The sequence below is a fragment of the Microbulbifer bruguierae genome, assembly GCF_029869925.1.
Lineage (GTDB): Bacteria > Pseudomonadota > Gammaproteobacteria > Pseudomonadales > Cellvibrionaceae > Microbulbifer > Microbulbifer bruguierae.
Genome location: NZ_CP118605.1, coordinates 3,836,722 through 3,894,392, shown reverse-complemented (window position 1 = coordinate 3,894,392; position 57,671 = coordinate 3,836,722). Strand labels below are relative to the sequence as shown.

The following is a 57,671-nucleotide window of genomic DNA, read 5'->3' as shown; positions in this document are numbered from 1 at the left end:
TTTTGTGTACTGACCAGAACAAGGTGATCTCTCGCACGTGTCAGGGAAACGTAGAGCAGGCGCTTGTCTTCCTCGGTTGCATCGGCCAAGGCCTGTTTGCCGTCCGCGCCACTTTCGACAGTTGCCTTGAGCGAAACGTCTTTGGACTGGCCACCAAAGAAGCTTGGCCAGTAGCAGAGGCTACGCCCCGCCAGCGGCGCATTAAAGTCAAAACCCGCTGCATTCGGCTGTACCCGCAGGCCCCAGATACGCGGGCGTACCGGCGCACTGAGGTCGCTGGCGATGACCACGGGCCACTCCAGGCCTTTGGCGCGGTGATGGGTGAGCAGGGTTACCGCGCCTTTATCCGGCGTTGCCTGGTTGTCTTGCTCGTTTTTTTGCAGTTGCTGAAACCAGAGGATCAATCCGGGCACGGTGGCGGCCCGGTTCTGGGTCTGACAGTGGTCAAGATAGTTTTCCGACAGTGCCAGCAATGCTTCCAGGTTTTTCAGGCGCAGCTCTGCGTGCAGCAGCGTTTTGCTCCAGCGGGTAGCGAGCGCTCTGGCGTCGGTCACCAGCAGCACCTGTTCCAATGCTTCCACCGGCGAGAGGTAGAGCAGGCGCTGGCGCTGTTCGGCAATGGCCGCCAGGGCGGGTACGGTATCCTCACCCCACTCGTGCAAGCCCTCGTCGCTTTGTACCCTGTTGATCCTATCCGCCAGCCACTCCTCTACTGCCTCGCCTTGGCTCATGGCCCGAATCTCAGCGCTTGCCAGGGTATCGGCCGGGTTGGCGAGCCGGCGCAGGCAGGCCACCGCAAATACCGCTTCCGGTGTTGCCATGAGACCAGCGCGACTGAGGCTGACGGGAATGCCAAATGCGCTCAGCTCCTGCGCCATACTGGCGAGGTTGCTATTGCTGCGCGCGAGAATGGCGATATCGCCATAAGTCACCGCGCGAGGATCACCGGTACGACTATCGAGAACTTGCTGACCGGATTCCACCAATTTTTGTACCGCGGCGGCCAGTGCACTGTATTGATTCTTTTTATTGCTGCCTTCCAGTTGCCAGTGTTCGACCGCAGGTGTTTTCAGCTGCGGCTGGTGCGCGGGCTCCAGCGCGACCTGCTGCTCAGGAATGGTATTGGCGAAGGCCGGTACAAACAGTCCATTGATGTATTCGACCAGCTCCGGGCGCGAGCGCCAGCTTTTACCCAGCACATCGATGGTAGCGCCCTGATTTTTCAGGTGATCGATAACCGTGAGCATCAGGGAAGGATCTGAGCCGCGGAAGCCATAGATCGACTGCTTGATATCCCCTACCCAGATCGCCCTGTCCGCCAGTTCGGAGAGCTTGATAAAGATGGCTAGCTGGATGGGTGAAGTGTCCTGAAATTCATCCACCATCAGTAACTGCAGCTCCTGACGCAGAGCGTCGGTCACCTCGGGGAGCTCGAGAATTTGCAGCAGGCACTGCTCCTGATCAACGAAGTCCACCACCCCCAGGCGGGTTTTAAGCCGGCGATAGGTGTCCAGGCTGTCGGCGGCGATGGTGTATATCTGATGGATAAACTCGCCGATGTCTTCCCGCAATCGTGGGTGCTTGTCGTAATCGCTGGCGATCATCTGCACAGATTCTGCCAACGGGCGGCTTTTCGCCGTCGGTAGGTCTTTGGACAAGCGTAACCAGCCAGGCCAACTCAAACGGCCTTCGGCCAGCGACCTGTGGATAATTTCGAGGTCGGCAAAGTATTTCTTGGAGCCTTTGGTTTTATCTACCGTGGGATTAAATTGACTGGTCGCGCTATCAATCGCATCAAGCAGTTCATTATCCAGATTCCGCTTTGTGGGAGGGGGAAAATATGAGAATAGCGAGTCCCGACTGTTGTCGATGGCCGCACGTAAGTCCTCCGGTCCCAGGTTATTGCTGCGCGCCGCATCGACAATTTTCTGAATTTCCCCGCGCCATAGCGGCTGGTTGGTTTTGCTGTCGACCAGTCCCAGCCGATCAGACAACGCGTGCATCTTTCCGATGATGCGAATATCAGTTTCCAGTGTTTCATCCAGTGCCTGGTTGAACAGCTGTGCCGCGCCCTCTTCTTCAATCACAGTCTGCTTAGGAGATAAGCCGGCTTCAAACGCGAAGCGCTCCACCAGCGCGCCGCACACGCTATTGACGGTGCCGATCATCGCCTGCCCCATGGCGTTGGCGGTGGCGTTGTTGCCGCTCTCCAGCAGACTCTGGCGCACTCGCTCCTTCAGCTCACTGGCCGCCATTTTGGTGAAGGTGGTCGCCATTACCCCGCGTGGTTGCACGACGTTACCTGACAACAATTCGCCCATGCGCTTGGTCAGGGTGTAGGTTTTACCACTACCGGCACCGGCACTGATAAATTCGATGTTGGGGGCGATGGTGCTGCTCATGCGTTTTCCTCCCAGCCGGTGAGTGCCGCGTAGTCGTTGAAGGTATCGCTGGTTTCCGGAATATCCACGCCGGTATCCGGTTGAGACTCCTCGGTAGGCTCGGTTCCGGACACGGTCACTTCCACGCGCCCCATACCCAATTGTTCACGGCGCCATTTCCAGGTGTCTTCCAGTTGTTTCCAATACTCGGCGATGGCCAAGTTATCCACATCCGCTACCAACTGCGCTTTAGGGAAATATTCCACGCTATTACTCAGTAACTGGCGCTCCGATACGGTGAAGTACGCCAATGCGGGGATCCGGCCGGTAATCTGACGACGCAGATGCGCGTAGGTCACCAGCTGCAAGTAGTTACCCTCTTCCCAGCTTTGCTTGCGGTATTTATAGCCGCTCCATTTGATATCAATCACCGCCTCGTGGCCGTCCACATTGGTCGCCAGCAGGTCGATACTGCCGCGCAACTGACCACCGATAAAATCACCAGACTGGGGCGACTCCATCGCCACCTTAACAACACTTGCCGCCTGTAATTGCTCACACAATTGCGCAAGCGCACCCGCACACTGCATCAGAAAACGTTCCCGCTCCGCGCGATGGCCGGGCAACAGCATGGTTGAACCGGAGAGCGGCAGCAGCGCGTAGAGGGATTTCTGGCACCAGTCCTCTACCGCACTGCAGTCAATCGCAGGAATATCCGTATGCTCGGTAAAAAACTGTTCGAACAGCATGTGCGCCAGATTTCCCTTAAGGCGACGCTCATCCTGGAGTTCCGCCAGGGCACCGGGTTTCAACTGTGCCCCGTAGCGGAACACCCACTGATATGGACTGTTGATAAACTGATCCAGGCTGGTAAAAGATTCCGCCTCCCGCTTGGGCAATTCGACGTCCTGCAACTGCCACCAGCGCTGCTTTTTCGGTAGCGGCAGTGCGGGTATCAGGCAAGCATCGGCAGAGATCGGTACGTCGAGAAGCTGTACAGCTTTCGCCCCCAGTAGCACTTCCGTCGCAGCCAGCGGGGCCAGGCTTCCCAGCCCCCCTTTCAAGTTTGCGGCGATAAGGTCGAGTACCGGGTGATGGCCTTCGCAATCCGCATACGGCAGTAACAACAGTTGCTTGCTCGCTCGCATCAATGGCCGCAGCCAGTGATTGCCCTGTAGCGCCAGCTCGCATTCCTGCGACCAGAGCACGACGCCGGCATCGGCCAGCGCTTTTACCTCCGCAGGCAACCAGGGCGCACGTTTGAGGTCCGCTACCGGAGCAAGCCCCATCCACACAACGAGTTCGGGCGCACCGGAGATTGCTGATGGGGTTTCCAGTGCCTGCAGCGGGTTGGATGGCGCGATGGTTTCAGCAGCTCGATCAATCAGGTCAATGCCGGCACCGCGAGACTGGCCGATCAACAAACGCAGTTCTTCGCGACCGATGTTCGTTTTTCCTGACCGACCCAGGCGGCCCAAGGCGTTGATGAGATCGCTGACCTGGCGCAGGGCCAGAGCAAAATGCGTATGCTCCTGCCCCGTTTCCTTCACTTCAGCGCTATGGCGATGTTGCAGCCAGGCAAACACCAGCTCTGCGCGCGCTTGGGCGATATCCAGTGGCATGCCAGTTTCAGGGTTATAGCGAATCGGCTCCAGCCACTGCTGAATATTTTCCTGCAGCCGAACGGCCTTTTCGGGGCTCTCCTCTGCCAGCGCCTCCACAGCGGAGGCAATAATCTGCTGCCAGCGCTCGCTACCAATACCGGGATGTTCAGCAACCTCTTGCGCCAACCGCGCTTTCAATTTGCGAGGCAGAGGCCCTACGGGGTGGGTAAGAAACTCTAACTGTGCCTGGGGGTCCAGCGGATCCCACATCAATTCAAATGCCAGCTGCTGTACCTGCGCGGCGGGCCGCCAGGGCGACAGATTGGAGAAACCGGGGCGCGGAAGGGCCTGGCTTTCACAGGCGGCATCGATCGCTCTGCCGCTATGCTCAGCCAGAATGGCAGTTTCCGGCAGGGTATCCGTAATTTCCTGATAGGCACTGATGAGTTGAGCAAGGCTGTAGCTCGCCACCTGCACCGACGGTGCCTGAATCATTACCAGACTGCCGTCTCCCGTTAACGTCATTTGTCCAGTCGCTTCCGGCTCAATCAGGCGGCGCTGCAGCCTGCCGAGATCACTGCCTGCATCGGCTGCGGGCGTCAGTTCCACCTCCTCTTTCAGGATCACACCATGATGATCGCGAAGGATACACAGCAGTTGCTGCAACAGGGGGGGAAGCAGTTCCAGCGTATCCCGCAGGTGGATCTCGCTCACCCGCACGTTCTGACTTGTCAGCACCGAGATTACCCGCTGAAGGCGCTGGCCAACGTTATCCGCTATCAGCGAGGCCGCTGCCTTTTCGATATCAATCAGGGTTTTCAAGCGCGGTGACGCCCCCGGCACACTGTGCCCGTTCCAGCCCCCCATATAGAGTTGGTCACGCCACTCCAATAGCGTCGCTGCGGTATGCAGTGGAGCCACTTCAAACGACTTTGCGTAGAACGGCTTGCCTGCAAGACCGCGCTCGAGACATTCAAGGTATTGCACCAAACGATCGGTGTATGAGGCCTGATCTGCCGGTAGCCCTAGTTGGGCCTCCAGCAACGACAGCATCTGCTGCACTCCGACCCAGGGACTATCGAGGCTCGCGGACGTTTCGCGCGCACTATCACAATTCAGGCCAAAGGTTATTACCACCGGCAACTCCTTCCTTGTTCAAATTCAGTTCGTAATCAGTCCAGTTCGGTGACGAGAGGGACGACCTCCGATCTTCGGATTGCCCAGATTTCATCGCCAAAGCTCAGTAGCCAGCGATCCAACAGAAGAGTCTGGGGTACCGTGGCTTCGATACGGTACCCACCCTCCACTTCTTCCGCGGTCTGATCATGAGATAACCGGGACTCTAGCAAATGGTGGCCGGCGTCTCTGGAAATGCAAAATGACAGCTGAATGACTCTTCCCTTCTCAATACCGAAAAAGCCCTGAGCTTCCAGCTGCTGTAAATCGAAATCGGCCGGCGGGACGAAAGTCTCCGTACCGCACAGCACCTTCGTCAGCCGGGACATAGCCAGCGAGCGGAAGTCTTCATGACCCTGAAACTGACACACCAGATAAAGCCGTTGCTCCTGCTGAACCAGACCAAGCGGCTTGATCCGCTTACCGGTAGAGCGCTTCCCGCTGTGGTTGCAGTAGTCGATGGTCAGCCAAGTATTTCGGTACAATCCTTTACTGACCGCATCGAACACACCCTCTTCCAGTTCAGGAGGAAGTAGCGGCTGTAACCCCTGAACGATGCTCACCTTATTGCGCCACTGACTATGAGGAGAGTCCGGGCGCTCATAACTCAAGATTTGATCTGCTCGATAAAATTGTTTATCCAAAACTTTCTGCAGGTCCGACGGCAGCAGGTTTCCCAAATGGCGCTGCGCCATTGTCAGTAGTAAGGATTCCTTCTCCCCCAGGCCGGGCTGGGTCCAGTGCTGGATTCCTCGCGGCAGGCTATAGTTCAATGCTTTTCCGCTCTCAGTGACTTCCAGATTGAACTCTTCCGTCAACAAATGAAGGTCGCGCTGCAAAGTACGTACACTGGGCACAGCAATGTCGCCTTCCAGCTCAAGCTTTTCACGCAACACTGTTACGGATACTTTTTGTCCAACGGGAATTAGCTGTAGCAACCGAAGCAGGCGGCGTACCGTGTCGATTGCAGATGAACGTTTGTTTTCAATCATGTCTTCCCCGTTTTTTATCCTATCGGGAGAGTGCGACAAAATGTGTCGCATATGGCCATCGTAAGGCGCAACTGTCGGAAAGTTAGTTATAACGGGACATGTTGAACAAGGCGCCAACAACAAAAATCTATCACAGTAATCTGGTGATAGAAATCACACACTATTACAGCCGCATTTATTGGAATATTTGGTGAGACTCGGATTGCATGACCAAAGGTCACGGCTCCCAAGGGGAAGGAAATGCGAGGATTAAAGAAAAGATGAAGTATCTGACCCACAGAAACACGAAAGCCCCGCATTGCGGGGCTTTTCGAGTTGCTTCAGAAAAGATCTGAAGACTTTGATGTGGTGCCCAGGGCGGGACTTGAACCCGCACGAGCTATGCTCACTACCCCCTCAAGATAGCGTGTCTACCAATTCCACCACCTGGGCAAAAACTTTTCAGTTTTTGATTTAAGCCTTTCGGCTTACTGAGGCTGTTCCTCAGTTTCTGCTTCTTCGCCTGCTTCCGGCAGTTCAGCCTGCGGGGCTTCTTCTGCTGCGGGCAGGTCGTCTGCGGCCGGGGCTTGTTCCTGAACTTCAGGGATGTCGCTTCCAGTCGCCGGTACTACGCCCGGTTGTTCAACGACTGCCGGAATCTGCGGCAGGTCAGCGTCAACATTGGCTTCGTTTTTCTGACTGGCGAGGATGGCCAGGCCGAAGCTGGTGACGAAGAATACAGTCGCCATGATTGCAGTCAAGCGGGAAAAGAAATTTCCGCTGCCCTGGCTACCAAATACGGTCTGAGATGCACCCGCACCGAAGGACGCACCAGCTTCCGCACCTTTACCCTGCTGCAGCAGAATCAGGCCGATGATACTCAGCGCGGCGAGAATGTGAACCACTAAAACCAGTTTTTCCATTTTCCCGGAAACCTGCTGTTGGGCCTTGGCCCTTATCAAAATTTGACTTGCTGTGACGCTCAATCGGCGGCGCGGCAAATACTAATAAATTCTTCGGCGTTTAGCGATGCACCACCTACCAGTGCGCCATCGATATCGGCCATTGCAAACAACTCCGCGGCATTACCGGCTTTTACGCTACCGCCGTAGAGAATTTGCACCTGAGCACCGGTCTCGCCAAGCTGTTGGCGAATAAACTGGTGTACTTCCTGAGCCTGTTCCGGACTGGCTGTTTTACCAGTACCAATGGCCCAGACCGGCTCGTAGGCAACCACCGCATTTTGCCAGGTATCAGCCTGACCCAATGCAACAACGGCCCGAATCTGCTCGGCGACCACGTCCAGGGTCTTGCCCGCTTCACGCTCTTCGAGGGACTCGCCCACGCAGAGGATCGGAATCAGGCCTGCCGATTTGGCGGCAGCAAACTTTGCTGCTACCAGAGCGCTGCTCTCGCCATACAGGCTGCGACGCTCGGAGTGCCCTACGATCACATAGCGGGCACCGCAATCCAGCAGCATTTCAGCGGAAACTTCACCGGTGTACGCACCGGAGACTTGCTCGCTGAGGTTTTGTGCTCCCAGAGCCAGTTGATCTTGCGCCGATTCCGCTACCAGATGGAGGTAGGGGAAAGGCGGGCAGATCACAACTTGGGCAGAGCAGTCGCCGGACTTTAGTCCGCTGTTCAGCTCGGCCAACAGTTGCCCGGCAAATGCTTTGGTGCCGTGCATTTTCCAGTTGGCAGCTACCAGGGTTTTACGCATCGGTGCTCCTCCAAGGGGCGCAAATCTTAGCGGTATTGCCGGCAACATACAACCAGCGATTTCGAATATTTATTGATTTTTCAATGGCTTCCGACGCATGCCCCGGAAACCGACGGCGTCCTCAGGCGTTGCCGATCCGCTCCACTACGGCGGCGATATCCGCGGCCAGTTTTTCGACCAAGACCGAATCCCGTCCCTCGACCATGACCCGAATCAGGGGCTCGGTACCAGATGGGCGCAATAATACACGACCAGTATCTGCCAGGGTCGATTCTGCCTCGGTCACGGCCGCCTGCACGTCGCTGTGCTCCAGCACGCCGTCGCGACTGGCCAGGCGCACATTGATCATATGTTGCGGCAGCATTTCCATTTTCTGGCTGAGCTGATCCAGAGACTCACCAAAATCACTGACTGCCCGCAGTACCTGCAGCGCGGAAATAATACCGTCACCTGTGGTGGTCACATCGGTGCAAACAATGTGCCCGGAAGACTCACCGCCCAGGGTCCAGCCCTTGCTGTACATCATTTCCAGCACATAGCGGTCGCCGACCTTGGCGCGCGCAAACGGGATCTTGCGCTCACGCAGCGCCAGCTCGAAGCCGTAGTTGCTCATCTGGGTGCCCACCACACCGCTGCAGCCACCGAGGAACTGCTGACGGTGGATGGCGATCAGGAACAGCAGCTGGTCGCCATCGATCAGGTTGCCGTGACGGTCCACAAACATTACCCGGTCGCCGTCGCCATCAAAGGCAATCCCGAGGTCGGCGCCGCGCTCGACCACTGCCTTCTGCAGTTGCTGTGGCTTGGTGGAACCGCAATCCAGGTTGATATTGAGACCATCCGGCTGGGTACCGATGGCATGCACCTCCGCACCCAGCTCGCGGAACACTTTGGGGGCAATGTGATAGGTGGCGCCGTTGGCGCAGTCGAGCACAATGTTGAGCCCTTGCAGAGAGTAGCGCCAGGGGGTGCTCGCCTTACAGAATTCGATATAGCGGCCGACAGCGTCATCGATTCGCCAGGCCTTGCCCAGGTCTTGCGCGGTTTCCATCGGCAGGTCCAGTGCCGCTTCGATTTCCAGTTCCACCTGGTCCGGGAGCTTGCTACCGTCGGCGCTGAAGAACTTGATGCCGTTATCCTGATAGGGATTGTGCGAGGCACTGATCACGATTCCCGCCTGGGCGTGGAAAGTACGGGTCAGGTAGGCAATGGCCGGGGTGGGCATGGGGCCAAGCAGACCCACATCGACACCGGCATTGATCAGGCCCGCTTCCAGCGCCGCCTCGAACATGTAGCCGGAAACCCGTGTGTCTTTACCGATCAGAATACGGCTGCGTCCCGGACCGGCTTTTGCGGCCCCCAGCACCTTGCCCGCGGCGTAGCCGAGGCGCAGCATAAAGTCCGGGGTGATTGCTCCCTGACCTACCTGACCACGGATGCCGTCGGTACCGAAATGTTTTCTTGTCATCGATTGACTCTCATCTGTTGTTGGGCGCGATGCGCGCTGCCCAACCTGCGGTTCTTTGGTCGCCCGCTGTTCTCAGGGGCGATCCACTAACTGTTGTAATTTCAGTACATCCACCGTCGCGGCCACGTCGTGCACGCGAATAATTCCTGCACCCCGCTGGGCTGCCAACATGGCCAGGGCCAGGCTGCCGGGCAGCCGCTCGTCCACGGTTCGATCCAGCAGGCGCCCAATCATCGATTTGCGCGAAAGCCCCACCAGTAACGGCAGGTCCGCCGGTGCCAAGTCGGGAAGGTGGCGCAGTAGCGCGAGGTTGTGCGCGTCGTTCTTTCCGAAACCGAAACCTGGGTCGTAGATCACACTCGCTCTAGGGATACCCGCAGCCTCGCAGGCGGCGAGACGCCCATCGAGGTAGGCGCGCACTTCGGCCACGACATCGGTGTATTCCGGGCTGGACTGCATGGAACCAGGCTCGCCCTGCATGTGCATTACACACACCGGCAGACCTGTGGCCGCCGCTGCTTCTAAGGCACCGGGGCGAGTGAGTGCTCGCACATCGTTAATCAGACCGGCGCCCGCAGCCGCCGATGCCTGCATTACCGCAGGCGTACTGGTATCCACCGAGATCACCACGTCCATGCGCAGACTGATGGCTTCCACCGCGGGTACCACACGATCCAGTTCCTGTTGCTCGCTGACCGCCGCTGCGCCCGGCCGAGTGGACTCGCCGCCGATATCGATCAGGGTCGCGCCCTCTTCACAGATCTGTTCCGCGCGGCGCAGCACCAGATCGAGATCCAAACCGCCCTCTGCGTAATAGCTGCCGCCGTCGGAGAACGAATCCGGAGTGGTGTTTAGAATGCCCATGACCTGGGGGCGGGACAGGTCGAGAGTGCGCTTGCCGCAGGTTAACTTCATATCAGTTTTGCTCTAATGCGCCGTGAAGGCTGTTGAGGAGCGCATTATGCAAAACGGGCCCGGAGGCCCGCTTTACAACGATGTGTCAGCCAATTCGCACAAATCAGTGGCCGTTGACTGGACCACCCACCGGGCTGTCACCATCCTGGGGTTTTTCGTTATCTACACGGTCTTCCGGAGCGGAGCCGCCACCGGTGTAGTCGTTGTCGTGCCAGTCCCGCGGCGGACGCACCTTGCGGCGCGCCATCAAGTCGTCGACCTGCTCAGCATCCAGGGTTTCGTATTCCATCAGCGCATCTTTCATCGCTTCCAGGATATCCCGGTTGTCTTCCAGCAGTTTTTTGGCGCGGGCATAGCAGCTGTCGATGATGCGGCGCACTTCCTCGTCAATCTCGTTCGAAGTCTTGCCGGAAACCGGATTACCGTGGCCGGGCTGACCACTTTCATCCTCACCGTAGTGCAGCGGACCGAGCTTCTCGGAAAGGCCCCACTTGGTGACCATGTTGCGGGCTATATCGGTAGCGCGTTCGATATCGTTGGAAGCACCGGTGGTTACACCGTCGATGCCCAGGGTCATTTCTTCCGCAATACGACCGCCGAACAGGGAGCACAGCTGGGACTCCAGCGCACGCTTGGACAGGCTGTACTTGTCTTCTTCCGGCAGGAACTGGGTTACACCCAGTGCGCGACCGCGGGGAATGATGGTGACCTTGTGCACCGGGTCGTGCTCTGGCACCAGACGACCGATAATCGCGTGGCCCGCTTCGTGGTACGCGGTGTTGGTCTTTTCCTTCTCATTCATCACCATGGATTTGCGCTCGGCACCCATCATGATCTTGTCGCGGGCGCGCTCGAATTCTTCCATGGTCACCATGCGGCGATTGGCACGGGCGGCAAACAGGGCGGCCTCGTTCACCAGATTGGCGAGGTCGGCACCGGAGAAGCCAGGGGTTCCACGGGCGATGGTCTGCGGATCCACTTTTTCGTCCAGCGGCACCTTGCGCATGTGGACCTTGAGAATCTGTTCGCGGCCGCGGATATCCGGCAGGCCGACGAATACCTGGCGGTCGAATCGGCCCGGGCGCAGCAGCGCGGAGTCGAGCACATCGGGACGGTTGGTGGCGGCGATGACGATCACGCCTTCGTTGCCTTCAAAACCGTCCATTTCCACCAGCAGCTGGTTCAGGGTCTGCTCACGCTCATCGTGACCGCCGCCTACACCGGCGCCGCGGTGGCGGCCGACCGCATCGATCTCATCGATGAAGATGATGCAGGGGGCCTGTTTCTTGGCCTGCTCGAACATGTCGCGTACACGGGAGGCACCGACACCCACGAACATTTCCACGAAGTCGGAACCGGAAATGGAGAAAAATGGCACCTTGGCCTCGCCCGCAATGGCCTTGGCCAACAGGGTTTTACCAGTACCGGGAGGGCCCGCCATCAGGACACCGCGGGGGATATTACCGCCGAGGCGCTGGAACTTGGACGGGTCGCGCAGAAACTCTACCAGCTCCTGTACGTCTTCTTTCGCTTCGTCCACGCCAGCCACATCGGCAAACGTGGTTTTGATCTGGTCTTCACCCAGAAGGCGCGCCTTGCTTTTGCCAAAGGCCATCGGGCCTGAGCGACCACCGGCACCGCCCTGCATCTGGCGCATGAAGAACATGAACACGGCAATGATGATCAGAATCGGGAAGCTGGCCACCAGCAGCTGCTGCCAGATACTGGGAGACTCCGGCTCACGGCCATTGAACTGCACGCCGCCGCGCACCATTTCATTGGTGAGTTCGTCATCGATGATCTGCGGCTGAATAGTCTTGAAACGGCTGCCATCGGCTTTTTCACCGGTAATCACCAGGCCATCGACCAGCACACTCTTTATCTGGCCGGACTGTACGTCCTGCACAAAAGCGGAATAGCTGAGGGACTCATCCCGGGATTGCGGCTTGAAGTTCTGGAACACCATCAGCAGCACCGCCGCGATGATCAGCCACAACACCAGATTCTTTGCCATATCGTTCAAAGGGTATGCCCTCTTGCCAATGCCTTAGCAGCTAAATCCATTCCACCCAGTATAGGCGGCGAAAAACATAGTTCTGTCGCCCCGGTCACCCGGGCGACTACGTGGGCTGCGACTCAGTAGCCCCGGCGCTTTGCGCCCTGCCCTTTTACCACATCGGGGCCCCTGCCCCAACACGGCGAAAAAGCGCTATCCGCCGAATTGTCAGCCCTTGAAACCGCGCGCCACCACATAGACTTCGCGGGAGCGGGGCCTGGACGCACCCGGTTTGCGGGTGACCACGGTCTGATATTGACCGCGCAGGTCGCGGATCAGTTCGTCGAAACCTTCACCCTGGAATACTTTTGCGACGAATGCCCCACCGGGCTTCAGGACCTGACGCCCCATATCCACGGCCAGTTCGACCAGATACATAGAGGCCGGCTGATCCACCGCGCGGACTCCACTCATATTGGGGGCCATATCGGAAATCACAAGGTCGGCGCGCTCTTCGCCGAGCTTTTCCAGCAATTCTTCAAACACGGACTCCTCGGTGAAGTCCCCCTGCACAAAGTCCACGCCGGCGAGGGCATCCATTGGCAGGATGTCGGACGCGAGAACCCGGCCCTTATGACCTACAAGTTCTGCTGCCACCTGGGACCAGCCGCCGGGGGCGGCGCCGAGATCGACCACCGTCATACCGGGCTTGAACAGGCGGTCCTTCTCGTTCAGCTCATGCAGTTTATAAGACGCACGAGATCGATACCCCTCTTTCTGGGACTGTTTGACGTAGTGGTCATTGAAATGTTCACGCAGCCAGCGGTGGCTGCTCTTTGATCGGCCCATCAGTTACAATACATCGCTAATTTCTGGGGTTGTCCGCGCAGATACGCGCTTGCTTACCCGAGTATGGGTTAATTTAAGGATGGAGTATTGTATGCCTTTAACCGCTGACCGCAAAAAAGCCTTGCGCGCTCGTGGCCACAGCCTCAAGCCAATCGTCACCGTAGCCGACAAAGGGCTGACCGAAGGGGTGCTGGAAGAACTGAACCGAGCGCTGGAAGATCACGAGCTGATCAAGGTCAAACTGGCGGTCAATGACCGCGAGGTACGCCACGAACTAATCGCCGAACTGTGCCAGCAGAGCAAATCCGAGCTGGTGCAGGAAATCGGCAAAATCGCCCTGATCTTCCGCAAGGCGGCTAAACCGAACGCTCGCCTGTCCAATCTGCTGCGCCCCTGAGCAGCCTGCCCTACCCCCAGCCTCTGTACAAGCAGGGGCGGGCAACCTTCGCTACCCACCCCATTTCACAGCGTCTGCCAGTTTCAGGTCTTCCCTCAGTACTTCAACGCCAGATGTTTGGGGTCTGCACTGCGCAGGCGCTTGCTGAGCGGGTGCTCGCGCTTACGCAGTTCTGCCAGTACCAGTTGTGCCACTTCCCGTGCGCCCAGCTGGTTCAGGTGCGTGTCGTCGCGCACCCCCACCGGATAATTCGGGTGTAACCCCGGGGCAATGTGCATAAAGCGCAATGCAGAATCCCGATCACCCATGACCTGGAAGTACTCCCGCGTCACCACTTCCATATCGATGAACTCCACCTTTTCCTTTGCCGCCACTTCCCGCACCAGCGGGGCGTAAGGGTGGGTGTGTTTGATCTTGTTAGCGCCGTCAAAGTAGCGACGGGTAATCGGTGACATCAGTATCGGCTCGGCGCCGGCCTTGCGCACATCGTTGATAAAGCGCGACAGATTGATCTTGTACTGCTCCGGTGTGGTGTAGCGATCTTTTTTCTGCTCAGACTCATCGTTGTGGCCAAACTGGATAATGACGTAATCGCCGGCTTTGAGCTCGCTCATGATGCCGGCCCAGCGCTCTTCCTCGATAAAGGTGCGGGTGCTACGGCCATTCATAGCCCGGTTGTCGACCTTGATGCCGTCGTCGAAGAAAAATGCGAAGGGCACGCCCCAGCCTGTTTCCGGGTAGTCCTTAACTTCCTTGATCGCCATGGTGGAATCACCGGCCATGAAAATGGTGGTTTCTTCTGCGGCCACTGTGCCGTCGCCAATCACTGTTTCGTTACCAGCCAAAGTCCCGTGGCTTGCCAGCATTAACACGCCAGCGCTCATCAATGTTTTGATTTTTTGCATAACCTCTCTCGTCGATCCATTCCCCGGCACTCCGCCGGGGTTACTGCGTTGTAATGTTATTTTAAAAACGGGTGGGTGGAATAAAGCTCCGCGGGCGGTCTGTGGGCATGGGAGCGGCCCGGCTTGGCTCAGGTGCCGCATAGCGCAATACGCCGGATTGACCCGCGCAGGCCGGGGTCAGATTCTGGTTCCAGCCCTCACCTACGCACATGGCCACTGGCGTAATGGAATTCAGGTGCGCATGGGCCTCGGCCCAGGCTTCCGGCAACAATCCCTGCACCGCCGTGGTGGCGCGGGCACGGATATTTGTCGACCCTATGCGGCCACGCTGCCCTTGGGCAACGACGTAATCATCTCCGGACCTCGGAGAAAAAGGTGAATTGGTCACGGCGATATCCCGCTGGATGCCATAGCGCATGCTCATCATGACCTCTTCAAACAGCATCGCGGTGTCTTCCCACGGTGTGGTGTAGCTGTAGAAATCGCTGGCGCTATCCGGGAAAAAGAACCCGGCAATATCCCCTGCGTCGTACAGCCGCTGCAGCGCGCTCGCCTCTACGCCGCGGTAGCGGACATCCGCCAGGGCAAACAGCTCCGATGATTGCGGCGTGTTCACCGCTCTCACCGACTCGTTCACAACAGCGCCGCTCTGGGCCTGATTGAAGAAAATATCACTGCTGTCGAGCCCAGCATTGATTTTTGCCGGGGACATGGCGTCATTGGCGTGGGCCAGTTCGTGATACAACAGGGAGCCGAGATCCGCTTCGATTTCGCGCAGCGGGCGATTTTCACGCTGGGAAACCGGGTAGCCATAGAACACATAGTTGTTGTTCTTGACGTAGCGCCAGGGGGTAACGAAATTCAGATCAGAGCCGAAGCCACTGCGGTAATCCGGCTGTTCGTTAATCACATCCCGCTCTTTCGGCGAAAGCCACAGGCTGTCCGGATCAAGATAGATGGCACCGGTGAGCGACCAGTAAAAGGAAGGGCGTATATCGCTGGAAATCACCACTGCGGTAGTGGCGCGCAACAGCCGCGCGAAGTCCCCATGGGGATCCAGCTCGTTCAGGAATTGCTCAAACCGCGCGCCCATCCAGTCGTGGGAGACCAGTACATGGTCCATGATCTGGTCCACGGTGGGCGCACCGCTCTGCATACCGATCACCGGCAGCTTCTCAAGAGTACACAGGGAGTCATCACCCAGCTGGTTGGAATAAACGCAATCCGCCAGATAGTCGCGGTAAGGGCTGTCGGCGCGATAACTGTAAACATTGTTCAGCGCTGCGGTGGTCCCGCAGTAGTCACCATCCCCCAGGCAGAAATATTCACTGGTCACCTCCGGGCGATCCTGTACCACCACGTAGGCGATATCGGAGTATGAGCCGGCTGAAGTTTCCAGGGTGGCCTTAAAGGTCAGTACCTGGTCGCCAGTGACTTGAGGCGCGGTGACAAACAATACCGGCTGTTCGGAATCATCTTCCTCCATCGATGCGGATGGGCCGGACAGTTGCTCAAAATGCCAGGAATTCACCGATCCGTTATAGCTGGTGGCATTCAGCCGCAGGGAAAATTCGGCCCCCTCACTCACCGCCCGGTCGGCCCGCAACTGGACCTGGCCATTGTTACTGTCAGGCGACACCGAAATATCGAAAGTATCCTGCACACTGTTGCCATTGCGGTCACTGGCCGTAAGTCGGAAGCTGTAATTACCGGAGGTCCGGACATCAAAGCTGATACCCCCCGTGCCGTTGCCAGCCAGATCTCCCAGGCTCGGTCCCGCCAGCTGTTCCCATTCAAAGCGGGTGTAGCCCTGAGCAGACAGCGTCGCGACCACACCGACGGAATCACCGATTTCGGCCGTGCTATCGCCGCTCAGCGTGAGCCTGTCCCGCTGGGAAATTGGCGGATTGTTGCCGTCATCGCCACCACCGGAACCACCGCCACCACAGGCGGCCAGGATCGACAGGCTGAGGGCACAGAGGGAAGTGCGCAGAACGCGAACAGAGTGGGCTGAAAGACCAGTTACCAGTTGCATGACGTTATCTTTTTATCCTTGTTGCTCTGGCGGACAAGGGTACCACCGGTCTGGCCAGCGGGCGACACCAGAGAGAAACGGTGACAAATGGTGACGGACGAGAAATACGGTCAGATACGGAAATCCCAAAGTCCAAATACCGCCCCAAAAAAAAGCCCGCCGATTGGCGGGCTTTTTTGCCAAAAGTGGCTATTGCCGTTCCGATCAGGCCGGATTGAGCTTGCCAAGTACGCTCTGCAGACTCTCTTTCGCATCGCCAAACAGCATGCGCGAGTTGTCCTTGTAGAACAGCGGGTTGGCAACACCGGCATAGCCGGAAGCCATGGAGCGCTTCAGCACCACAACCTTGCCCGCCTTCCACACTTCCAGTACCGGCATACCGGCGATGGGAGAGCCGGGCTTCTCAACGGCATCCGGGTTAACGGTGTCGTTGGCGCCGATTACCAGAACCAGGTCGGTTTTCGGCAGATCGTCATTGATCTCTTCCATTTCCAGCACGATGTCGTAGGGCACGTTGGCTTCCGCCAGCAGTACATTCATGTGTCCGGGCAAACGGCCGGCTACCGGGTGGATCCCGAAGCGCACGGTCTTGCCGGCCTTGCGCAGCTTGTCGGTGAGGTCGCTCACCGCCTGCTGGGCGTGGGCAACGGCCATACCGAAGCCAGGTACGATGACGATGCTGTCGGCATTCTTCAGATCATCCGCCAACTCGTCGTGGGTGGTCGCTACCGCTTCACCTTCCACTTCACCGTCGCCACCAGCCACTACACCGTCGGAGCCAAAGCCGCCCAGAATCACACTGATAAAGGAACGGTTCATGCCGCGACACATGATGTAGCTGAGGATGGCACCGGAGGAGCCTACTAGCGCGCCGATCACGATCAGCAGGTCATTGCTCAACATGAAACCGGTAGCCGCGGCGGCCCAACCGGAGTAGCTGTTCAGCATGGAGATCACCACCGGCATGTCGGCACCCCCGATCGCCGCAATCAGGTGGATACCCAGCAGCAGCGCGATACCAGTCATTACCAGCAGGCTGATGATGGTGGCGTTGCTCACGTCAGCGGGAATGAACTGGGCACCCAGTACCACACAGATCACCAGTGCAATCAGGTTCAGCCAGTGACGCGCCGGCAGCATCAGCGGTTTGCCGGAGATCAGGCCCTGCAGCTTGCCGAAGGCAACGATGGAACCGGTCAGGGTGATGGCACCGATGAACACGCCGATAAAGATCTCGGAGTTGTGCACGATGTGCGCGGCACCTTCGAGATTGATACGTGGATCCAGGTAACCACCCCAGCCGATCAGAACTGCAGCCAGGCCCACAAAACTGTGCAGCAGGGCTACCAGCTGCGGCATTGCGGTCATTTCGACCTTGCGCGCCAGGTGAATACCGATCACCGCACCCACGCCCATGGCAATACCAACGGGCAGGTAGGCGCCAGAGGTAATACCAGCGACGGTGGCGATAATGGCAACGGCCATACCCACCATGCCGTAGTAGTTACCGCGGCGTGCGGTCTCGTGAGTGGACAGTCCGCCGAGGCTCAGGATGAACATCACCGCGGAGAACAGATACGCCATAGAAATTACACTATTCATGTCTGTCTCTCCTTATCGACGGAACATTTTCAGCATACGGTGGGTTACGAAGAAACCACCGAAGATGTTGATACTGGCAAACAGTACCGCCACGCACGCCATTACGGTCACCAGGAAGGAACCGGTAGCACCAACCTGCAACAGGGCACCGATGATCACGATGCCGGAAATGGCATTGGTCACACTCATCAGCGGGGTGTGCAGGGCGTGGGATACGTTCCAGATCACCTGCCAGCCGATAAAGATCGACAGCACAAACACAGTAAAGTGAGCAACGAAGTCCGCCGGCGCGGATTTGCCCAGAGCCAGCAACAGCGCACCGGCCACGGCCCAGAAGGCCACCAGTGACAGCGGAGAGGTTTTCTTCTCCGGCTTCGGCTCCACCTTGATCTGAGGCTCCGGCTGCTTCTGCTGCGGGGCGGCAGAAATTTTCGGCGCGGGCGGCGGCCAGGTGATTTCACCTTCCTTCACCACGGTGGCGCCGCGGACGGCCTCGTCTTCAAAGTTGATAACGATCTCGCCGTTTTTCTCCGGCGTCATGTCGGTCAACAGGTGACACAGGTTGGTGGCGTAGAGAGTGGAAGACTGAGTGGCCGCACGGCTCGCCAGGTTGGTGTAACCAAGAATGGTTACGCCGCTCTTGACGACTTTCTCGTCCGCTTCGGTAAAGTCACAGTTACCGCCCATTTCAGCCGCCAGATCCACAACCACGGAACCGTCGGCCATGGTTTCCACCATGTCCGCGAGCCACAGCTTCGGTGCCGGCTTACCGGGGATCAGTGCGGTGGTGATGACGATATCCACTTCCTTGGCCTGTTCACGGAACAGGGCCATTTCAGCGTCGATAAACTCTTTCGACATCTGCTTGGCGTAACCACCAGTACCGGAGCCATCTTCCTCGATTTCCACGGTGAGGAATTCAGCCCCCATGGACTCGACCTGCTCGCGCACTTCCGGGCGAGTGTCGAAGGCGCGCACGATGGCGCCCATGCTCTTGGCGGTACCGATGGCGGACAGCCCAGCGACGCCGGCGCCGATGACCAGTACCTTGGCCGGTGGGATCTTGCCCGCAGCGGTGATCTGGCCGGTAAAGAAACGGCCAAAATTGTGCGCTGCCTCGATTACCGCACGGTAACCGGCGATATTGGCCATGGAGCTCAGAGCGTCCATTTTCTGCGCACGGGAGATGCGCGGAATGGACTCCACCGCCAGCGCGTTGATGTTCTTGTCTGCCAGCGTTTGCAGCAGTTCGCCGTTCTGAGCGGGTTTCAGGAAGGCAATCAGAGTCGCGCCACTGGGAATCAGGTCCAGTTCAGCGTCGCTGGGACCTTGCACCTTCAGCACAATTCCGGCCTGACTCAGGCAATCCGCCGCGTTGGCGCACAGCTTGGCCCCGGCCTGTTCATATTCTGTATCGGGGAAGCTGGCAGCTTCACCGGCCCCCTGTTCGATGACGACATCAAAGCCCAGCGACTGCAAGCGCTTTACGCTGGCCGGCGTCGCCGCGACCCGCGCCTCGCCCTGCGCGGTCTCCTTTGGTATGGCAATAATCACCGTGTGTGCTCCCATTTATAAAATTGTCGTTGTTATATAGCCCACTCACTCCTGGGGGAGTTGAATGATGGCTGATAGATACCGCGGATATTTAATTCCAGCAACTGCGTGATCGTTGATAAGAGCGAAAGCAGGCGCCCCCGAGAAAAACATTTTCCCGGGGAAATTAAAAACTGTTCGGTAGGTGGAAGCATTAAAGGGAATATATATAGGCAACGGAAATAGAGGATTCTTATCAGAGGTCATAAAAAATTTTATTGAAAACCGTTAAAAATCCTTTAAAAACAACAACATTCGTTACACATGAAACAGAAAAGACGCCCTTTAACCTGACTTTAATGACACTCAGGCAAATCACCCAGAACACCAACAGAATATAATCCTGCAGGTAAAATACCCTCTGCGTACATATAAAGGAATATTTAATTAACTATTCCAAACGGTTTAATCCAATAATAACCCTTTGAAATAGAAATAATGCGGTATTGGAATAGGTAACAAATAAAACCAATTATTGATTCAAATGGAAACTAATTTAATTGGCCGGTTTGACGCCTAAAAAGCCCAGCCCGGATATCTGCTTCTGCACCGGTTCGGAATGCAGATACTGCAGCAGGCGAATGGCGAGGGCGCGCTGGCGACTGCTGCGCAGGATCACCAGTTGTTGCTCGATTGGCGGATAAAAGTACGTGGGAATACGCATGAACTGGCCACTGTTACCGGAAGCCAAAGCCTGCCCGTAGGGAATCAGCCCCATCTGTCCTTCACCCTGGTGCAGCAGTATCTGTGCATGACCGGCGTGACCGGCATATACCATCCGAGTCTTCAACAACGGCCACAGGCGCAATTTCTTCAGCATTTTCACCGCGGCATCGCCATCCGGAGCCAATTGCGGGTCGGCGACCACCAGCTTGTGCTGCCCCCGCCCCAGCAACAGGATCAACTGGCGCGGGGTCAGGGCAGAATCGTCCTGCGCCTGTGTTGCTGCAAGTACCGAGTATCCGGAAGATTTGTCGGTGGCAATCTGTCTGCTGACCCACAGCGCCAGCTGGCCGCGGGCGTAGATCTGGCGACTTGATGGCACGATGAGCCCGGCCTTCTCCAGCAGCACTGGGCGGGCGCTGTCGGCGGAGAGAAACAGGTCGAACCCTTCTCCGGCGCGGATCTGGCCATAAAGAATTCCGCTGGCACCAGCCGTGATCTGCAACCGGCAGCGGCAATTTGCCTCGAATCCAGGTCTGAGTGCCTCAAGCGCAGGCTGAAAACCGGCATCCACTGCCACCTTCAGTACCGCGGGCTCCCTGACCCCACATCCCACAGGAACAACAAGTGCGATCGCCAGTAGCAAACGCAACAGAAGGAGGCTGGAGGCAGCCATGTAACGCCGGGAAGCTTCTGCCATCCGAACGGGAGTACCTCTTAAATGCACTATCCCTTTGCGAATAGTGCGCAAACGGCACCGATCACGACAACCGCAGGTAATCCTCCGGTCGATTTACGTTCAGGTGCCAATCACCCTCTGGCTCCGGTAGCTGTACACACCCCAGGTAGCCAAACAGGGCGCGCATGGAGGCGATGGCATCTCCAGACGCCGCCGCCCTCAAATAATTCCGGCAACGATCGCCTAGCGGCAACCAGCACGGCAGGTACTGGTTTCCAAAACACACCGCCTGTTCCACGGTCTGCCCCGCCACACACAGTTGACGCAACAAACCCGGAGTCAACATTGGCATATCCACTGGCACGACCAGCAGCGCGTCGCACTCCAGTTGCCACTGGTGCAGATGTTCGGCGATCGAATACAGACCACCCAGTGGGCCCGCAGCACTGGTGCGATCAGGGATTCCTCCGGGGCGAGAGCCACTCACCAGCACCGGCATCAATGCCAACCCTTCCGGCGGCCTGAGGCCGTGAAACAGGCTTTTGGCCCGGTCGAGCAATGTGTCCCCACTGGACAATTTTAGCAGCGCCTTGTCTTTACCCATGCGACTGGAGAGCCCCCCCGCCAATACAACCGGGCAGGCGCGCTTGACGCCCCGTTGCCGGCGCCCCGCTTCGTTATTTCTAGCTGAGGTAGATTCCATGACTTAATTCCTCCTTGGCACTTCCTGATTCTTCCCTGAACCGCTAGCGACCAATATCGGACAGACGACTAGCATCGCACATTTATGCTCGGGCACAAGCGGGCGGTACCAATGAGGTGCACACCCTTCATTCGCGCACCACTCGAGCGCACCCCAACTCTACGATGCACACTAAAAGGGCAAACAACTGCCGCAGGGCCGCCGACCTCGCCACTGAACCTCCACCTGTACGCACATCTACTAGATTTGAAGCAATTGGTACGAGTTTTGATTGTTTAATTGCTACAGGCAAAGAGGCCCGGCAGCACAATCAGTGCCGCCGGGCTTTTTTTTGCCCGCGGAAACCTCCGGGAGTAACTCATGTCTTTCCGTTCATACAAGATATTTACGGCTCTGGTGCACACTGCTGCCACTGCCGTGCTGACGCCTGCGGCCATATCTCAGGCCCACGCCGATGAAAATATTGCCCAGATGCCCGGCGACATGATTCGTAACAGTACCTTCGACCTGAACTTTCGCCCCCGCTATGAACATGTGCAGGAGAAAGGCTTTCCCCACCACGCCACTGCCGGCACCCTGCGCAGCCGCGCCACCTGGACTTCCGCCCGTTACGACGGCTGGGAATTCCTGCTGGAAGGGGATAACGTGACCTATATCAGTAGCGAGCATTTCAACAACACCGAGAACGGTAATACCCAGTATCCGGTCATCGCGGACCCGGATTACAGCGAGATGAATCGGGCCCAGGTCAGCTACGCGCTGGAAGACGGGAAATTCACCGTGGGGCGCCAGCGTATCCTGTACGGTGACCACCGCTTTATCGGCAACGTGGGCTGGCGCCAGAACGAGCAGACCTTCGACGCCTTTCGTGCAGAGTGGGGATTCAATGAAAAACTTTCCATCGATTACACCTACATGTGGAACGTCAACCGTATTTTTGGCCCGGACGGCGCCGACGGCAATCTCGGAGGGCCGGTAAACGCCCTTAAAGCGGATTACAAAATTCGCCCCAATCACACTCTGAGTGGTTTCTTTTACAGCCTCGATTTTCACGAGCAGGAGCAACTCGCCAGTGCCACCGCGGGTCTGGAGTGGGCCGCCGACTGCGCCAGCTTCCGCTGGCACCTGCGCGCCGCAACCCAGAGTGACATTGGCGACAATCCCTACGATTACCGCGCGGAGTACTACAACGCGGAGTTCGGCACCAAACCCGTAGAGAAATTTCAGTTTGCCGGGTTAATCGGCACCGAATGGCTGACCGGGGACACTGAATGGGCCTTCCAGACACCACTGGCCACGCTGCATAAATTCCAGGGTTTTGCCGACAAGTTTCTGACCACCCCGGTGGACGGCATTCGCGATTACTATGCTGGCGGCTCAGTCGTTGTTTCTGGCATCAAGATTGCAGTAACTGCACATAAATTCTACAGCGATCGCGACAGTCTGGATTACGGCAACGAACTGGATCTGGTTGCGACCTACGCAATAACAAAAAATATCGGCCTGCTCGCCAAATACGCCACCTACGATGCTGATGAATACAGCACCGATACGGACAAATTCTGGCTGCAGTTCGAACTGAAGTTTTAATAGCGATGACGACAACAATCAGTATTCTGCTGGTCGACGACCGGCCAGACCGCGCCGCCATGGTGGCCGCACAACTCACTGCTGCCGGCTACACGCTGCTGGCACAACTTTCCAGCGCCGAAGGCCTGCTGTTTCAGGTTGAGAAACACCGTCCGGATATCGTACTGATCGATATCGAATCTCCCGACCGCGACATTCTCGAAAGCCTGTCGGTGATCAACCAGCACAATCCCACTCCTGTCGCCATGTTCTCCGCCCGCGGCGGTGCCGACTTCATTGCCAGCGCGGTGGAGGCCGGGGTCAGTGCCTATATGGCCGAGGGCCTGTCCGCAGAGCGGGTCGCGCCGGCGATCGAGATTGCCATGGCCCAGTTCCGCAGCTACCAGCATTTGCGCCAGTCTCTCGAGCGCACCCAGCAGCAGCTGGATGAACGCAAAATCATCGAGCGCGCCAAAGGACTATTGATGGCGCGGAAAAACGTCAGCGAGCAGGCCGCTCACCAGACGCTGCGCACCCTGGCGATGAATAGCAACTCCACCATGCGCAAGGTAGCGGAACAGATTGTTGCGCACCTGCAAACGCCGGCAAACTGACCGCCACGACTGGCGAGCAGATAGCGACGACGACCAAAACACCGCAAGTAAAGAATTTGAGAGTAAACCCGTGACCACCCTGCAAGCAGAAAAACCCAACATCAAACTGCTCTACCTGCGCCTGACCGACAGCGCACCGTTGATCGTGGCGAAAGAACTCGGGTTGTTCGAGCGCTATGGCCTCAATGTAGAGCTGCAGCGGGAAACGTCCTGGGCCACCTTGCGCGACAAATTGATTGGCGGCGCCGCAGATGCCGCCGCCATGCTGGCGCCGATGCCTCTGACCGTAAAGCAAACCCTACCACACTGCGAAGAACAACTGCTGAGCGGACTGATATTGAGCTGCAACGGCAACGCCATCACTTTGTCGCGGGCACTGTACGATCAGCTTGAATTGGCGTCTGACGGCCCGGTGAATATCGGCGCGGCCCTGAATACACATATCGCCAGCCGCGCTAGTGAAACCAACCCCCTCACCTTCGCCAGTGTATACCCCTTTGCCAGCCACACCCTGCAACTGCGTTACTGGCTTAACCACGCCGGCATCGATCCCGACCAGGACGTGCGACTCGTAGTTCTGCCACCAGAACAGATGGTGGATCACCTGCGGCGTGGCGATATCGATGGCTACTGTGTTGGCGAACCCTGGAATACCCTCGCGGTTCAGCAGGGCATCGGCGTGATCGTTGCCCCGAGCAATACCCTGATGCCAGCCATGCCCGAGAAGGTACTGGCGGTCACGCAAAGCTGGCACGATGCGAACCCCGCCACCCACCTGGCCCTGCGCGCGGCACTACTGGCCGCCTGCGGCTGGCTCAATGACCGCAGTCACCGCCGGGATGCGGTCGGTATACTGGCGCGACCGGAGTATCTCAATCTACCGGAAGAAACCATTGCCGCCTCTCTGGAGGACCAGGTCACCCTGCACCGTGGGCACGCGGGACACGGGGTCAAAGCAAACCCTGACTGGCACCTGTTTGCCCACCCGCAGACCGATCACGGCCTGCCGTCGACGAAGAAGGGACGGGAACTGCTGGCACTGTGCAACGAGATTGCGCCCACCGACTCCACGGAGGCGGAAGTCTTCCGGGCCGACCTCTATCAGCAAACCCTGGATTTTCTTCGCCACCAGAACCAGCAATTCTCACAAACCGTTTAATATCCCGCGGGCACCCTCGCCAACACAGGGCGACCAACATAGGGCGCCCGCCTTCAGTGCATAAATGACTGCACCAGTACACCAAATCAGGGCGTGCATTGCCGGAACAGGAGAGTTGCGAGACTCTTCACGTGCTCCCTTAAAAATAAAAAGAGTTTTTACACGCCATAATTATCGCCCTATTCCACTCACCCGCTGATTTTTGCACATTTTTCGCACTACCCCGTCATCCTGCACCGATATGGCACAAAAATTGAATACATATTGGGTATTCATTTGCTGCCGGTGGGCCGAAACTGGGCCCACTGTAAATAACAAGCGGGGGGATTTTTGTGGGTAATCCCACATTGATATAAGCGCCCGAACCATAGCAGCAATACCACAAATTGATGAAACGGACACCGAAGTCCACCGGCTACAGCCCGCCTGTACCCGTGGGCTTTTTTTATGCCCGCGATTTGGCGCCGGCGACGGAAGCAGGCTGATCAAATTCACACACTAACGGGATAGATTTATGTCCAGTGACTCCTTAAACCTTTTTTCCTTCCAGGGAAAAATCCGGGTGCTGCACCTGACCTGGATCGCCTTCTTCATCACATTTTTTGCCTGGTTCAACCACGCACCACTATTGATGGCGATCGCCGACAGCCTTTCGCTCACTTCCGAGCAGGTGAAGACCCTGTTGATTCTGAACGTGGCACTGACGATTCCCGCGCGGGTGATCATCGGCATGCTGACGGACAAGTACGGGCCGCGACTGACCTATTCCCTGCTGCTGGCCGTCGGCAGTATTCCCTGTTTTATTTTCGCTGTAGCAGACAGCTTTATCGCGGCGGCCATTGGCCGCTTTCTGCTCGGATTTATTGGTGCGGGTTTTGTTATTGGTATCCGTATGGTCTCCGAATGGTTCCCGGCCAAACAGCTGGGTACTGCGGAAGGTATCTACGGTGGTTGGGGTAATTTCGGCTCCGCCGCCGGCGCCATGACCCTGCCGACCATTGCATTGCTGTTTGGGGGCGAAGATGGCTGGCGCTACGCCATCGGCATTACCGGCATCATCGCGCTGGTTTACAGTGTGGTCTACTACAAGTCGGTAACCGACACCCCCAAGGGCGCCACTTATTTCAAACCGAAAAAAATTGGCGGTATGGAAGTATCCAGCCCCTCTGATTTTATTCTGCTGTTGATCATGAAGGTGCCAATGTATGCGGCACTGGCGCTGCTGACCTGGAAGCTGTCGCCGGCGGGCGTGGGTATGCTGGCACAATCGGTGGCCGTGGTTATTTATCTGGCGCTGGCGGCCCTGTATCTGTTTGATGCAAAGAAGTGCTACGAAATCAATAAAGAGGTTTTCGTCAAACTGCCGGAGCCGATTCACCGTTACAAATTCAAGCAGGTGGCGGTGTTGAACATCCTGTACTTTGCCACCTTCGGTTCCGAGCTTGCGGTGATCTCGATGCTGCCGCTGTTTTTCTCAGAGACCTTCACACTGGATCCGGTGAAAGCGGGTCTACTGGCTTCCGCTTATGCGTTTATGAATCTGATGTCACGCCCAGCGGGAGGTCTGATCAGTGACCGTTTTGGCCGCAAAAGCACGCTGTTAATTCTGACCGCGGGCCTGGCGATCGGCTACCTGACAATGAGTTCGATCGATGCCGAGTGGCCGCTGTATCTGGCGGTTGCCGCGGCGATGGCGTGTTCTTTCTTTGTGCAGTCTGGTGAAGGCGCGGTGTTTGCGGTGGTGCCGTTGATCAAGCGCCGCCTGACCGGGCAGATTGCGGGAATGACAGGCGCTTACGGAAATGTAGGCGCCGTGTTTTATCTGACGGTGCTGAGCATGGTTTCTTACCAGACCTTCTTCCTGGTGATTGCATGCACCGCAGTATTGGGTTTTGTTACGCTGCTGTTCCTCGAAGAGCCTGAAGGCCAGATGGCGGAAGTCATGCCGGATGGCAGTGTTTCTTTGATTGATGTCGCCTGAAGATTTCTGAAGCGGTACCCTGAATTTCCGGGTACCGCTATCTGGTTATCGGCGCATCACTTAACTTCGAATTCCTTACTGTTACCGACACTACTTTGAACAAAACCTGCGAAACCACCATCGTGCCAGATTTCGATCTGCAGGCTTCCAACGCGGAAAACCTGGAATTCGCCACCGCTACCGAATGCGGCCCACGCGCGTATAACGACGATGCGGTGGCCGTGTATCGGGCCACCGGCAGTGATCGGCGTTATCGCGGTTCACTAGCGGCAATTGCCGACGGTGTCGGCAGCGCGGAGGCCGGAGGTGCAGCGGCACGGGCTGCGATTAGTGGGTTTATTTCCGATTATTACAGTACGCCGGATTCCTGGTCGGTGAAGCAAGCTGCAGCGCGTGTATTACATGCACTGAATAGTTGGCTGTACCGGCAGAGCGGTGGTGCGGATGAAGTGCAGCGGGGCTGGCTAACGACGTTTTCTGCGGTAGTGCTTAAAGGCTCTACGGCGCATCTGATCCATATCGGGGATTCACGGATTTACCGGCTGCGGGATGGCAACCTGGAGTGCCTGACTCGGGATCACAGTCGCACACTGGGGCCCGGGCGGACATTTTTGAGCCGGGCGCTGGGAATGGATGCGCATATCGAGGTCGACTACCGACAGGAGCCGCTGGAGCCGGGAGATCTGTATTGCGTGACCACCGACGGAATTCACGATTTTCTCCCCCTCAGCCAATTTTCGCAGTTGCTGTCGCAGCATCAACTCGATGCCTCGCAACCGCTGATTGCGGCGGCGCTGAAAAATGGAAGCAAGGACAATCTGAGCCTCGCACTGTGCCGGGTGAATGTACCGGACACCCTTGAGGCGGACGATGTGATACTGGCAACCAGCCAGCTACCTTTCCCGCCCCCCCTGCAACCGGGGAACAAGATCGACGGTTACGAGGTATTACAGGAATTGCACGCAAGCAGCCGCAGCTATCTGTACCTGGTGCGGGACATGGAACCCACCGTAGACGGTAAGCCTGCGAAGCTGTGTGCACTGAAGGCACCATCGGAGAATTTCATCGATGACCCGGCGTATATCGAGCGGTTTATCGCCGAGGAATGGACCGGTCGACGGCTGGACCACCCGACGATTGTCAAGGTGTACCCGCCGCGCAAGCAGCGCCAGTTCCTCTACCATGTGATGGAATATGTAGACGGGCAGAATCTGCGCCAGTGGATGCAACTGAACCCGGAGCCGCCGCTGGATCAGGTGCGCAATCTGGTGCAACAGTTGGTGAGCGCATTGCGGCGTCTGCAGCGGCTGGAGATAGTGCACGGCGACCTCAAGCCGGAAAACATTATGGTGGACACTTGTGGACGCCTGAAACTGATTGACCTCGGCGGGGCCAATGCGGCGGGACTGCAGGAGTTGTTGCGCTACCAGGACAGTGCGCCGCCGGGCAGCAAGAATTACTGCGCCCCGGAATACTTTGTCGGCGACGGCGCCAGTCACCGTTCGGATATATTTTCCCTTGGAGTCATCGCCTATGAAATGCTCACCGGTGAGTACCCTTATAAAGAGCGTTTCGGCAGCAGTCACTACCAGCTGAAAAACTATGCCGGCATGCGCTATGTCAGCGCGCGCCAGTGGCGGAAAGATATCCCGGACTGGATTGACGGCGCTCTGCGCAGGGCCTGTTCGCCCGACCCAAAAAGTCGCTACCCCGCGCTGTCGGAGTTCGTACACGACCTCAGCGCTCCCAACAAAAGGTTCAACACCGCAGAAAAGCCGCCGCTAATTGAGCGCAATCCGCTGCTGTTCTGGCAGACAGTGGCGGTGCTGGCGATACTTTCGCACCTTTTATATTTTCTTTGAGCCAAGCCGATGGGCACAAACTTGGGGCGAGAACCAAAAAAATCGCACCAATTTACAGCAGGAAAATATGCAAAGTCTTCATTAATCCCCGAAAAGCCTATGGTTTCCCGCCGTCGACGCCGCTCCGGCAAGTTGGCACAGAGATTGAATGCCTTAAGTCACAATCCGAAATTCTTTTAGCAAGGCAACGGCGCCTGACACTCTTCGACAGAAGAGGGATGCCCGTGTAGCCTCGCAACACCTCCGGCTCACTCCTCCACTCCCCTTCTGTCGCGAACGTCAGGCACCTACACCTGGTAAAAAACGGCAGAGATCATGGTTAAGCAAAAAATCGTCGTCATCGGCAACGGCATGGTGGGTCACCACTTCCTGGAACAACTGGCAAATCGTCCCGAACGGGAACTCTTCGACGTGCTGGTATTCTGCGCCGAACCCCGCCCCGCCTACGACCGGGTACATCTTTCCGAATACTTCGGCGGCCGCACCGCAGACGATCTCGCCATGGGCAAGGTGGAACAGTACCGCGGGTGGGGTTATGACCTGCGCCTGAACGATGCCGCCGTCAGCATCGACCGCGAAAACAAAATCGTGACCTCCGCCAGCGGTGCCAGTGAAGCCTACGATCATCTGGTACTGGCCACCGGCTCCTATCCATTTGTACCGCCGATTCCCGGACACGAACACGAAAAGTGCTTCGTTTACCGCACCCTCGAAGACCTCGACAAAATTCAGGCCGCAGCGAAAGACGGCAAGATCGGTGTAGTTGTGGGTGGTGGCCTGCTGGGTCTGGAAGCAGCCAACGCGCTCAAGCAGCTGGGCCTGGAAGCCCACGTGGTGGAGTTCGCCCCCGGGCTGATGTCCGTACAGCTGGACGAGGGTGGCTCGAAACTGCTGCGGGAAAAAATCCAAGAACTGGGTGTAACCGTACATACCAGTACCGCCACCGAACTGATCGAGGAAGTGGACGGCGGGCGTCTGCGCATGCAGTTCAAGGGTGATAAAGAGCTGGTCACGGATCTGATCGTGTTCTCCGCCGGTATCCGCCCGGAAGACAATCTGGCCCGCTCCGCCGGTATCGAGCTGGGTGAGCGCGGTGGGATCGTAGTCGACAACCACTGCCGCACTTCCGACAAGAACATTTTCGCCATTGGCGAATGTGCGCTGTTCGATAACCGCATCTTTGGTCTCGTGGCCCCCGGTTACTCCATGGCCCGCACAACCGTTTCCCTGCTGTGTGGTGAAGCGGCGGAGTTCAACGGCGCCGACATGAGCACCAAGCTTAAGTTGCTGGGTGTGGATGTAGGCTCCATCGGCGATGCGCACGGCCGCAGCGAAGGTTCCGCGGCGATCACCTTTGTGGATGAGCAGACCGGCGTATACAAGCGCATGATTACCGACCGCGAAGGCAAAAAGCTGCGCGGCGCGGTGCTGGTGGGCGACACCGGCGACTACGATACCCTGCTGCAATATCACCTGAACGATATGGATCTGCCGGAGCACCCGGAGCAGCTGATCCTGCCGGCACTGGATGGCGCGGCGCCAGCACTGGGCGCCAGCGCGCTGCCGGACACTGCCACCATCTGTTCCTGCCACAACGTGAGTAAGGGCGATATCGTCGGCGCGGTTCAGGGCGGTTGCTGTTCTCTCGGCGACGTCAAGAATGCAACCAAGGCCTCTACCGGTTGTGGTGGTTGTTCCGCGCTGTTGAAAAACGTGGTGGATACTGAGCTGGCCGCGCTGGGTGTGGAGGTCAACAATGACCTCTGCCCGCACTTCCCCTACACCCGCCAGGAAATTTTCCACATGGTGCAGGTGGAGGAAATCAAAACCTTCGATGAGCTGCTGCACAAGCACGGTTCCGGCAAGGGCTGTGAAATCTGCAAGCCCACCGCTGCATCCATCTTTGCGTCCCTGTGGAATGAACATATCCACAAGAAGCCTCTCGTGGGCCTGCAGGACACCAACGATACGTTTATGGCGAATATGCAGAAGAATGGTACTTATTCCGTTGTTCCGCGTATTGCCGGCGGTGAGATCACTCCGGACAAGTTGATTGTTCTGGGCCAGGTGGCGAAGAAGTATGACCTGTACACCAAGATTACCGGCGGCCAGCGTATCGATTTGTTTGGCGCACGCCTGGAGGAGTTGCCGGAAATCTGGCGCGAGTTGACCGATGCGGGATTTGAAACTGGCCACGCATACGGTAAATCTCTGCGAACCGTCAAATCCTGTGTGGGCAGTACCTGGTGTCGCTTCGGGGTGCAAGACAGTGTGGGTATGGCGCTGGCGGTAGAGAACCGTTACAAGGGCCTGCGTTCACCGCACAAGATCAAGATGGCGGTTTCCGGCTGTACCCGTGAGTGTGCGGAAGCCCAGAGTAAAGACATCGGTGTGATTGCCACCGAGAACGGCTGGAACCTGTATGTGTGCGGTAACGGTGGTATGCGCCCCCGCCACGCGGATCTTTTCGCCACCGATCTCGACGATGTCACCCTGATCAAATACATCGACCGCGTGCTGATGTTCTATGTGCGCACTGCGGACAAGCTGCAGCGTACATCTGTGTGGCTGGAAAATCTGGAAGGCGGCCTGGATTACCTGCGTGAGGTAGTGATCGAGGACAAACTCGGTATCTGTGATGAGCTGGAACGCCAGATGACCAATGTGGTTGGCACCTACCAGTGCGAATGGAAAACCGCGATCAACGATCCGGAAATGCTGAAACGCTTCCGCCAGTTCGTAAATACCGATGAGAAAGACGAAAAAATCGTTTTCGTGGAAGAGCGCCAACAACGCCGCCCAGCCACACAGGATGAGATCGTCCAGATAGCCGAACCGGCTTAAGAATTTCACCACCATAGTCTTTCCGTACAGATGTGGAGAACCAAAATGCGCGAAGTTGCCATAACCCGCACCGAGTGGCTGCAAGTCTGCAAGCGATCAGATCTTGTCGCCAATTCCGGAGTGTGCGCTCTTGTGGGTAGTCGTCAGATTGCCCTGTTTTTTTTGCCCGAGCAGGAACCCCAGTTGTACGCCATCGATAACTGGGATCCTATCGCCAAAGCCGGTGTCATTGGCCGCGGTTTGATTGCGGAAATTGACGGCGCAATGACCGTGGCATCGCCACTGTACAAGCAGCACTACCGACTGACAGACGGACAGTGTCTGGAAGAGGCTGAAATCACACTGGCCACCTTCCCGATCGCGTTTGACGGCGACGATGTGCTGATCCAGGTCGATTAATTCAAGCGACAATACAAGTAGCAATTACAAGCAGTCGAAGATGGCATTAACAGAACTGTTCAGCGCCCGCCGTTCCTGTACCACCTGCCCCTATTGTGGTGTAGGTTGCGGGGTGGCGGCGACGAGAGAGTCGAGCCCAGGTAATGGCGAAGATGTGATTCGCATTCAGGGCGACGAGCAGCACCCTGCCAACAAGGGCAAGCTGTGTGTTAAGGGTTCATCTCTCGCGGATACTCTGGGTAACCACGGACGTCTGTTGAAGCCACAGTTGCACGGTAAAGAATGCGACTGGGAAACGGCAATGGCGTTTGCCACTTCCAAACTGCGCGAAACCATCGACGAACATGGCCCGGACTCGGTCGCCTTTTACCTGTCCGGTCAGCTGCTGACTGAAGACTATTACGTTGCCAACAAGCTGATGAAGGGATTTATCGGCACGGCGAACGTGGATACTAACTCCCGTCTGTGTATGTCGTCCGCAGTCGCCGCTTACAAACGCGCGCTGGGTGCGGATGCGGTACCGTGCAATTACGAGGACCTGGACGAGGCCGAGCTGGTGGTGCTGATCGGCTCCAACGCGGCATGGACGCACCCGATTCTGTTCCAGCGGATGCAGGCGGCCAATGCCAAACTCGTAGTGGTTGACCCCCGCGGCAGTGCCACCAGTGAAATGGCGGATATGCATCTGGCGATTACGCCGGGCAGTGACGCGGCGCTGTTTAACGGCCTGTTGCGCTATCTGTCCGAATATGGGCTCACCGAATTCGGCGGATTGGATCAGGCGTTTATCCACAACCACACGGACAATTTTACCGATACGCTCTACGCAGCCGCGGAGTGGACGCCAGAGAAGGTGGCAGAGTACTGCCGTGTGGAACTGGCGCAGTTACTTGAATTTTACGATCTGTTTCGCACCACAGAAAAAACCATCAGTTTCTACTCCCAGGGCGTCAACCAGTCCAGCACCGGCACCGACAAGAACAACGCCATCATAAACTGCCACCTGGCAACCGGTCGCATCGGCAAGCCCGGCTGTGGTCCCTTTTCCATTACCGGCCAACCCAATGCCATGGGTGGTCGCGAAGTTGGCGGGCTGGCAAATATGCTCGCCGCACATATGGATTTCACCGATGACAATATCAACCGTGTTGGCCGTTTCTGGGATGCGGCAAAGATGGCGAAAGCTCCGGGGCTCAAGGCGGTGGAGCTGTTCGACGCAGTAGAACGCGGCGAAATCAAAGCCGTGTGGATCATGGCCACCAATCCAGCGGTGAGTATGCCGGACGCGCGCCGTGTGGCCGCCGCCCTGAAAAACTGCCCGACGGTGATCGTCTCCGACTGTGTGGGCGACACGGACACCGCTCGCTGTGCCGACCTGTTACTGCCGGCAACGACCTGGGGCGAAAAAAACGGTACCGTTACCAACTCCGAGCGCCGTATCTCCCGCCAGAAAAGCTTTCTCCCCAAACCCGGCAAAGCCCGCCACGATTGGGAAATCATTTGCGACGTGGCCAGGCGACTCGGCTTTGCTGAGGCCTTCGACTTCCAGTCCGCCGCCGATATTTTCCGCGAACACGCCGCCCTGTCCGGTTTCGAAAACAACCGGGACCAGGCCCGTCGCGCGTTTGATATTTCCGCGCTGGCCAATATCAGTGACCAGGAGTACGACTTCCTGACTCCGGTACAATGGCCGGTCAATGCCGAACACCCCCACGGCGCCGTGCGCCTGTTCAGTGATGGCGACTTCTACACCCCCAACGGGCGCGCGCGCTTTATCCCCGTCCAGCCGCAGTGCCCGAAACAGGAAACCCGCGAAGAATTTCCCCTGTTACTGAACAGCGGCCGCCTGCGCGATCAGTGGCACACCATGACCCGCACCGGCCGCGCGCGTAAACTGCTGGACCACAGCGAGGCCCCGGAGCTGCACCTGCACCCCCGGGACGCCGCCAGGTTTGGTATTGAAGACGCGCAACTGGTGCGCGTTGAAAGTGAAAAAGGCCAGTTCTTCGGTCGCGCCAAAGTCACCTCGAACCAGAAGCCTGGTCAATTGTTCGCCCCCATCCACTGGAGCGACAGCCTCGCCTACAACGCGACCGTCAGTGCCCTGGCCATTCCCGTCACCGACCCCGTTTCCGGCCAGCCAGAGCTGAAACAGGTCGCGGTGAACGTAGAACCTCTTTCCGCCCACAGCTATGCTTGCCTGTTACTGCGCACCAAAGCCGCAGAAGAACTCCACAGCCGATTACAGACCGGCGACGCCCAACTATTCGAAACCATTCTGCACTGGTACCGCGTACCGGTAGAAGGCGGTTACCGCTTCGAACTCGTCCTGAAAAAACAGCCGGACTGGCAATCAATGGCAGACAAGCTGTTCAACCTGAGCGGCAGGCAACTCAATCGCAAGCGACTGCAATTGCCCAGCGGCGAACGCTGGCTGCTGCATAGCGAAGAAATGGAATTACTGGTATTCACCAGCGCCGACTGGCAGACCCTGCCGGATCGTAAAACCCTGGAAAATGCCCTGCAACAACCACTGCCGGACGCCCCAGCCAAACTTCTACATGACGTTCCCCCAGGCGCTCAGATGGTATGCACCTGTTTGCAGGTTTCCCGCAAGGAAATCGAAACTGCCATCGCCGAAGGGGTGGCCTCGGTTGAAGAGTTGGGTGAGCTACTGGGCTGCGGTACCAACTGCGGATCCTGCAAACCGGAAATCTCAGCACTTTTGAATACCAATCTCGCGGTCGCGGTTGGGTAAGTCAACGCTCAAAGTATTCCCCGACAAGTACCTTTCTTAGATGCGAAGGCAAAGTACCCAAGTTAGTACCACGGCCTTCAGTTCGTGACCTGTGACGGTGACGCCACAACCAGCCCTTCGTCAGGGCTTGGCAGAACCCTGCTGAGCCAGCTATCTTGCCAATCAATTACATGAATCAAAGACAAGAACTATGTCCGACGCCTGTGCAGAAAACGGCCTGCGCTCTGTAGAAGCCGCCAAACAGATGCTGATCGACAGCATCAACCCGATTACGGCAACCGAAACCATTCCGCTAAGTCAGGCGTGTGGACGTGTGCTGGCTGCACCGGTATTGGCGGAACTGGACCTGCCTCCCTGCGACAACTCCGCCATGGACGGCTACGCCCTCTGTGGCGAACACAACAGTTACACCATCATCGGCAAGAGCCTTGCGGGCCACCCGTTTTCAGGTACTCTCGAGCCGGGCCAGGCTACCCGTATCACCACCGGTGCCGCCGTACCCACGGGCGCGGATCGGGTGCAGATGCAGGAAAACTGCACACTGGACGGTGACCAGTTGAGCATGAGCCGCCCCGCCATACCCGGTGAAAATATCCGTCGTCGTGGCGAGGACGTACATACAGGCCAGAGCCTCATTCCCCTAGGTGCCAAAATCAAGGTCCCCCATATCGCCCTGCTCGCCGCCGCCGGTGTGGCTCAAGTGACAGTAGTGCGTAAACTGAAAGCCGCGTTGCTCTCCATCGGCGATGAACTGAAGCCCATTGGCACACCGGCAGCCGAACTGGGCGACGGCGATATTTACGATAGCAACCGTATTGCCCTGCAGGCCGCACTGGAACAGCTGGACATGGATATCCTGGATCTGGGCTGCTGGCCGGATCAACCGGATAAAATACGGGATGCGTTTGTGCAGGCCCGCGACCACGCGGATTTTGTCATTACCAGCGGCGGTGTTTCCGTCGGGGAAGCGGACTACACCAAAACCGTTTTACAGGAACTGGGCGAAATCGGCTTCTGGAAACTCGCCATCAAACCCGGCAAACCCTTTGCTTTTGGTCGCCTGCCCAAAGCGCAGGGAGAAACCCTGTTCTTTGGCTTGCCGGGAAACCCGGTATCCGCCATCGTTACCCTGTATCAACTGGTGGTTCCCGCCCTGGAAAAACTGCGCGGCACCGCGGAACTACACAGGCAAGCGCCGTTACAGGTTCGCGCACGACTGTTAAACGACATCCGCAAGAAACCCGGGCGCACAGATTACCAGCGCGGATTTACCTACCGCGATGAAGATGGGATTCAGGTCGTGGAAACCCGCGGAATTCAAGGGAGCCATATTCTCTCCGGATTTGCCGCCGCCAACTGTTTTGTCGTATTACCCCGTGAAGGCGGAGATTGCGAAACCGGAGACTGGGTAACCGTCGAACCATTTACGGCGCCCCTGAAGTAAAAAAATTACCTCGCCCCTTTCGTGGTAGTGATCAGGCGTTAAAGCCCGCTACCACTCCCGGCCGGGTCTCTTGACCGGGCCTGCCATCGTTTTACACAAACGGTATTCTTCTATGGAAGACAGTAACACGCTGACAAATGAGTCTGTTGATACATCGGACGATGCACCAGATGCTCGCGAGCAACGCGGCAACCTCTGGCGGTTAACCATCGCGCAGGCATTGTCTGGTGCGAATTCCATAATCGTCTATGCAACCGGTGCCATTGTCGGCAATATGCTCGCACCCTCGCCGCTGCTGGCAACCCTGCCCATCTCCTTGTTTGTTGTCGGTATGGCGGTGTGTATTCTTCCCGCCGGAGCAATTGCCGGGCGCTATGGTCGCCGCACGGCTTTTCTGGCCGGGACTGGCGCCGGGGTGCTGACCGGTATTCTGTCGATGTTCGCCATGATGGCGGGATGGTTCTGGCTGTTCTGCGCCGCTACCTTTTTGGGCGGTGCCTATGCGGCCGTTGTGCTGTCTTTCCGTTTCGCCGCGGCAGATGCGGTGGCTCCCCAGCGCAAGGCCAAGGCGCTGTCGATGGTAATGGCCGGAGGCGTGGTCTCCGGGGTAATCGGTCCCCAACTGGTGAACTGGACCATGCATATGTGGCCAGAGCCGCTATATGTTGCCACCTTCCTGGCACAGGCGGTCGTGGCCGCCGCTTGTGGGTTTATTCTGCTCGGTGTCCGGCTGCCCGTGCCCACCGCCGCGGAAAAGGCCGGCGGGCGTCCGCTTGCGGTCATTCTTCGGCAACCACAATTTATTGCCGCGGTCACTTGTGGCGCCGTTACCTACACACTCATGAACTTCATCATGACCGCCGCCCCCCTCGCTATGTATTTGCACGGGCACTCTCACGAATCGTCCAACCTCGGCCTGCAATGGCATGTCATCGCCATGTACGCCCCCAGTTTTTTCACCGGGACACTCATAACCCGCTTCGGCGCCGGGCGAATCACGGCACTGGGTCTTCTGCTTACCGGAATCTCCGCGGTTATCGGCCTCTGGGGCGCTGAAGTCATTCACTTCTGGGGCACGTTGATTGTGCTCGGCATCGGCTGGAATTTCGGTTTCCTCGGTGCCTCGGCGCTGGTGATGGAATGCCACAGGCCGGAAGAAAAAACCCGCGTCCAGTCCTTTAATGATTTTATCGTTTTCACCTTGATGGCCGTCGCCTCCTTCGCCTCCGGCGGCATCCTGAGTGCTTACGGATGGAATGCGGTACTCGCCGTTTCATTCACCCCACTGGCACTGGCCGCCATCGCCATGTTCATCACCATGTGCAAAAATAACCCGGAGGCAAACTATGATTCTTGAAGTTGCCATTCTCGATGTAATACCGGGCGAAGCTGAAAAATTCGAACACGCCTTTTCCACGGCCCAGAAAATCATTTCCTCTATGCCCGGCTACATCAGTCATCAACTACAGAAATGCCTGGAAAAAGACAACCGTTACATTCTTCTGGTCAATTGGGAGAAACTGGAAGACCACACCGAAGGCTTTCGAAAATCTCCCGAATATCAGGACTGGAAAGCGCTGCTCCACCACTTCTATGAGCCATTTCCTGAAGTGGAACACTACGTACGAGTCGGACTGTAAAAACTCAAATACGAAGGCGGAGTGCTATAATTCGCGGCCAGCTTAGAACTCAGACGATTGAAGTACCATGAGCCGCAGCCGTTACGAGAAATTCAAACAGGTGCTATGCCAGCGCCAGCACGACATGACCCTGCTCACCGACCAGGTGCACAAAGGCCAGAATATCTCCGCCATGCTGCGCACTGCCGATGCCGTCGGCATCCCCGAAATCCACATGGTGCAGCCCAGCTACGGCCACCTGCTCTATCACAACACCGCCGGCGGCAGCGGCCGCTTCACCGGTAATGCTGTCTACCCGGATATTGAAACCGGCATGGCCGAGCTCAAACGTCGCGGCATGCACCTCTACGCCGCCCACTGGTCCGAGCGCGCCATCGACTTCCGCGCGGCAGATTACACCCGACCTTTCGCGCTGATCATGGGCGCCGAAAAACATGGATTGAGTGACTATGCCGCCGAGCACGCCGACAACCATGTGACTATCCCCATCATCGGTATGGTGGAAAGCTACAACGTCAGCGTCGCCGCCGCGATCATCCTGCAGGAAGCCATGCGCCAGCGGCAGAACGCCGGGCTTTATGACAACAAAACCCTCGACGAGGAAGATCCGGCAATCAAAGACATCCTGTTCCGCTGGATGCACCCGAAGATGGTCAAGTATTGCGAGAAACACGGCTTGCCATTTCCTGAGCTGGATGAGGACGGGGATATCATTCCGCCAAAAGATCCAAGATACCGCCAACCCAGTCTGTAACTCCGGACTGCGATACGAAAGTAAAGCGCCGGGTATGGGCTTTGCTGCCACAAGACTCAATTGTTGGACACGCGTTGCTTTGCCCAACCTACGGGACTACCCTCTCGGCTGCGAATTCAAACCGACTCTGCATGGAGCAAAAGATGCACACAGAAGATATCGAATACACCATCGACGGCGAATCCTTTACCGGTTACCTGGCCTATGACGACAGCATTGAAGGTAAACGTCCCGCCATTCTTCTGGTGCATGAATGGTGGGGATTGAACGACTTTACCCGCGAAGAAGCTGAGCGCCTCGCCGCCGAAGGTTACACTGCCTTTGCCCTCGACATGTACGGCACCGGTGTGGGCGCCGACAACCCCACAGACGCCGCTGCCCTGATGAATAAAACCATCGCAACCGAAGGTGCACCCCTGAAGCGCTTCCAGGCTGCCCTCGACCTGATCAATGCCCACGAAACCGTAGAAGCCGGCCAGGTAGCCGCGCAGGGCTACTGCTTTGGCGGAGCCGTCGCCCTCACCATGGCACGGCTGGGCCTGCCGCTGAAAGGTGTGGTCAGCTTCCACGGTGCGCTGCAGACTGACATCAAATTCAATCCCGGTGACGTCAAGGCACAGATCCAGGTCTACACCGGTGGTGACGACGACATGATTCCCGCGCAGGACGTGGCCAACTTCGTACAGGAAATGCAAAACGGAGGCGTGCGCTTTGATGTAATCAGCTACCCGGGTGCCAAGCACGGTTTCACCAATCCTGCCGCTACCGGCCGGGGTGAAAAATTCGGTATCCCCCTCGCTTATAACGAAGACGCCGCCAACGACGCCTACGAAGGCGCGATTGCGTTCTACAGCAAAATCTTTGGCGGTTTCGGCGAATAAAGCCGTCGCGTCATCCCCCAGTGCTGGCGCCGGTCGTAGCCTTCGGGGCACAATGGCCGCCGCCAACAAGTTCACAGGGGGAAACGTGCAACCGATCATTTCCATTCAGGACGTCGGTAAAACCTACGCTGGTGGTTTTACCGCACTCAAATCCGTCGACCTCGACATCAAGCGCGGCGAAATATTCGCCCTGCTCGGCCCCAATGGCGCCGGTAAAACCACGCTGATCAGTATCATCTGCGGCATCGTCAATCCAACCAGCGGCAACGTCACCGCCGACGGCCACGATATCCAGCGGGAATTCCGCGCTGCACGCAGCAAGATTGGTCTGGTGCCCCAGGAACTGTCCACCGACTCCTTCGAGAGCGTGTGGGCCACGGTGAATTTCAGTCGCGGTCTGTTTGGCAAGGCGCCAGATCCCGCGCACATCGAAAAGGTCCTGCGTCAATTGTCGTTGTGGGAGAAAAAAGACAGCAAAATCATGGCGCTATCCGGTGGTATGAAGCGCCGGGTGATGATTGCCAAAGCCCTGTCCCACGAACCTTCCATCCTGTTTCTCGACGAGCCCACCGCAGGCGTGGACGTAGAACTGCGCCGGGATATGTGGGAAATGGTGCGCGGACTGCGCGAGAGCGGTGTAACCGTGATTCTCACCACCCACTACATCGAAGAAGCCGAGGAAATGGCGGACCGTATCGGTGTGATCAATCGCGGCGAACTGGTGCTGGTGGAAGACAAGCACACACTCATGCGCAAGCTGGGCAAAAAGCAGCTGGCAATTCAACTGCAGAGCCCGGTCCAGGCACTGCCGGAACCCTTAAACGCATTCGCGCTGGAAGTTACAGACGATGGCAACCAGCTGATCTACACCTTCGATACACAGCACGAACACACCGGAATTGCCGACCTGTTACGCGCACTGAACCAGCATGGGATCGAGTTTAAGGACCTGCACTCCAGCGAGAGTTCACTGGAAGAAATTTTCGTCAATCTGGTGCACCAGAACCAGAGCGAACGCCATCAGGCCGGATGAGCCGGAAAGCGAAAAAGGAAATAGACTAATGAACGTTCACGGCATCCGCGCCATTTACAAATTTGAAATGGACCGTACCCGGCGCACCCTTATGCAAAGTATTGCCTGGCCGGTGATTTCCACCTGCCTGTACTTTATTGTGTTCGGTACCGCCATCGGCGGACGACTCGGCGAGATCGAGGGGGTCAGTTACGGAGCCTTTATCATTCCCGGGCTGATCATGCTTTCGCTGTTATCGGAAAGTATTTCCAACGCGTCGTTTGGCATTTTCTTCCCGAAATTTTCCGGCACCATTTACGAGGTACTCTCCGCACCGGTATCCGCATTCGAAGTTGTCGCCGGTTACGTTGGCGCAGCAGCCACCAAGTCTGTGATTATCGGCCTGCTGATCCTGATCACCGCGCGTTTTTTTGTGGACTACGACATCGCCCATCCCATCTGGATGATCGGCTTCCTCATTTTGACGGCGGTTACCTTCAGCATGTTCGGCTTTATCATCGGCGTATGGGCGGATGACTTCCAGAAACTGCAGATCATCCCGCTGATGGTGATCACCCCGCTGACTTTTCTCGGCGGTGCCTTCTACTCCATCAATATGCTGCCGGAATTCTGGCAGAAGGTGACCCTGTTCAACCCGGTTGTGTACTTGATCAGTGGCTTCCGCTGGGCATTTTACGGAGTTGCCGATGTGAATGTGGGTATCAGCCTGACAATGACATTGCTATTTTTGTTCGCATGTATGGGAGCGGTTTGGTGGATTTTCCGTACTGGTTACAAGATTCGCAACTGAACCACTCACCAGTACCGCCAATAAAAAAGCCCGCAGGAATCATTCCTGCGGGCTTTTTTATTGCAATCTGATTTTACTCAGGAGGGCTGATAGGCGCGGATGAAAACCCGCACCACTTCCGCCACATGCGCGGCAATTTCCTGAGTAGAAGGCGGCTCGCTGCAACCCAGCATGATCTGGATATGTGTGCAGCCGCCCTGCAACATGCCAAAGAACAGTTCAGACGCACGATGGGGGTCATGAACCTGAAGCTGCCCCAGATCCCGAGCACGGCTGAGAAAGCGGATCATTTCACCGCGGGTGCGCATAGGGCCGGCCTCGAAAAAAAGGTTGGCCATGGTCTGGTCCTGCGAGCCAACAGCACTGATCAGGCGCATCAGCTTCAGTGTGTCCTCGTGATACAGCATCTGCAGAAACGCCTCACCGATCTTCTGCAGCATCTCTGCCGCGGCCGCTCCCGGCTCGAGGTTGAACATCACCACCGGCATCACATTTGCGCACTTGGCCTCAATGGCGGAAGTAAACAGCGTCTCCTTGTCGGAAAAGTGGTTGTAGACCGTCAGCTTGGAGACACCCGCTTCCGAGGCCACCGCATCCATACTGGTGCCGGTAAACCCGTGAGCCAGGAACAGATTCTTGGCGGCATCCAGAATCGCCTGTCGCTTGGCGGGGTCTTTCGGACGACCTCGGCCGGCATTGACTGCGGGAGAGGAAGTTACAGGAGAAGAAATCGGTTCGCTCATAGGTCGTCATCATCACTCTATCGTGTCTCTCACCCCTACCCTGCCGGCCTAATAACCGGACTGAAAACAAGAGTTGAAACACGCGCTCGCGGCCACCCAATTAATGGACTCACGAGTTTAATATATTTACTATACTCATCAGTATAGCAATAGGCGCCGGGCAGGCAGAGGTACAACTGTACCAGTTTACGCTCGCTTACCCACCCAGAAACCTGATTTACACATTGTGCACCACAAGGAATGAGGCATTTATGTACCGCTTCCCACCCCCTCATATTGCTCACCCCAAGCGGTTCCTGCGGCTTGCAGGCCTGATCGCGGCCCTGGTCCTGAGCGCCTGCACGCCGCCGGATACCAGCGCGATCAAACCGCCCCGCCCCGCTATTGTGGTGCACCCGGTGGTCGCCGGCGAGCAACTGGCAGTCTACCCCGGCGAAGTGCGTGCCCGGCATGAACCCACACTGGCATTCCGGGTCGGCGGCGCAGTAACCCGGCGGCTGGTGGAAGCGGGAGACCGGGTAAAGCGGGGGCAGTCCCTGGCCGAGCTGGATTCAGAGGACCTGCTGCTGCAGCGGGACGCGGCGCACGCGCAGCTACAGGCGGCGGAAACGGAAAAGCGCAATGCGGCCAATGAACTGACCCGCTACCGGGAACTGCTGGCCCGCAAGTTGATCGGCGAATCCCAGTTTGATGTAGTTCATACCCGGCATGAAACCAGTATCGCGCAGCTTGAGCGCGCCCGCGCCCAGTGGAAGGTAGCGAGCAATCAGGCAGATTACACGGTACTCAAAGCGCCCCGCGACGGCGTGATCGCTCGCCGTATGATCGACGCCGGTCAGGTAGTCAGTGCCGGACAGGCGGCGTTCGTACTCGCCGCTGACGGTGAGCGGGAAGTACGCATCGATATTCCAGAGCAGCAAGTCGACCAGTTCGCGGTGGGGCAGCCGGTCAATATTGAACTCTGGTCGAATCCCGGTACCCCGTTTGCCGGGCAGGTGCGGGAAATCTCTCCCGCTGCAGAAGCGGGTCTGCGCACCTTTGAGGCGCGGGTGGCGTTCGACAACAATGCGGCCAATGCACAACCGGGACAGAGTGCGCGGGTGTTTGCACGTACCGGATTCGCAGAAAAATCCGCGGCAGGCCACCCATCCATACAATTGCCTATGGCCGCCATTACCGCTGACGAAAACCAGGCCCATGTATGGAAGCTGGACCCGGAAAAATTCACCCTGCACAAAGCCAGCGTGCGAGTTATCCGCTTTGGCGAGGACACCGCGGAAGTTATCGCAGACCTGACGCCGCAGGACTGGATCGTCGCCGCCGGAACCCAACTGGTAAGCGAAGGGCAACAGGTGCGCCCAGTGGACCGTCGCAACCGCCCGATTGAGCTGGAAAACTCCGTGGCCAAGAGCTTCTGACAAGCTCCGCTTGTCTGCGAAAACTCCAAAAATTAACAGTACCACCGCATACCGTCGGGATACATCACTATGCGATTCAATCTTTCCGAGTGGGCACTGAAAAACCGTCCGCTGGTGCTCTACGCCATGCTCATACTGAGCCTGATGGGCGCATTGTCGTACACCCAATTGGGGCAGAGCGAGGACCCACCGTTTACCTTCAAGGTGATGGTGGTGAATACCCAGTGGCCTGGGGCCAGCGCCGAGGAGGTCTCCCGCCAGATTACCGAGCGCATCGAAAAGAAACTGATGGAGACGGGCGACTACGAGCGCATCACCTCATTCTCGCGTCCCGGTCAGTCACAAGTAATGTTTGTGGCACGCGACAGTATGCGTTCTGCAGAAATTCCCGACCTCTGGTATCAGGTACGGAAAAAGGTCGGCGATATCCGCCACACCCTGCCACCGGATATCCAGGGGCCATTTTTCAACGATGAGTTTGGCACCACTTTCGGCAATATTTATGCACTCACCGGCGAGGGTTTTGACTATGCGCTGTTGAAGGATTACGCCGACCGCCTGCAGCTGTCACTGCAACGGGTAGACGACGTGGGCAAAGTGGAATTCCTCGGCCTGCAGGACGAACGGATCTGGGTGGAAATATCCAATGCCAAGCTGGCCTCGCTGGGCATCCCCCTCGCCGCCGTGCAGTCCGCGCTGCAGGCGCAGAATCAGATGGCGGAAGCGGGCTTTGTGGAAGCGGTATCAGACCGTGTGCGTATCCGGGTCAGCGGCCAGTTCCAGAGCGAGGAGGAAATCCGCCAGTTCCCGATTTATGCCAACGGACACACCCTTACCCTGGGAGATTTTGCCCGCGTCGAACGTGGCTTCAGCGACCCGCCCCAGCCACGCATGCGCTTTATGGGGGAGGACGCCATCGGCATCGCGGTGTCCATGAAAGCCGGCGGCGATATTCTGCAGTTGGGCGAGCGGCTGGATACGGCAGTCGCTGAGCTGCAGCAGGATCTTCCACTGGGGCTTGAGCTGCGCAAGGTCTCCGACCAGCCGGCCGCGGTGAAAAGCGGCGTGGGCGAATTCGTCAAGGTCCTCGTGGAAGCGCTCATCATTGTGATGCTGGTGAGTTTTTTCTCCCTGGGGTTCCGCACCGGTCTGGTGGTGGCGCTGTCGATTCCACTGGTGCTGGCGATGACCTTCGCACTGATGAACTATTTCAATATCGGCCTGCATAAAATTTCTCTCGGCGCCCTGGTGCTGGCACTCGGCCTGATGGTGGACGACGCCATCATCGCGGTGGAAATGATGGCGATCAAAATGGAGCAGGGCTTCTCCCGCCTGAAAGCGGCAGGCTTTGCCTGGACCAGCACGGCTTTCCCCATGTTGACCGGCACCCTGATTACCGCCGCGGGCTTTCTGCCCATTGCCACCGCCCAATCCGGTACCGGCGAATACACCCGCTCGATTTTCCAGGTGGTCACCCTGTCGCTGCTGGCGTCATGGATAGCCGCGGTGATTTTTGTTCCCTATCTCGGCAACCGCCTATTGCCGGAACACGGCGCACAAACCAGCCACGTCGACCCCTACCAGAAACCGTTTTACCAGCGCTTCCGCCAGGTCCTGCAATGGTGCCTGCGCTACCGCAAAACCGTACTTCTGCTTACAGTCATGGTGTTTGTCGGTGCGCTCATGCTGTTCCGCTTTGTACCGCAGCAGTTCTTCCCCTCTTCCGCACGCCTGGAACTGATGGTGGACCTGAAGCTGAATGAAGGTGCTTCTCTGCGGGCCACGGAAGAGGAAGCCATGCGTCTGGAAAAGTTGCTGTCGCAACATCCGCAGGTGGAAAACTATGTAGCCTATGTGGGCACTGGTTCCCCACGCTTTTACCTGCCACTGGACCAGCAACTGCCGGCAGCGAGTTTCGCGCAATTTGTTGTGCTGACCCGCAATATCGAGGAGCGAGAGGCGGTACGCCAATGGCTGATTGCCACCCTGAGCGAGCAGTTCCCCGCGGTGCGCACGCGTATATCCCGCCTGGAAAACGGGCCGCCGGTAGGCTACCCGGTGCAGTTCCGGGTATCAGGAGAACATATCCCCGAGATACGCCGCATCGCCCGCGAGGTGGCGGACATTGTCCGCGGCAATGACGCTGTGGCCAATGTACACCTGGACTGGGAAGAACCCAGCAAGGTGGTGAACCTGGACGTGGACCAGGCACGTGCGCGGCAAATGGGTGTAAGCAGTGCGGCGCTTTCCCAGGCTCTGCAGGGGTCGCTCTCCGGTGCCGCGGTGGGCCAGTACCGGGAAGACAACGAGCTGATTGCGGTGACCGTGCGCGGCGAGGAACAGGAGCGTCAGGCACTGGCGCAGCTTGGCAACCTCGCGGTGCAGACCGACCGCGGAGACGCCCTGCCACTGAATCAGGTGGCAACACTGGATTACGCATTCGAGGAAGGGGTCATCTGGCACCGCGACCGCTTGCCGACGGTAACCGTGCGCGCGGATATTTACGGTACCCAGCAACCGGCAACCGTAGTAGCCGAAATCTGGCCACAGCTGGAGAGTCTGCGCGCCGAATTGCCTCCGGGCTACCTGCTCGAAATCGGTGGCAGTGTTGAAGAATCTGGGCGCGGACAAAAATCCGTCAACGCCGGTATGCCGCTGTTCCTGCTGGTGGTATTTACGCTGTTGATGCTGCAATTACGCAGTTTTTCCCTCTCCACCATGGTGTTTCTGACTGCTCCACTGGGAATTATCGGCGTCACCCTGTTCCTGTTACTGTTCAATAAGCCGTTCGGCTTCGTAGCCATGCTCGGCACCATTGCCCTGGCCGGGATGATCATGCGCAACTCGGTGATTCTGGTAGATCAGATCGAGCAGGATAAACGGGAGGGGCTCACTCCCTGGGACGCGATTGTGGAGTCTACCGTGCGCCGCTTCCGCCCCATTGTGCTGACCGCTCTCACTGCCGTACTGGCGATGATCCCGCTTTCGCGCAGTGATTTTTTTGGCCCCATGGCGGTGGCCATCATGGGTGGACTGATTGTCGCCACGGCGCTGACACTGCTGTTTTTGCCGGCGCTGTATGCGGCGTGGTTTCGGGTCAAGGAACGGTAAAAATTAGAAAATAAAAAGCCGAGGGGTTTCAGCCTCGGCTTTTTATCGAAAACCTCCAGAGGAAAAACCCTAATCATCCATCTCGTGCATCAATTCAATATCCTCGATTAACTGAAACAGACGATCGGGTCTGTCGGTCATAATGCCGTCCACCCCAATTTCTATCAGCTGACGCATTTCCGCTTCATCGTTCACCGTCCACACATCCACCCGTACTCCACGGTCTTGTGCCTGCCGTACACTGCTGCGATCAACCAGCGTAATACCTTCATAGGTGACGGGAATATGTAACGCCTGATATTTCGGACTCAGCAAGCGAAATGCACGGAGCTTTGCTGCTATCACGAAGTTTCTGACCTCATCCGCACCGGCGCCGGTCGCCACATGCGGACAGTCTTCCCGGAACACCTGTATGCCCCGCTGGTGAAAAGAAGAGACAATAACCTGATTACTCTTCTGGAAGGCTTTCAGTTTGCGGCACAGTGACTGTGCCGCATCCGGGTCCGCTGTTTTCAGCTCGATGACCATGGGGTAGGAAGGGAACGCCTGAAACACGTCATCCACCGTCACTATCCGCTGGGGCTTTTCCCGGAAAGGGTAGGTAGTGCCGTCCTGGCTCCAGTGATAAGCCACATTCAACTGCTTCAGTTCGGCCAGGGTTTTATCCCGAATAGCGCCCTGCCCTTCGGTCGTACGGTCGACGCTGGCATCGTGCATCAGCACCAGTTGATTATCCGCGGTGGCATGTACATCCATCTCGAGTACATCCACTTTCATCGCCGCCATTTGCTGCAAAAATATCAGCGTGTTACCCGGGTAAATCCCCTGTCCGGAATCATCCGCATGGGCAATCACCAGCGGACGACGGAAGCCCTCACTGCGATAACTGGGGAACTGTAATCCGGTATCCACTGCCGGCCGGGCAATAAGCCAGCGCCAGCCAATAAACATCGATACCGCCAAAAAAATAAACAGAATCAGCTTTTTAGTCATTCGACGATCCATTTATTCATTTAACTGGCGAGGCCAATCGGTTCAGCCCGGCAGTAATTTCAGTAGCCGGTCAGGTCTGTTGGTAACGATTCCGTCAATTCCGAGGTCAATATAGTGTTTCATCTGTTCAGGGTCATCGACAGTCCATACCGATAAATGCAATCCTCTCCGTCGCGCTGCCGCGATAAACCGCGGCGAACAGACATCCAGCCCACAATAACGAGTCGGCAACTGCATGGTCTGATAATCGCAGGGTAGGAATTTCGCGATACCCGCCCACTGCCCCAAATAAAGCATCAATGCCTCGGGCATGGTGGCTCCGGTCTTCACAGACGGGCTCAGGCGGCGAAACTCGCGGATGACCCGGTGATGAAAGGACGACACGATCACCCGGTCATCGCGGCCCGCTTTGCGGATGGCACGGCTCATCGCCCGGGCAGCTTCGGCGTCATTGTTTTTCAGTTCAATGATCAGTGGCGCTTCAGGAATTGCCGCGAAAACTTCGTCAATGGTGGCGATGGGTAATGGCCGGTCGCGATAGGGGTAATTTTCACCATCCCGGCTCCAGTGATATGCAGCATTAAGCTCGCGCAATTGCGACAGGGTATGTACACGCACCGGGCCGCAGCCGTTGGTGGTGCGCTCCAGGGTGGGATCGTGCATCAGGATCAGGTGACCATCTGCGGTGAGATTCAGATCCAGTTCCAGTGCATCGACGCCCAGTTCTAGCATTTTGCGCAGGTAAAACAGCGTATTGCCCGGGTAAAGTCCGCAACCGGATTCATCGCCATGGGCAATCACCAAAGGGCGCCCGGTTGCCGGACGCCAGACGCGTTTGTTCAGAGAAAAGCCCTCACTCCGCTTAGCGCAGAATCCTTTCCAGTCGCTCCAGGTCGTTCACGACTCGCCAGCTGCCGCCGTTCAACTCTACCTTCTCCTGCCATTGTTGCAGGCGCCCAAGATACTCGTTGGGGTCCACATTGTCCGAGCGCAACTTGGTTACGTTGAGGGCAACCAGATCGAACCCTTCCAGAGTGAGAGGGACATCCCGGTTATAGCCATCTTTTATTTCTTCCTTCAGGTCGGAAAAAATCAGGATGGTCTTGCGGCCCGGCTCCTTTTCATTGAGAAATTCCACCGCCTGCAACAGGCCTCCAGTGATATCGGTATAGGCCGCGGGCTGGGCACCGGCGACAAAGCTGTCGATCGCCTGCTGGAATGCCTGTTTTTGCTTATTCGTCACACTGGGGCGATCGTCGAAGGTGACCTTGGCGTGAATGTTTTTCTCACTGAAGCTGCCGGTATTGATACTGGCCACCGCGAAGGAATCCCCCGGGTTGAGTTTGGTCAGCGTGTAATTGATAACCTGCTGCGCTTTACCCAGCTCCTCGGTATAGGTACCGGAAGTATCAATCAGCATATACACCCCCTGGTTGCGCGCCACCGGCTCGCCACAGGAAGCGAGTAGAGAAGTCAGCAACAGGAGGCACCATATAGACCGGGGATTTTTCATGATGCCTGCTCCAGCTCTGAGGTGGATTTCGCAGTTTCCGCTTTCTGTGCCGCCTGCTCGCGCCAACGCAGAAAGCGCGCCTCCAGCCACAGCGGGAAGAAAATTACGATATCGTAAATCCGCACCAGCATGGCCCCGGTGCGCCAGATAGCCGTGCCGGCAAGACGCAACACCACCGACAACAGACGCAGAAAAAACGCCGCCAGGATGCCGATGACCGTACGCGAGGAAGCGATAAAGTTTTCCAGCGGAATGGCAACAAAGGTGAGCGCGAAGGGCAGAATAAACCCCATCCCCATCTGTGCAGCGGTGGTAATCCAGTAGACACCGCCAGTCGTGACGGCCATCTCCGCGCCGCGTAGTTGCGCGCTTACTGCCAGATCTTCCTGCATCAACACCTCGCGCATAAAGGCGAGTCCGGCCTCTACCGCAGCGAGGAACAACAACAGGATAAATGCGGCCCACATCATGCGCGTGCGCAGCTTGTCGTGGAGTGCGCTGATCACCGGAAACAGGCGCGTGATGCGCAGGCACTCCATCACGAACAGCCCCATGGTGATCTCGACCAGGATAATCACCAGCGCGGAAATATCCGCCACCTTGAAATTACCGATGTAACTTGTGCCCCCCACCATTTCGGTCATGGGTCGCGCGATCAGGTGGAAGTTGATCAGCGCCCCACCCACAGCAATCGCCAGCACAAATGCGGAGATAAAGAACTGGCTCAGGGAGGAGGAGGACAGCATCCGCTGGGCGCGGTCACTGCTCTGCAGAATTTCCTCGTAGCGTTCCATATGTCCGTCCACGACCCTGGCCCGCTGCTGTACGGAAGTGACGGTTTTATTGACCTTGCCGAGACTGTTCAGGATGGAGCGCCAGGCGGGCATCATACGCTTGAGTAACTGGTGGCGCTCGCGCGCGGACTCCCGATAGGCTTCAAGAGCCTTGGCTTCGGCCTTGCGCATGGAACCGTGAATGGTCTCCAGCACATCACCCACTACCGGATCGTGCTTGGCCGGGATTTCCGCCACCGCTTTGATGGCCTTGGACCAGTTGCTGGGCTCCGGGGGCACTTCAGCGCTGCGCACATAGTCTTCATCGATCGCGGTGAGCTGCTCGCACAAGCGACGATGTAGGGCTGGATACTGCGCGAGCTCCTTTTTCATCGCGTTCTCGATACGGTCAAACTCGCGCTCTATATGCCGTTCGGCAGCCTCGCGCCCCGCGGCCAACAGCACCTCGCGATTGCGCAGCTGCAGGCGCCCTTCCGCTGCGGCTACCGCATTGGCCCCCAGGCGCAGGGAATAGTGAAAGAAGCGCGCCAGGGCGTAGATCCCCTGATGCACCGGCTTGCGCGCCAGAAACAACGCGATCAGCCCAAGGATAAACCACAGCCACGGTGGCAAACTCTGGAAAATTTCGGTCATGGTACAGCTCCCTCCCCTGCTGGAATCCAGCAATCGTTGCTCTACAGACCTGACATCAGTCTTGTAATGACACAGGTGGCGGCTAATGCCACCCGAATAAATGAAATAACTCCCGTATGCTATCAAAGACACCGGTTCGAGTTCTTTTATGGGATCACACTTCCGGCGTGAAATTCCCTCCTGCCGCAAATACCTGTAGCAGCCGCTGGCATTCACTCATCACTGGCCGCCGTTTAATCGAGACGCTTGCGGAAACGCAGAATCGTCAGAGACATCATCAGGGAGATAAAGGCAATCAGCGCCAGAAGATCCGGCCACAATTCGAACACGCCGGCACCCCGCAACATCACCCCGCGAATCAGGCGCAGAAAATGGGTGAGCGGCAACAACTCCGCCAGCCACTGTGCGGCCTTCGGCATACCGTCAAAGGGAAACATAAAGCCGGACAGCAGGATTGACGGCAGAAACACGAAGAAGGTCATCTGCATAGCCTGGAACTGGGACTGTGCACGGGTGGAGATCAGCAGTCCCATGGTCAGGTTGGCCAGAATCAGCAACAGCGCGGCGATATATACATCCAGCAGGCTGCCGCGAATGGGCACGCCAAACAGCCAGGTGCCGAGCAACAGAATCAGACTGGTCTGGATCAGCCCCACCATGCCATAGGGTAACACCTTGCCGATCATCAGTTCCGCGCTACTCACCGGAGTCGCAATCAGCAATTCCATGTTGCCCCGCTCCCGCTCGCGCACGATCGCCACCGCGGTGAACATCACCATGGTCATGGTCAGAATGATACCAATCAGCCCCGGTACGATATTGATCGCCGAGACCCGCTGGGGATTGTAAAAGCTGACGATACTTACGGATGACCGTGGCAAAGGCACCGAGGACTGGCGGTTGGGTAGAAGGGTGTCGTTCTCCGGCGGAGGCTCCCCCACCGGCATCCGTGCCAGTTGCGCGGCCGCACTCTGCACTACCGTATCGCTGCCATCCACCACTATCTGGATCGCCTCCTGCCCCAGCGCTAAGCGACGTTCATAGTCGTACGGAATCACCACACCCACACTGATCTCACCCCGGCGCAACATGGTCATCAGCTGTTCCGGCGTCTGCGCGTCCGCCACCGGTTCGATCACTTCGGTGGCGAGCATATTCATTACCTGCTGGCGCGAGGCACTGGTTCCCGCCTGATCGGCAATGGCCGCCGGCAAGTGGCGCAAGTTCAGATTGATCGCGTAGCCAAACAGCATCAGCTGCATGATCGGGATGCCGATGATCATCGCCAGCGTCATACGGTCCCGACGCATCTGACGAAACTCTTTCTGCAACACGGCGTAAAGGCGACGGGCGTTCACGACGATTCCTCGCCTGGCGCTCTGCGCGACTCGCCTCGGGCAGCCGCCGCATGGTGGGTTACCGCCACAAACACATCCTCGAGACTTGGCTCTACAGACCCTACCTGCGCGTCAATACCCTCACCATGCAGTGCCTCGCGCATTTTTTCCGGGCTCGCCCGCTTCCCGTCAGTAAGCAAGCGCAGACTGTTGCCGATCTGCGCGGCACTGATCACCCCGGGTATTTTCAGTAATACCCCGCGCGCACTGCGCTGTTGCTCCGTTTCCACCAGCAGGGTGCGCCCGCGCAAACCCCCGGTAAGCTCCGTCGGGCTGCCGTCCGCCACCAACCGCCCCTGGTCCAGGATTGCGAGACGATGGCAGCGCTCAGCTTCATCCATATAGTGGGTTGAAACCAGAATAGTGGTACCGGCGTCGGTGAGTTCGAACAGCTTCTCCCAGAAATCCCTGCGGGATTCCGGATCCACCGCGCTGGTGGGCTCATCCAGAAACAGCAACTCCGGTTTGTGGATAACTGCACCTGCCAGCGCCAGGCGCTGCTTCTGCCCGCCGCTCATGGTACCGGCCAGCTGATCCGCACGGCCCTCAAAGTGGTATTCCACCAGCAACTCATCGATGCGCGCCCGCGCCTCGCGCGCGGGCATATTCTGTACCGCCGACAGGAACTCCAGGTTTTCCCGCACCGTGAGATCGGTAAACAGGGAAAATTGCTGGGTCATGTAACCGATATGCTGACGCAAGACTTCCGCTTCTGCAGGAATCTGCAGCCCCAGTACTTCGATTTCGCCGGCACTGGGCGTGAGTAACCCGCAAAGCATGCGAATACTGGTGGACTTGCCGGAACCATTGGGGCCGAGGAAGCCGTAGATCTGACGCTTCGACACCGTGAGATCGACATTGTCCACTGCCGTGAGGCTGCCGAAAGCTTTGGTGAGCCCGCGGGTGCGGATGGCGACGGAAGCTTCACTTTCCAAAGTCAATCACCATCGTTATTTGCCGTCCTCGAAATCTTCGACAGCGCCAGCTTCGCCGGCAGGGAACTGGCTTTGTTTCATACCCTCCGCGCGGTCAACCTGCTCACCAAGGTCCGTCTCACCAGTCTGCGGCGCATTACCCGGTATCGGCGCCGGTGAAACAGGCCCCGTATTCGCCTCGGAGGACGCAACAAACTCGGCACGCAAGGGTAATCCCGCCGGTAATTTGGCGGCATCCTCTGACAACTGGATTTCGGCAATGTAGCTCAGCCGGCTTACGTCGTCGCCGGTGAGTGCGTAGTAAGGCGTGAAGCTGGGTTCGTTGCGTACCATGCGCACCTGCCCGAAATACTCACCAACGGATTCGGTTGCCCGCCGCTCCCGGTCTTCCGGGCCGAGGCCCTCCAGGGTAATCCGCGCACGTTGGCCGACGGCGAACTGCAGGCGCAAAGGCTGCGGAACATAAACGCGGGCATAAGGAGTTTCACCGGTAAGCAGAATGACCAGGGAAGCTCCAACAGGTGCCTCATCCCCCAATTTAAATGGAATACTGTCCACAAGGCCATCGCGGGGAGCGCGGAGCGACAGTTTTTCCAGCAGGACCCGCTGCGCACGGGCATCTGAACGGGCCTCAGCCAGAGCCGCCTCACCCTGTTCTATTTCTTCACTGCGCGTGCCGCGCTCGAGTTCGAGCAGCTGTTCGCGGGCCGCACGCACCTGCTCCTGCGCAGTCTGAGCCGCAGCCTGTGCACCATCGATATCGGACCGGGATACATAGTCTTTCTTTCCCAGATCCTGCAGACGGCGATAGTCTGCCGTGCGATCCCGGGACTCAGCCTCGGCTGCGGCCAGGTTTGCTCTGGCGCGTTCTATCTCTTCCCGACGCGGCCCAGCCTCAAGCTCCGCCAAAGAGGCCAGCTGCCGCGCTACCACCGCTTCAGCCGCCTGCAAGCGAGCCAGAGTCTCATCAGGGTCCAACTGCAACAGCAGCTGTCCCTTCACCACACGCTCCCCTTCGCGCACATGAATGGCGACAATTTCTTCCGCTGCCTGCGCGGGCAACGCGATTCGATCCCACTCCAGGGTGCCCAGTGCGACCTCTCGATCTTCACTACAGCCGCAAAATGTCAGGCAAAGAATAATCCACAGCCATTTCCAATTTAACATTCTGGTCCGACTGGCGATTGCAATTGAATAGATGTGATACCGGCGCAATGTATTTACCTGCGAATACCCACGCATTATTAAAATTAAAAAGCGTGACCGAAAAAGGTTATTCATTATCCATAAAAACGCGCCACCCAACAATTTATTTCCGGATCGTCTAAAAATCGTTTTCCCACCATTTTTTATTCTTAAAAAATTCATTCTTAAATGGAAATATTATTGAGCTGATGTCACCTCATTTCTCAGCTGCCTTGAAGTTACCTACTACACTCCATACAAATTTCTCAGGGATTGAGATTTTTCACTTAATCTGACTGGCACCGATTCCTCCAATTGGCAAAAAATCCAAATATCTTGCATTTCATACCTTGCAAGGAAGCATAGAGAGGAATACCCGACAGGGGGAAACAGCCCTGGCCTAACTCATTCCCCGAGATCATCATCGAATAGCTATGGGGTCATCTATGCCGATTCTCTTTTTGAGTGATTCCGGCCTTCACGGGGACTTACTGTACGCGCTAATTTCGGAATCCCTGCCCTTCACCTGGGAAAAATCTGAATTCGGCAAACAGAAGCACTGCCTGAAGCACTACGAATCCATCATCGTCGACTGTTTTCCACTTACATCCAAATCCATACCCAATGCAGAATTCAACTATCTGAAGAACATCGACCACCCGCGGGTTTTTCTGATCAACTTCGCCGGCGATCTTCCATCACATGTCATAAAACCCCTGGAAGAGCGCAAGCTGGTTTTTCTGTGTGATAACCGCGCCAGTCAGAAGGACCTGATCAACAAGCTGGGAACGTCCATTCAGAGCAGCCGTAATGCCGCCGATGGCGACTCCAGATCCCGCCTGCTACTCACCAAAAGAGAGCAGGAAATCCTCGGCCACCTCACTACCGGGGAGCCAAACAGCATTATCGCGTCAAAGCTGCATTTGAGTGAGCACACCGTCAAAAACCACATGTACAACATATTCCGCAAGATCGGAGTAAAAAACCGGCTCCAGGCCAGTAACTGGGCAAAACTACACCTTCAGGCTGAGCAGATATGAGGCAGCTTCCCCTGCTCCTCATCCTTTTTCTTTTATTTCCCTACGGCTTTGCACAAGAAGGGGACAGCGGAACACTGGAAGAAGCTATCGGTGCCAATTCTGACACTGGACGCCTTGAAGATGAAATTAGTGGGTTCAATCTGGATCAAACCATTACGCGGACGGGTCACGATTTCGTACGTTACATGAGCGAATACCGGAATCTCAATTATCCGGACAGCACTTACAACCTGACCATTGACGAAAGACCTTCGGCACGCTGGGGAAATCTGATCTGGATAACATACGACAACAAAACCGTCTTCCGGCGCTTTATCAGCCCGAGTACAAACAATATCCGTGCGCTGGCAGAACAGGCGTCACAAATGATTCATGAAATCGTGCTCCAGGAAAAACTCCGAGAGGCATTTAGCGACCACTTCGATCTAGGCAAGGATGAATTCTAATGAAATCCAAAATAAGCTTTCGAACATTCTTTATACCGGCTTTGACCTGGGCCATTGCCTGTAACTGCGCACTGGCCAGCGAACTCATTTACGAGCCGACCAATCCGAACTTTGGTGGAAACCCATTAAACGGCAGCTACCTGCTATCCAATGCCCAGTCCCAGGACGACAACGAAGATCCGGACAGTCTTTCCGATCTTTATGAGCAACCCAGTGCCCTCGACCGGTTTACCGATTCCCTCGAAACCCGGCTACTGAACCAGTTGCTTACCGACGTCGGCAATGGCAACAGCGGTGAACTGATTACCGACGACTTCATTGTGCAGATTGTCGACAACGACGGCGTGCTGACGGTATTGATCACCGATCGAGAAACAGGCGATACCGCGGAAGTGATCGTCAGTGGGTTGAACCCAACCAACTGAACCAAAGTAGCCAGTAAGTATTGATACACAGTCCTATAAGAAGCAGCCGGACTGATCCAGAACTCTGAATAATCGCGAATAATACTGGAGACAAGCGTGATGCAATTGAAAGGTCACACGATCGCGGCCATCGCTTTGTCGCTCGCAACCACATTGAGCGGCTGTACGTTGGTAAAAAATACGGGAGATTCCCTGTTCGGCACAGGCACGCAGGATGCCCAGCTGACCCCGAGAAATAATACCTACCGGGATCTTCTCAGCCTTCCACAACCAAAAGGGAAAATTCTCGCCGCAGTTTACAATTTCAGAGACCAGACCGGGCAATACAAGCCGTCTCCCGCCAGCAGTTTTTCTACCGCGGTTACTCAGGGCGCCGCATCCATGCTAATGGATGTACTCAATGAATCGGGCTGGTTTATCCCGCTTGAGCGCGAAGGACTGCAGAACCTCCTCACCGAACGTAAAATCATTCGCGCAGCACTGGCAAAACCTGACGTGCCGGAAAATAACGTCATGTTACCCTCGCTCGTTGCAGCCAACGTGCTCTTGGAAGGCGGTATCGTAGCTTACGACACCAATATCCGTACGGGTGGCGCGGGCGCCCGCTACTTTGGTATCGGAGCTGACGAACAGTACCGGGTAGACCAGGTGACTGTAAACCTGCGGGCAATCGACATTCGCTCAGGTCGTGTTTTGCACAGTGTATTGACCTCAAAGACCGTCTACTCAAAAGCCATAGGCGCAGACGTATTCCGGTATGTGAAATTCAAGCGCCTACTCGAAATGGAGATTGGAACAACCACCAACGAACCAGCCCAATTGGCCACGCTTTCCGCGATGGAATCGGCGGTGATCCATCTGATTAGCGAGGGAATTGTGAGTAATTCCTGGGCCCTGCAGAACCCGGAAGATATCAACAGCCCTGTTCTTCAGTACTACCTGAATGAACCAACCACTTTCATGTGAGCCCGGGTACAACCATTCATGTCACCGCGCAAAACGTGCAATATAAAATACTCTCTACCGGCTCTGGTGTTTACGCTTTTTCACCTGACATCCGTTGCCCAGGAAACCGCTATATCTCAGGACATCTCGAGTGTTGAAGAGCTTGATCGAGTGTATGGAGCAGGTGCCGCAAACCTGGCCATCATCGACCAACAGGGTAACTTTAACCGAATTTCCGCTCGCCAGGATGGCGTAGTGAACTTTTTATCGGCCCTCCAGAACGGACACCAGAATGTGCTTTATGTGATTCAGTCCGGTAACCAGAATTCGGTGACGTCCAAACAATTGGGCGACGCAAATATTGCTGCACTGATACAGGTCGGCTATGAAAACTTGATCTTGATCCAGCAAACCGGCTACGGACATTCGGTGAACATTTCACAGTACGGATATCAAAACATAGCCAAAATCAGTCAGGTTGGAGCCTATAACGAAATCAATATTTATCAGAATGGTAACGGTCTACATGCCGCGGTAAAACAGACCGGAGCAACCCTGACGACCATTGTGAAACAATATGACTAATCCGATTACGCGCTTCCCGCTGAAGCACCCGCATACAGCAGAAAAGGCCTTGCAAGCCGCGATTGCAGTGTTGGTGATCTTGTTCGGCCATTCAGTACAGGCGGAGTCAGGCAATTACGT

At 57.0% G+C, this 57,671-nt stretch carries 47 protein-coding genes and 1 tRNA gene (2 of these 48 only partly in view); 24 read left to right on the top strand and 24 right to left on the bottom strand.

Features of this window, described 5'->3' with window-relative positions:
* The 10 genes from PVT68_RS16060 to rlmE all read right to left on the bottom strand — a co-directional run.
* Positions 1–2,402, bottom strand: partial view of a UvrD-helicase domain-containing protein gene (locus tag PVT68_RS16060; protein ID WP_280319790.1) — the 5' portion only. Its footprint begins 799 nt before the window's first position; 2,402 of the gene's 3,201 nt are visible here — the first part of the coding sequence; its start codon is at positions 2,400–2,402; its stop codon lies beyond the left edge, outside the window.
* Positions 2,399–5,122 (bottom strand): PD-(D/E)XK nuclease family protein, encoded by a 2,724-nt coding sequence (locus PVT68_RS16055; protein WP_280319788.1) that lies wholly within the window; start codon positions 5,120–5,122, stop codon positions 2,399–2,401. The genes PVT68_RS16060 and PVT68_RS16055 overlap by 4 nt, the downstream gene beginning before the upstream one ends.
* A 35-nt stretch (positions 5,123–5,157) precedes the next feature.
* Positions 5,158–6,153 (bottom strand): helix-turn-helix transcriptional regulator, encoded by a 996-nt coding sequence (locus PVT68_RS16050; RefSeq protein ID WP_280319786.1) that lies wholly within the window; start codon positions 6,151–6,153, stop codon positions 5,158–5,160.
* Positions 6,154–6,499: 346 nt separating this feature from the next.
* Positions 6,500–6,585, bottom strand: a tRNA-Leu gene (locus PVT68_RS16045).
* 35 nt (positions 6,586–6,620) lie between these two features.
* Positions 6,621–7,055: a preprotein translocase subunit SecG gene (gene secG, locus PVT68_RS16040; RefSeq protein ID WP_280319785.1), complete on the bottom strand. Its 435-nt coding sequence runs from the start codon at positions 7,053–7,055 to the stop codon at positions 6,621–6,623.
* A 59-nt stretch (positions 7,056–7,114) separates the two neighbouring features.
* Positions 7,115–7,855, bottom strand: coding sequence for a triose-phosphate isomerase (tpiA, locus tag PVT68_RS16035; protein WP_280319782.1), 741 nt, complete (start codon positions 7,853–7,855; stop codon positions 7,115–7,117).
* 121 nt (positions 7,856–7,976) lie between these two features.
* Positions 7,977–9,323 (bottom strand): phosphoglucosamine mutase, encoded by a 1,347-nt coding sequence (gene glmM, locus PVT68_RS16030; RefSeq protein WP_280319780.1) that lies wholly within the window; start codon positions 9,321–9,323, stop codon positions 7,977–7,979.
* Between the two features lie 72 nt (positions 9,324–9,395).
* Positions 9,396–10,238, bottom strand: coding sequence for a dihydropteroate synthase (folP, locus tag PVT68_RS16025; protein WP_280319778.1), 843 nt, complete (start codon positions 10,236–10,238; stop codon positions 9,396–9,398).
* A gap of 103 nt (positions 10,239–10,341) precedes the next feature.
* Entirely contained in the window at positions 10,342–12,252 is a 1,911-nt protein-coding gene (gene ftsH, locus PVT68_RS16020; protein ID WP_280322546.1) for an ATP-dependent zinc metalloprotease FtsH, read from the bottom strand.
* A 210-nt stretch (positions 12,253–12,462) separates the two neighbouring features.
* Positions 12,463–13,083 (bottom strand): 23S rRNA (uridine(2552)-2'-O)-methyltransferase RlmE, encoded by a 621-nt coding sequence (gene rlmE, locus PVT68_RS16015; protein ID WP_280319776.1) that lies wholly within the window; start codon positions 13,081–13,083, stop codon positions 12,463–12,465.
* 91 nt (positions 13,084–13,174) lie between these two features.
* Between rlmE and yhbY the strand changes: the two genes are divergently transcribed.
* Positions 13,175–13,480, top strand: a complete 306-nt coding sequence (yhbY, locus tag PVT68_RS16010; protein WP_280319774.1) for a ribosome assembly RNA-binding protein YhbY — start codon at positions 13,175–13,177, stop codon at positions 13,478–13,480.
* Between the two features lie 95 nt (positions 13,481–13,575).
* Here the strand turns inward: yhbY and PVT68_RS16005 are convergent, their stop codons facing one another.
* The 6 genes from PVT68_RS16005 to mobA form a co-directional block, all read right to left on the bottom strand.
* Positions 13,576–14,346 carry a rhamnogalacturonan acetylesterase gene (locus PVT68_RS16005; protein WP_407666158.1) on the bottom strand — a complete coding sequence of 257 codons (771 nt, stop codon included), beginning with the start codon at positions 14,344–14,346 and terminating at the stop codon, positions 13,576–13,578.
* Between the two features lie 100 nt (positions 14,347–14,446).
* Positions 14,447–16,420, bottom strand: a complete 1,974-nt coding sequence (locus PVT68_RS16000; RefSeq protein WP_280319768.1) for a hypothetical protein — start codon at positions 16,418–16,420, stop codon at positions 14,447–14,449.
* Between the two features lie 204 nt (positions 16,421–16,624).
* Complete coding sequence (gene pntB / locus PVT68_RS15995) at positions 16,625–18,022, bottom strand: Re/Si-specific NAD(P)(+) transhydrogenase subunit beta (protein ID WP_280319767.1); 1,398 nt, start codon at positions 18,020–18,022, stop codon at positions 16,625–16,627.
* Positions 18,023–18,034: 12 nt separating this feature from the next.
* Positions 18,035–19,576, bottom strand: a complete 1,542-nt coding sequence (locus PVT68_RS15990) for a Re/Si-specific NAD(P)(+) transhydrogenase subunit alpha (protein WP_407666105.1) — start codon at positions 19,574–19,576, stop codon at positions 18,035–18,037.
* A 535-nt stretch (positions 19,577–20,111) separates the two neighbouring features.
* On the bottom strand, positions 20,112–20,978 hold the full coding sequence (gene modA / locus PVT68_RS15985) for a molybdate ABC transporter substrate-binding protein (protein ID WP_280319762.1): 867 nt from the start codon (positions 20,976–20,978) through the stop codon (positions 20,112–20,114).
* 61 nt (positions 20,979–21,039) lie between these two features.
* The gene (gene mobA, locus PVT68_RS15980) at positions 21,040–21,660 is read right to left on the bottom strand and encodes a molybdenum cofactor guanylyltransferase (protein ID WP_280319760.1); all 621 of its coding nucleotides are present in this window, start codon (positions 21,658–21,660) and stop codon (positions 21,040–21,042) included.
* A gap of 360 nt (positions 21,661–22,020) precedes the next feature.
* Between mobA and PVT68_RS15975 the strand changes: the two genes are divergently transcribed.
* From PVT68_RS15975 to PVT68_RS15905, 15 genes are all read left to right on the top strand, one after another.
* Complete coding sequence (locus PVT68_RS15975; RefSeq protein WP_280319759.1) at positions 22,021–23,250, top strand: alginate export family protein; 1,230 nt, start codon at positions 22,021–22,023, stop codon at positions 23,248–23,250.
* Between the two features lie 5 nt (positions 23,251–23,255).
* The gene (locus PVT68_RS15970; protein WP_280319757.1) at positions 23,256–23,843 is read left to right on the top strand and encodes an ANTAR domain-containing response regulator; all 588 of its coding nucleotides are present in this window, start codon (positions 23,256–23,258) and stop codon (positions 23,841–23,843) included.
* Positions 23,844–23,913: 70 nt separating this feature from the next.
* A complete protein-coding gene (locus tag PVT68_RS15965) occupies positions 23,914–25,002 on the top strand; it encodes a CmpA/NrtA family ABC transporter substrate-binding protein (protein ID WP_280319755.1) in 1,089 nt (362 codons plus the stop codon).
* 514 nt (positions 25,003–25,516) lie between these two features.
* Positions 25,517–26,983 (top strand): NarK family nitrate/nitrite MFS transporter, encoded by a 1,467-nt coding sequence (locus tag PVT68_RS15960; protein ID WP_280319753.1) that lies wholly within the window; start codon positions 25,517–25,519, stop codon positions 26,981–26,983.
* A 95-nt stretch (positions 26,984–27,078) separates the two neighbouring features.
* Entirely contained in the window at positions 27,079–28,845 is a 1,767-nt protein-coding gene (locus PVT68_RS15955) for a bifunctional protein-serine/threonine kinase/phosphatase (RefSeq protein ID WP_280319752.1), read from the top strand.
* Between the two features lie 315 nt (positions 28,846–29,160).
* The gene (gene nirB, locus PVT68_RS15950; RefSeq protein ID WP_280319750.1) at positions 29,161–31,689 is read left to right on the top strand and encodes a nitrite reductase large subunit NirB; all 2,529 of its coding nucleotides are present in this window, start codon (positions 29,161–29,163) and stop codon (positions 31,687–31,689) included.
* A gap of 45 nt (positions 31,690–31,734) precedes the next feature.
* A complete protein-coding gene (gene nirD, locus PVT68_RS15945) occupies positions 31,735–32,088 on the top strand; it encodes a nitrite reductase small subunit NirD (protein WP_280319748.1) in 354 nt (117 codons plus the stop codon).
* A 40-nt stretch (positions 32,089–32,128) separates the two neighbouring features.
* Positions 32,129–34,846, top strand: a complete 2,718-nt coding sequence (locus PVT68_RS15940) for a nitrate reductase (RefSeq protein WP_280319747.1) — start codon at positions 32,129–32,131, stop codon at positions 34,844–34,846.
* Between the two features lie 190 nt (positions 34,847–35,036).
* Positions 35,037–36,290, top strand: coding sequence for a molybdopterin molybdotransferase MoeA (gene moeA, locus PVT68_RS15935; RefSeq protein WP_280319745.1), 1,254 nt, complete (start codon positions 35,037–35,039; stop codon positions 36,288–36,290).
* A 112-nt stretch (positions 36,291–36,402) separates the two neighbouring features.
* Positions 36,403–37,647, top strand: coding sequence for an MFS transporter (locus PVT68_RS15930; protein ID WP_280319743.1), 1,245 nt, complete (start codon positions 36,403–36,405; stop codon positions 37,645–37,647).
* Positions 37,637–37,930, top strand: coding sequence for an antibiotic biosynthesis monooxygenase family protein (locus tag PVT68_RS15925; RefSeq protein WP_280319741.1), 294 nt, complete (start codon positions 37,637–37,639; stop codon positions 37,928–37,930). Before PVT68_RS15930 ends, PVT68_RS15925 begins: the two co-directional genes overlap by 11 nt.
* A 67-nt stretch (positions 37,931–37,997) precedes the next feature.
* Positions 37,998–38,684 carry a tRNA (guanosine(18)-2'-O)-methyltransferase TrmH gene (gene trmH / locus PVT68_RS15920; protein ID WP_280319739.1) on the top strand — a complete coding sequence of 229 codons (687 nt, stop codon included), beginning with the start codon at positions 37,998–38,000 and terminating at the stop codon, positions 38,682–38,684.
* A 143-nt stretch (positions 38,685–38,827) separates the two neighbouring features.
* Positions 38,828–39,565 (top strand): dienelactone hydrolase family protein, encoded by a 738-nt coding sequence (locus tag PVT68_RS15915; protein WP_280319738.1) that lies wholly within the window; start codon positions 38,828–38,830, stop codon positions 39,563–39,565.
* An 85-nt stretch (positions 39,566–39,650) separates the two neighbouring features.
* The gene (locus tag PVT68_RS15910) at positions 39,651–40,598 is read left to right on the top strand and encodes an ABC transporter ATP-binding protein (RefSeq protein ID WP_280319736.1); all 948 of its coding nucleotides are present in this window, start codon (positions 39,651–39,653) and stop codon (positions 40,596–40,598) included.
* Positions 40,599–40,626: 28 nt separating this feature from the next.
* Positions 40,627–41,388 carry an ABC transporter permease gene (locus PVT68_RS15905; RefSeq protein ID WP_280319734.1) on the top strand — a complete coding sequence of 254 codons (762 nt, stop codon included), beginning with the start codon at positions 40,627–40,629 and terminating at the stop codon, positions 41,386–41,388.
* 77 nt (positions 41,389–41,465) lie between these two features.
* Here the strand turns inward: PVT68_RS15905 and PVT68_RS15900 are convergent, their stop codons facing one another.
* Positions 41,466–42,131 carry a TetR/AcrR family transcriptional regulator gene (locus PVT68_RS15900; RefSeq protein WP_280319732.1) on the bottom strand — a complete coding sequence of 222 codons (666 nt, stop codon included), beginning with the start codon at positions 42,129–42,131 and terminating at the stop codon, positions 41,466–41,468.
* Between the two features lie 251 nt (positions 42,132–42,382).
* Here PVT68_RS15900 and PVT68_RS15895 point away from each other — a divergent pair, with 251 nt between their 5' ends.
* Complete coding sequence (locus PVT68_RS15895) at positions 42,383–43,549, top strand: efflux RND transporter periplasmic adaptor subunit (RefSeq protein ID WP_280319729.1); 1,167 nt, start codon at positions 42,383–42,385, stop codon at positions 43,547–43,549.
* Between the two features lie 69 nt (positions 43,550–43,618).
* Positions 43,619–46,660 carry an efflux RND transporter permease subunit gene (locus PVT68_RS15890; protein ID WP_280319728.1) on the top strand — a complete coding sequence of 1,014 codons (3,042 nt, stop codon included), beginning with the start codon at positions 43,619–43,621 and terminating at the stop codon, positions 46,658–46,660.
* A gap of 69 nt (positions 46,661–46,729) precedes the next feature.
* Here PVT68_RS15890 and PVT68_RS15885 read toward each other — a convergent pair whose 3' ends face one another.
* The 7 genes from PVT68_RS15885 to PVT68_RS15855 all read right to left on the bottom strand — a co-directional run bounded on the left by PVT68_RS15885 (position 46,730) and on the right by PVT68_RS15855 (position 54,092).
* Positions 46,730–47,653 carry a glycerophosphodiester phosphodiesterase gene (locus tag PVT68_RS15885; RefSeq protein ID WP_280319726.1) on the bottom strand — a complete coding sequence of 308 codons (924 nt, stop codon included), beginning with the start codon at positions 47,651–47,653 and terminating at the stop codon, positions 46,730–46,732.
* A 42-nt stretch (positions 47,654–47,695) separates the two neighbouring features.
* Positions 47,696–48,454: a glycerophosphodiester phosphodiesterase gene (locus PVT68_RS15880; protein WP_280319723.1), complete on the bottom strand. Its 759-nt coding sequence runs from the start codon at positions 48,452–48,454 to the stop codon at positions 47,696–47,698.
* A 61-nt stretch (positions 48,455–48,515) separates the two neighbouring features.
* Positions 48,516–49,166 (bottom strand): VWA domain-containing protein, encoded by a 651-nt coding sequence (locus PVT68_RS15875; protein ID WP_280319720.1) that lies wholly within the window; start codon positions 49,164–49,166, stop codon positions 48,516–48,518.
* Positions 49,163–50,593: a hypothetical protein gene (locus PVT68_RS15870; protein ID WP_280319718.1), complete on the bottom strand. Its 1,431-nt coding sequence runs from the start codon at positions 50,591–50,593 to the stop codon at positions 49,163–49,165. The genes PVT68_RS15875 and PVT68_RS15870 overlap by 4 nt, the downstream gene beginning before the upstream one ends.
* A gap of 233 nt (positions 50,594–50,826) precedes the next feature.
* Positions 50,827–51,951 carry an ABC transporter permease gene (locus tag PVT68_RS15865; protein ID WP_280319715.1) on the bottom strand — a complete coding sequence of 375 codons (1,125 nt, stop codon included), beginning with the start codon at positions 51,949–51,951 and terminating at the stop codon, positions 50,827–50,829.
* Positions 51,948–52,925, bottom strand: coding sequence for an ABC transporter ATP-binding protein (locus tag PVT68_RS15860; protein WP_280319712.1), 978 nt, complete (start codon positions 52,923–52,925; stop codon positions 51,948–51,950). Before PVT68_RS15860 ends, PVT68_RS15865 begins: the two co-directional genes overlap by 4 nt.
* Positions 52,926–52,940: 15 nt before the next feature.
* Positions 52,941–54,092, bottom strand: a complete 1,152-nt coding sequence (locus PVT68_RS15855; RefSeq protein ID WP_280319709.1) for an HlyD family secretion protein — start codon at positions 54,090–54,092, stop codon at positions 52,941–52,943.
* Positions 54,093–54,556: 464 nt separating this feature from the next.
* Between PVT68_RS15855 and PVT68_RS15850 the strand changes: the two genes are divergently transcribed.
* The 6 genes from PVT68_RS15850 to PVT68_RS15825 all read left to right on the top strand — a co-directional run.
* Positions 54,557–55,150, top strand: coding sequence for a helix-turn-helix transcriptional regulator (locus PVT68_RS15850; RefSeq protein ID WP_280319706.1), 594 nt, complete (start codon positions 54,557–54,559; stop codon positions 55,148–55,150).
* On the top strand, positions 55,147–55,596 hold the full coding sequence (locus PVT68_RS15845) for a CsgE family curli-type amyloid fiber assembly protein (protein WP_280319703.1): 450 nt from the start codon (positions 55,147–55,149) through the stop codon (positions 55,594–55,596). The genes PVT68_RS15850 and PVT68_RS15845 overlap by 4 nt, the downstream gene beginning before the upstream one ends.
* Positions 55,596–56,021: a curli assembly protein CsgF gene (locus tag PVT68_RS15840; protein WP_280319700.1), complete on the top strand. Its 426-nt coding sequence runs from the start codon at positions 55,596–55,598 to the stop codon at positions 56,019–56,021. Before PVT68_RS15845 ends, PVT68_RS15840 begins: the two co-directional genes overlap by 1 nt.
* Positions 56,022–56,120: 99 nt before the next feature.
* A complete protein-coding gene (locus tag PVT68_RS15835) occupies positions 56,121–56,987 on the top strand; it encodes a CsgG/HfaB family protein (RefSeq protein ID WP_280322545.1) in 867 nt (288 codons plus the stop codon).
* An 18-nt stretch (positions 56,988–57,005) separates the two neighbouring features.
* On the top strand, positions 57,006–57,551 hold the full coding sequence (locus tag PVT68_RS15830) for a hypothetical protein (protein WP_280319697.1): 546 nt from the start codon (positions 57,006–57,008) through the stop codon (positions 57,549–57,551).
* Positions 57,544–57,671: the 5' portion of a hypothetical protein gene (locus tag PVT68_RS15825; protein ID WP_280319694.1), read on the top strand. The gene runs 805 nt beyond the window's last position; 128 of the gene's 933 nt are visible here — the first part of the coding sequence; its start codon is at positions 57,544–57,546; the stop codon falls past the right edge of the window. The genes PVT68_RS15830 and PVT68_RS15825 overlap by 8 nt, the downstream gene beginning before the upstream one ends.

Coding starts and splice junctions, on each gene's coding strand:
- PVT68_RS15855 (WP_280319709.1), bottom strand. CDS start 54,092: ATGTTAAATTGGAAATGGCTGTGGATTATTCTTTGCCTGACATTTTGC.
- PVT68_RS15915 (WP_280319738.1), top strand. CDS start 38,828: ATGCACACAGAAGATATCGAATACACCATCGACGGCGAATCCTTTACC.
- moeA (WP_280319745.1), top strand. CDS start 35,037: ATGTCCGACGCCTGTGCAGAAAACGGCCTGCGCTCTGTAGAAGCCGCC.
- PVT68_RS15930 (WP_280319743.1), top strand. CDS start 36,403: ATGGAAGACAGTAACACGCTGACAAATGAGTCTGTTGATACATCGGAC.
- PVT68_RS15905 (WP_280319734.1), top strand. CDS start 40,627: ATGAACGTTCACGGCATCCGCGCCATTTACAAATTTGAAATGGACCGT.
- secG (WP_280319785.1), bottom strand. CDS start 7,055: ATGGAAAAACTGGTTTTAGTGGTTCACATTCTCGCCGCGCTGAGTATC.
- PVT68_RS16005 (WP_407666158.1), bottom strand. CDS start 14,346: ATGCTGGCAAGCCACGGGACTTTGGCTGGTAACGAAACAGTGATTGGC.
- PVT68_RS15835 (WP_280322545.1), top strand. CDS start 56,121: ATGCAATTGAAAGGTCACACGATCGCGGCCATCGCTTTGTCGCTCGCA.
- PVT68_RS15885 (WP_280319726.1), bottom strand. CDS start 47,653: ATGACTAAAAAGCTGATTCTGTTTATTTTTTTGGCGGTATCGATGTTT.
- mobA (WP_280319760.1), bottom strand. CDS start 21,660: ATGGAATCTACCTCAGCTAGAAATAACGAAGCGGGGCGCCGGCAACGG.
- PVT68_RS15925 (WP_280319741.1), top strand. CDS start 37,637: ATGATTCTTGAAGTTGCCATTCTCGATGTAATACCGGGCGAAGCTGAA.
- PVT68_RS16050 (WP_280319786.1), bottom strand. CDS start 6,153: ATGATTGAAAACAAACGTTCATCTGCAATCGACACGGTACGCCGCCTG.
- rlmE (WP_280319776.1), bottom strand. CDS start 13,083: ATGGGCCGATCAAAGAGCAGCCACCGCTGGCTGCGTGAACATTTCAAT.
- PVT68_RS15850 (WP_280319706.1), top strand. CDS start 54,557: ATGCCGATTCTCTTTTTGAGTGATTCCGGCCTTCACGGGGACTTACTG.
- pntB (WP_280319767.1), bottom strand. CDS start 18,022: ATGAATAGTGTAATTTCTATGGCGTATCTGTTCTCCGCGGTGATGTTC.
- tpiA (WP_280319782.1), bottom strand. CDS start 7,855: ATGCGTAAAACCCTGGTAGCTGCCAACTGGAAAATGCACGGCACCAAA.
- nirB (WP_280319750.1), top strand. CDS start 29,161: ATGGTTAAGCAAAAAATCGTCGTCATCGGCAACGGCATGGTGGGTCAC.
- yhbY (WP_280319774.1), top strand. CDS start 13,175: ATGCCTTTAACCGCTGACCGCAAAAAAGCCTTGCGCGCTCGTGGCCAC.
- glmM (WP_280319780.1), bottom strand. CDS start 9,323: ATGACAAGAAAACATTTCGGTACCGACGGCATCCGTGGTCAGGTAGGT.
- PVT68_RS15940 (WP_280319747.1), top strand. CDS start 32,129: ATGGCATTAACAGAACTGTTCAGCGCCCGCCGTTCCTGTACCACCTGC.
- PVT68_RS15895 (WP_280319729.1), top strand. CDS start 42,383: ATGTACCGCTTCCCACCCCCTCATATTGCTCACCCCAAGCGGTTCCTG.
- PVT68_RS15900 (WP_280319732.1), bottom strand. CDS start 42,131: ATGAGCGAACCGATTTCTTCTCCTGTAACTTCCTCTCCCGCAGTCAAT.
- trmH (WP_280319739.1), top strand. CDS start 37,998: ATGAGCCGCAGCCGTTACGAGAAATTCAAACAGGTGCTATGCCAGCGC.
- PVT68_RS15870 (WP_280319718.1), bottom strand. CDS start 50,593: ATGACCGAAATTTTCCAGAGTTTGCCACCGTGGCTGTGGTTTATCCTT.
- PVT68_RS15840 (WP_280319700.1), top strand. CDS start 55,596: ATGAAATCCAAAATAAGCTTTCGAACATTCTTTATACCGGCTTTGACC.
- ftsH (WP_280322546.1), bottom strand. CDS start 12,252: ATGGCAAAGAATCTGGTGTTGTGGCTGATCATCGCGGCGGTGCTGCTG.
- nirD (WP_280319748.1), top strand. CDS start 31,735: ATGCGCGAAGTTGCCATAACCCGCACCGAGTGGCTGCAAGTCTGCAAG.
- PVT68_RS15890 (WP_280319728.1), top strand. CDS start 43,619: ATGCGATTCAATCTTTCCGAGTGGGCACTGAAAAACCGTCCGCTGGTG.
- PVT68_RS15960 (WP_280319753.1), top strand. CDS start 25,517: ATGTCCAGTGACTCCTTAAACCTTTTTTCCTTCCAGGGAAAAATCCGG.
- folP (WP_280319778.1), bottom strand. CDS start 10,238: ATGAAGTTAACCTGCGGCAAGCGCACTCTCGACCTGTCCCGCCCCCAG.
- PVT68_RS15830 (WP_280319697.1), top strand. CDS start 57,006: ATGTCACCGCGCAAAACGTGCAATATAAAATACTCTCTACCGGCTCTG.
- PVT68_RS15845 (WP_280319703.1), top strand. CDS start 55,147: ATGAGGCAGCTTCCCCTGCTCCTCATCCTTTTTCTTTTATTTCCCTAC.
- modA (WP_280319762.1), bottom strand. CDS start 20,978: ATGGCAGAAGCTTCCCGGCGTTACATGGCTGCCTCCAGCCTCCTTCTG.
- PVT68_RS15875 (WP_280319720.1), bottom strand. CDS start 49,166: ATGAAAAATCCCCGGTCTATATGGTGCCTCCTGTTGCTGACTTCTCTA.
- PVT68_RS15975 (WP_280319759.1), top strand. CDS start 22,021: ATGTCTTTCCGTTCATACAAGATATTTACGGCTCTGGTGCACACTGCT.
- PVT68_RS16000 (WP_280319768.1), bottom strand. CDS start 16,420: ATGCAACTGGTAACTGGTCTTTCAGCCCACTCTGTTCGCGTTCTGCGC.
- PVT68_RS15970 (WP_280319757.1), top strand. CDS start 23,256: ATGACGACAACAATCAGTATTCTGCTGGTCGACGACCGGCCAGACCGC.